Annotated in this window: 42 protein-coding genes and 4 tRNA genes (2 of these 46 cut by a window edge); 14 read left to right on the top strand and 32 right to left on the bottom strand. The window is 66.4% G+C overall.

Annotated features, from left to right (window positions below):
• From rpoB to AC56LK_RS10880, 16 genes are all read right to left on the bottom strand, one after another.
• Window positions 1–3,078, bottom strand: the 5' portion of a protein-coding gene (gene rpoB, locus AC56LK_RS10955) for a DNA-directed RNA polymerase subunit beta (RefSeq protein ID WP_497184568.1). It extends 1,032 nt beyond the left edge of the window; only the first 3,078 of its 4,110 coding nucleotides appear in the window; it begins with the start codon at window positions 3,076–3,078; its stop codon lies off the left edge, out of view.
• Between the two features lie 296 nt (window positions 3,079–3,374).
• Window positions 3,375–3,749 (bottom strand): 50S ribosomal protein L7/L12, encoded by a 375-nt coding sequence (gene rplL, locus AC56LK_RS10950; RefSeq protein WP_436107996.1) that lies wholly within the window; start codon window positions 3,747–3,749, stop codon window positions 3,375–3,377.
• A gap of 69 nt (window positions 3,750–3,818) precedes the next feature.
• On the bottom strand, window positions 3,819–4,343 hold the full coding sequence (rplJ, locus tag AC56LK_RS10945) for a 50S ribosomal protein L10 (RefSeq protein WP_497184567.1): 525 nt from the start codon (window positions 4,341–4,343) through the stop codon (window positions 3,819–3,821).
• 270 nt (window positions 4,344–4,613) lie between these two features.
• Entirely contained in the window at window positions 4,614–5,309 is a 696-nt protein-coding gene (rplA, locus tag AC56LK_RS10940; protein ID WP_436107998.1) for a 50S ribosomal protein L1, read from the bottom strand.
• Window positions 5,309–5,740, bottom strand: coding sequence for a 50S ribosomal protein L11 (gene rplK, locus AC56LK_RS10935; protein WP_020653552.1), 432 nt, complete (start codon window positions 5,738–5,740; stop codon window positions 5,309–5,311). Before rplK ends, rplA begins: the two co-directional genes overlap by 1 nt.
• A 110-nt stretch (window positions 5,741–5,850) precedes the next feature.
• Complete coding sequence (nusG, locus tag AC56LK_RS10930) at window positions 5,851–6,465, bottom strand: transcription termination/antitermination protein NusG (protein ID WP_436107999.1); 615 nt, start codon at window positions 6,463–6,465, stop codon at window positions 5,851–5,853.
• Window positions 6,465–6,854 (bottom strand): preprotein translocase subunit SecE, encoded by a 390-nt coding sequence (gene secE, locus AC56LK_RS10925; protein ID WP_436108000.1) that lies wholly within the window; start codon window positions 6,852–6,854, stop codon window positions 6,465–6,467. The genes nusG and secE overlap by 1 nt, the downstream gene beginning before the upstream one ends.
• Before the next feature lie 36 nt (window positions 6,855–6,890).
• Window positions 6,891–6,966: transfer RNA gene (locus AC56LK_RS10920), tRNA-Trp, on the bottom strand.
• Between the two features lie 99 nt (window positions 6,967–7,065).
• On the bottom strand, window positions 7,066–8,256 hold the full coding sequence (gene tuf / locus AC56LK_RS10915; RefSeq protein ID WP_436107920.1) for an elongation factor Tu: 1,191 nt from the start codon (window positions 8,254–8,256) through the stop codon (window positions 7,066–7,068).
• Between the two features lie 85 nt (window positions 8,257–8,341).
• A tRNA-Thr gene (locus tag AC56LK_RS10910) sits at window positions 8,342–8,416 on the bottom strand.
• A 35-nt stretch (window positions 8,417–8,451) separates the two neighbouring features.
• Window positions 8,452–8,525: transfer RNA gene (locus AC56LK_RS10905), tRNA-Gly, on the bottom strand.
• 41 nt (window positions 8,526–8,566) lie between these two features.
• Window positions 8,567–8,651, bottom strand: a tRNA-Tyr gene (locus tag AC56LK_RS10900).
• A 172-nt stretch (window positions 8,652–8,823) separates the two neighbouring features.
• The gene (locus tag AC56LK_RS10895) at window positions 8,824–10,353 is read right to left on the bottom strand and encodes an HDOD domain-containing protein (protein WP_497184566.1); all 1,530 of its coding nucleotides are present in this window, start codon (window positions 10,351–10,353) and stop codon (window positions 8,824–8,826) included.
• 15 nt (window positions 10,354–10,368) lie between these two features.
• A complete protein-coding gene (locus AC56LK_RS10890; protein WP_497184565.1) occupies window positions 10,369–12,039 on the bottom strand; it encodes a response regulator in 1,671 nt (556 codons plus the stop codon).
• Window positions 12,040–12,184: 145 nt separating this feature from the next.
• Window positions 12,185–13,168: a J domain-containing protein gene (locus AC56LK_RS10885; protein ID WP_497184564.1), complete on the bottom strand. Its 984-nt coding sequence runs from the start codon at window positions 13,166–13,168 to the stop codon at window positions 12,185–12,187.
• A gap of 100 nt (window positions 13,169–13,268) precedes the next feature.
• Entirely contained in the window at window positions 13,269–14,417 is a 1,149-nt protein-coding gene (locus tag AC56LK_RS10880) for a class I SAM-dependent methyltransferase (RefSeq protein WP_497184563.1), read from the bottom strand.
• A 64-nt stretch (window positions 14,418–14,481) separates the two neighbouring features.
• On the opposite strand from AC56LK_RS10880, the gene AC56LK_RS10875 reads away from it, so the two are divergent.
• The 7 genes from AC56LK_RS10875 (at window position 14,482) to AC56LK_RS10845 (ending at window position 20,683) form a co-directional block, all read left to right on the top strand.
• Complete coding sequence (locus AC56LK_RS10875; protein WP_497184562.1) at window positions 14,482–15,273, top strand: SDR family oxidoreductase; 792 nt, start codon at window positions 14,482–14,484, stop codon at window positions 15,271–15,273.
• Between the two features lie 10 nt (window positions 15,274–15,283).
• On the top strand, window positions 15,284–15,682 hold the full coding sequence (locus AC56LK_RS10870; RefSeq protein WP_436108505.1) for a dihydroneopterin aldolase: 399 nt from the start codon (window positions 15,284–15,286) through the stop codon (window positions 15,680–15,682).
• The gene (ttcA, locus tag AC56LK_RS10865) at window positions 15,679–16,599 is read left to right on the top strand and encodes a tRNA 2-thiocytidine(32) synthetase TtcA (protein WP_497184561.1); all 921 of its coding nucleotides are present in this window, start codon (window positions 15,679–15,681) and stop codon (window positions 16,597–16,599) included. Before AC56LK_RS10870 ends, ttcA begins: the two co-directional genes overlap by 4 nt.
• 46 nt (window positions 16,600–16,645) lie before the next feature.
• Window positions 16,646–17,839, top strand: coding sequence for a selenoneine synthase SenA (gene senA / locus AC56LK_RS10860; RefSeq protein WP_497184560.1), 1,194 nt, complete (start codon window positions 16,646–16,648; stop codon window positions 17,837–17,839).
• Between the two features lie 58 nt (window positions 17,840–17,897).
• Complete coding sequence (locus AC56LK_RS10855; protein ID WP_497184559.1) at window positions 17,898–18,413, top strand: SixA phosphatase family protein; 516 nt, start codon at window positions 17,898–17,900, stop codon at window positions 18,411–18,413.
• Between the two features lie 111 nt (window positions 18,414–18,524).
• A complete protein-coding gene (locus AC56LK_RS10850; protein WP_497184558.1) occupies window positions 18,525–19,724 on the top strand; it encodes a helix-turn-helix transcriptional regulator in 1,200 nt (399 codons plus the stop codon).
• Complete coding sequence (locus AC56LK_RS10845) at window positions 19,721–20,683, top strand: GlcNAc-transferase family protein (protein WP_497184557.1); 963 nt, start codon at window positions 19,721–19,723, stop codon at window positions 20,681–20,683. The genes AC56LK_RS10850 and AC56LK_RS10845 overlap by 4 nt, the downstream gene beginning before the upstream one ends.
• Window positions 20,684–20,778: 95 nt before the next feature.
• On the opposite strand, the gene AC56LK_RS10840 is transcribed toward AC56LK_RS10845, so the two are convergent.
• From AC56LK_RS10840 to AC56LK_RS10820, 5 genes are all read right to left on the bottom strand, one after another.
• Window positions 20,779–31,713, bottom strand: a complete 10,935-nt coding sequence (locus tag AC56LK_RS10840) for a hypothetical protein (RefSeq protein WP_497184556.1) — start codon at window positions 31,711–31,713, stop codon at window positions 20,779–20,781.
• A 48-nt stretch (window positions 31,714–31,761) separates the two neighbouring features.
• The gene (locus AC56LK_RS10835; protein ID WP_497184555.1) at window positions 31,762–33,474 is read right to left on the bottom strand and encodes a hypothetical protein; all 1,713 of its coding nucleotides are present in this window, start codon (window positions 33,472–33,474) and stop codon (window positions 31,762–31,764) included.
• A gap of 276 nt (window positions 33,475–33,750) precedes the next feature.
• Complete coding sequence (locus tag AC56LK_RS10830; RefSeq protein WP_497184554.1) at window positions 33,751–35,511, bottom strand: M14 family metallopeptidase; 1,761 nt, start codon at window positions 35,509–35,511, stop codon at window positions 33,751–33,753.
• 113 nt (window positions 35,512–35,624) lie between these two features.
• The gene (locus AC56LK_RS10825) at window positions 35,625–37,193 is read right to left on the bottom strand and encodes a S41 family peptidase (RefSeq protein WP_497184553.1); all 1,569 of its coding nucleotides are present in this window, start codon (window positions 37,191–37,193) and stop codon (window positions 35,625–35,627) included.
• A 169-nt stretch (window positions 37,194–37,362) separates the two neighbouring features.
• Window positions 37,363–40,932, bottom strand: a complete 3,570-nt coding sequence (locus AC56LK_RS10820) for an indolepyruvate ferredoxin oxidoreductase family protein (RefSeq protein ID WP_497184552.1) — start codon at window positions 40,930–40,932, stop codon at window positions 37,363–37,365.
• A 203-nt stretch (window positions 40,933–41,135) separates the two neighbouring features.
• On the opposite strand from AC56LK_RS10820, the gene AC56LK_RS10815 reads away from it, so the two are divergent.
• Window positions 41,136–41,651, top strand: coding sequence for an Lrp/AsnC family transcriptional regulator (locus AC56LK_RS10815; protein ID WP_497184551.1), 516 nt, complete (start codon window positions 41,136–41,138; stop codon window positions 41,649–41,651).
• Here AC56LK_RS10815 and AC56LK_RS10810 read toward each other — a convergent pair.
• Window positions 41,617–42,963, bottom strand: a complete 1,347-nt coding sequence (locus AC56LK_RS10810) for an ATP-binding protein (protein ID WP_497184550.1) — start codon at window positions 42,961–42,963, stop codon at window positions 41,617–41,619. The genes AC56LK_RS10815 and AC56LK_RS10810 overlap by 35 nt on opposite strands.
• Entirely contained in the window at window positions 42,960–43,700 is a 741-nt protein-coding gene (locus AC56LK_RS10805; protein ID WP_497184549.1) for a response regulator, read from the bottom strand. Before AC56LK_RS10805 ends, AC56LK_RS10810 begins: the two co-directional genes overlap by 4 nt.
• 184 nt (window positions 43,701–43,884) lie before the next feature.
• Between AC56LK_RS10805 and AC56LK_RS10800 the strand changes: the two genes are divergently transcribed.
• The 5 genes from AC56LK_RS10800 (at window position 43,885) to AC56LK_RS10780 (ending at window position 47,500) form a co-directional block, all read left to right on the top strand.
• The gene (locus tag AC56LK_RS10800) at window positions 43,885–44,574 is read left to right on the top strand and encodes a cytochrome c biogenesis CcdA family protein (RefSeq protein ID WP_497184548.1); all 690 of its coding nucleotides are present in this window, start codon (window positions 43,885–43,887) and stop codon (window positions 44,572–44,574) included.
• 11 nt (window positions 44,575–44,585) lie between these two features.
• Complete coding sequence (locus AC56LK_RS10795; RefSeq protein WP_497184547.1) at window positions 44,586–45,107, top strand: thioredoxin family protein; 522 nt, start codon at window positions 44,586–44,588, stop codon at window positions 45,105–45,107.
• Window positions 45,108–45,252: 145 nt separating this feature from the next.
• The gene (locus AC56LK_RS10790) at window positions 45,253–45,987 is read left to right on the top strand and encodes an SDR family oxidoreductase (RefSeq protein WP_497184546.1); all 735 of its coding nucleotides are present in this window, start codon (window positions 45,253–45,255) and stop codon (window positions 45,985–45,987) included.
• 15 nt (window positions 45,988–46,002) lie between these two features.
• On the top strand, window positions 46,003–47,028 hold the full coding sequence (locus AC56LK_RS10785; RefSeq protein ID WP_497184545.1) for an alpha/beta fold hydrolase: 1,026 nt from the start codon (window positions 46,003–46,005) through the stop codon (window positions 47,026–47,028).
• Between the two features lie 49 nt (window positions 47,029–47,077).
• Window positions 47,078–47,500 carry an organic hydroperoxide resistance protein gene (locus AC56LK_RS10780; protein ID WP_497184544.1) on the top strand — a complete coding sequence of 141 codons (423 nt, stop codon included), beginning with the start codon at window positions 47,078–47,080 and terminating at the stop codon, window positions 47,498–47,500.
• Here AC56LK_RS10780 and AC56LK_RS10775 read toward each other — a convergent pair.
• The 6 genes from AC56LK_RS10775 to AC56LK_RS10750 form a co-directional block, all read right to left on the bottom strand.
• On the bottom strand, window positions 47,497–48,153 hold the full coding sequence (locus AC56LK_RS10775; RefSeq protein WP_497184645.1) for a GNAT family N-acetyltransferase: 657 nt from the start codon (window positions 48,151–48,153) through the stop codon (window positions 47,497–47,499). The two genes, AC56LK_RS10780 and AC56LK_RS10775, sit on opposite strands and share 4 nt — an antisense overlap.
• Before the next feature lie 48 nt (window positions 48,154–48,201).
• Window positions 48,202–49,719: a DAHL domain-containing protein gene (locus AC56LK_RS10770; RefSeq protein WP_497184543.1), complete on the bottom strand. Its 1,518-nt coding sequence runs from the start codon at window positions 49,717–49,719 to the stop codon at window positions 48,202–48,204.
• Window positions 49,720–49,844: 125 nt separating this feature from the next.
• Entirely contained in the window at window positions 49,845–51,077 is a 1,233-nt protein-coding gene (locus AC56LK_RS10765) for a multifunctional CCA addition/repair protein (RefSeq protein ID WP_497184542.1), read from the bottom strand.
• A gap of 4 nt (window positions 51,078–51,081) precedes the next feature.
• Window positions 51,082–51,801, bottom strand: coding sequence for a glutathione S-transferase family protein (locus AC56LK_RS10760; protein ID WP_497184541.1), 720 nt, complete (start codon window positions 51,799–51,801; stop codon window positions 51,082–51,084).
• 26 nt (window positions 51,802–51,827) lie between these two features.
• Entirely contained in the window at window positions 51,828–52,790 is a 963-nt protein-coding gene (locus tag AC56LK_RS10755) for a complex I NDUFA9 subunit family protein (RefSeq protein ID WP_497184540.1), read from the bottom strand.
• 21 nt (window positions 52,791–52,811) lie between these two features.
• The gene (locus AC56LK_RS10750; protein ID WP_497184539.1) at window positions 52,812–54,698 is read right to left on the bottom strand and encodes a lytic transglycosylase domain-containing protein; all 1,887 of its coding nucleotides are present in this window, start codon (window positions 54,696–54,698) and stop codon (window positions 52,812–52,814) included.
• Between the two features lie 254 nt (window positions 54,699–54,952).
• Between AC56LK_RS10750 and AC56LK_RS10745 the strand changes: the two genes are divergently transcribed.
• Complete coding sequence (locus tag AC56LK_RS10745; RefSeq protein ID WP_497184538.1) at window positions 54,953–55,489, top strand: 5-formyltetrahydrofolate cyclo-ligase; 537 nt, start codon at window positions 54,953–54,955, stop codon at window positions 55,487–55,489.
• Window positions 55,490–55,521: 32 nt separating this feature from the next.
• Here the strand turns inward: AC56LK_RS10745 and metF are convergent, their stop codons facing one another.
• The 3 genes in view from metF to ahcY are tightly spaced (at most 57 nt apart) and all read right to left on the bottom strand, a layout consistent with a single transcriptional unit that may run on beyond the window.
• Window positions 55,522–56,352, bottom strand: coding sequence for a methylenetetrahydrofolate reductase [NAD(P)H] (gene metF, locus AC56LK_RS10740; protein WP_497184537.1), 831 nt, complete (start codon window positions 56,350–56,352; stop codon window positions 55,522–55,524).
• Window positions 56,339–56,695 (bottom strand): phage holin family protein, encoded by a 357-nt coding sequence (locus tag AC56LK_RS10735; protein WP_497184536.1) that lies wholly within the window; start codon window positions 56,693–56,695, stop codon window positions 56,339–56,341. The genes metF and AC56LK_RS10735 overlap by 14 nt, the downstream gene beginning before the upstream one ends.
• Before the next feature lie 57 nt (window positions 56,696–56,752).
• Window positions 56,753–57,671, bottom strand: partial view of an adenosylhomocysteinase gene (gene ahcY, locus AC56LK_RS10730; RefSeq protein ID WP_497184535.1) — the 3' portion only. Its footprint extends 506 nt past the window's final position; the window shows 919 of its 1,425 coding nt (coding positions 507–1,425); its start codon lies beyond the right edge, outside the window — the gene reads right to left on this strand; the stop codon is at window positions 56,753–56,755.

Below are 57,671 nucleotides of genomic sequence, written 5' to 3'. Positions count from 1 at the left end.
GTCGTCGTCGGCCGGACGGATGTCGAACCAGTGGAACTTGTCCAGGTCCGCCAGGTAGTCGGCGGTGATCGCGGCACCCTTCGCCAGCTTCTTCGGACCGCCGTTGACGACTTTACCGATCAGCATGCGCTCCAGACGCTGGAAGGCGTCGCCCTCCACGATACGCATCTGGTCGTTCAGGTCCAGGCGGTAGCGCTTCAGCTCGTCGTCGATGATCTGCTGGGCGCGCTTGTCGCGCTGGATGCCTTCGCGGGTGAACACTTGCACGTCGATGACGGTGCCGACCATGCCCGAAGGCACGCGCAGCGAGGTGTCCTTCACGTCCGAGGCTTTTTCACCGAAGATCGCGCGCAGCAGCTTCTCTTCCGGGGTCAGCTGGGTCTCGCCCTTCGGGGTGACCTTACCGACCAGCACGTCGCCGGCTTGCACTTCGGCGCCGATGTAGACGATGCCCGACTCGTCCAGGCGAGCCAGCTGGTTCTCGGCCAGGTTCGAGATATCGCGGGTGATTTCTTCCGCGCCCAGCTTGGTGTCACGTGCGACCACCGACAGTTCCTCGATGTGGATCGAGGTGTAGCGGTCGTCCTTGACCACGTTTTCCGAGATCAGGATCGAGTCTTCGAAGTTCAGGCCGTTCCACGGCATGAAGGCCACCAGCATGTTCTGGCCCAGTGCCAGTTCGCCCAGGTCGGTCGAGGCGCCGTCGGCGATGACGTCGCCGCGTGCCACGCGATCGCCCACTTGCACGATCGGACGCTGGTTGATGTTGGTATTCTGGTTCGAACGGGTGTACTTGATCAGGTTGTAGATGTCGACACCGACTTCGCCCGCGGTTGCTTCGTCGTCGTTGACGCGAATAACCACACGGCCTGCATCGATGTAGTCCACCACGCCGCCGCGCAGGGCTTGCACGGTGGTGCCCGAGTCGACCGCCACGGTGCGCTCGATGCCGGTACCGACGAAGGCTTTCTCCGGACGCAGGCAAGGCACGGCCTGGCGCTGCATGTTGGCGCCCATCAGTGCACGGTTCGCGTCATCGTGCTCGAGGAACGGAATCAGCGACGCTGCAACCGACACGATCTGGCCCGGGGCCACGTCCATGTACTGGATGCGTTCCGGCGAGACCAGGATGGTTTCGCCTGCTTCACGTGCCGACACCAGTTCGTCGACCAGCTGGCCTTCTTCATTGATCGCGGCGTTTGCCTGCGCAATGATGTAGCGGCCTTCTTCGATCGCCGACAGGTAGTGGATCTGGTCGGTGACCTTCGAACCTTCGACCTTGCGGTACGGGGTTTCCAGGAAGCCGTATTCGTTCAGGCGGGCGTACAGTGCCAGCGAGTTGATCAGGCCGATGTTCGGGCCTTCAGGCGTTTCGATCGGGCACACGCGGCCGTAGTGGGTCGGGTGCACGTCGCGCACCTCGAAGCCTGCACGTTCGCGGGTCAGGCCGCCCGGGCCAAGTGCCGAGACGCGGCGCTTGTGGGTGACTTCCGACAGCGGGTTGGTCTGGTCCATGAACTGCGACAGCTGCGACGAACCGAAGAATTCACGGATCGCGGCCGAGATCGGCTTGCTGTTGATCAGGTCGTGCGGCATCAGGTTGTCCGCTTCGGCCTGGCCGAGGCGTTCTTTCACTGCACGCTCGACGCGCACCAGGCCGGCACGGAACTGGTTCTCAGCCAGTTCGCCGACGCAACGCACGCGGCGGTTACCCAGGTGATCGATGTCGTCGACTTCGCCGCGGCCATTGCGCAGCTCGACCAGGATCTTGATCACGGCCAGGATGTCGTCGTTCGACAGGGTCATGTCGCCCACGAGTTCGTCACGGCCGATGCGGCGGTTGAACTTCATGCGGCCGACAGCCGACAGGTCGTAGCGTTCCGGGCTGTAGAACAGGCCGTTGAACAGGGCTTCCACCGATTCTTCGGTCGGCGGTTCGCCAGGACGCATCATGCGGTAGATCGCCACGCGCGCGGCGGTCTGGTCGGCGGTGTCGTCGGTGCGCAGGGTCTGCGAGATGTAGCCGCCTTGGTCCAGGTCGTTCGTGTAGAGCGTCTGGATGTCGGTCACGCTGGCGTCGCGCAGCTTGCCCAGCAGTTCTTCGGTCAGCTCGTCGTTGGCGACGGCGATGACTTCGCCGGTGTCCTGGTCGACGATGTTCTTGGCCAGCACGCGGCCCAGCAGGTAGTCTTCCGGCACCGAGATGCTCTTGATGCCGGCGGCTTCGATGTCACGGACGTGCTTGGCGTTGATACGCTTGTCCTTGGTGACGATGGTCTTGCCGGTCTTCGGATCGACGATGTCGAAGCGCGCGACTTCGCCGCGCAGGCGTTCGGACACGAACTCCAGCTCGCCGCCTTCATTGCGGAGGGTGAAATTGTCGAAGACGAAGAAGTTCGCCAGGATCTGCTCCGGCGTCATGCCGATGGCCTTCAGCAGGATCGTGACCGGCATCTTGCGGCGGCGGTCGACGCGGAAGAACAGGATGTCTTTCGGGTCGAACTCGAAGTCCAGCCACGAGCCGCGGTAAGGAATGATACGAGCCGAGAACAGCAGCTTGCCCGACGAGTGGGTCTTGCCGCGGTCGTGTTCGAAGAACACGCCCGGCGAGCGGTGCAGCTGCGAGACGATGACGCGCTCGGTACCGTTGATGACGAACGAACCGTTCGTGGTCATCAGCGGCAGTTCGCCCATGTACACTTCCTGCTCTTTCATTTCCTTCACGACCGGCTTGGTCGGCGATTCCTTATCCAGGATCACCAGACGCACCTTGGCGCGCAGCGGCGACGCGAAGGTCAGGCCACGCTGCTGGCACTCTTTCACGTCAAACGCGGGGTCGCCCAGCACATAGGACAGGAACTCGAGGCGCGCAAAACCATTGTGCGACACGATAGGGAAGATGGAGCTGAAGGCCGACTGCAGGCCTTCGTTCTTGCGCACGGAGGGAACGGCGTCCGCTTGCAGGAAATTCTCGTAGGATTCGAGCTGGGTAGCCAGAAGATAGGGAACGTTGTGAACGTTGGCGCGCTTCGCGAACGACTTGCGAATGCGCTTCTTCTCAGTAAATGAGTAGTGCATGGACACTCCGTGAGTGACAGAAAGGATGAGAATTCAGGAATTGCCAGTGGTGGTCACACCACACGCAAGGCCTGAAGCCTCTGCTTTCCCGCCAAGTGATTAAGACAGCCGTACTGCTGTGTTACGATATTTCTGAACCCGGTACTGCTTGCTGCTGATGTTGCTTATCGGCACCTGACGCGGACGTTTGCTGCAGGGACGACAAAAGAGCCAAAGCCGCATCCCCTCCCTTTCGGCAGGTTCCGCAAGCTTTGACTCCCGCGCTGGGCACTGCGAGAGTGCCCAATGCATATGTATTACTTCAGCTCGGCCTTGGCGCCAGCTTCTTCCAGCTTCTTCTTAGCGGCTTCAGCGTCAGCTTTCGGCAGGGCTTCTTTCACGGTCTTCGGTGCGCCGTCGACGACGTCTTTGGCTTCCTTCAGGCCCAGGCCGGTGATTTCACGGACGGCTTTGATGACGCCGACCTTGTTCGCGCCGACTTCGGTCAGCACGACGTTGAATTCGGTCTGCTCTTCAGCAGCAGCTGCAGCAGCGCCGCCGCCAGCTGCAGGAGCCGACATTGCAGCTGCCGACACGCCGAACTTCTCTTCGAAAGCCTTGACCAGGTCGTTCAGTTCCATGACCGACATTGCGCCAACTGCGTCCAGGAACTCTTCTTTGCTAATTGCCATTTGAAACTCCAAATATTGTGTGTGTGTAGTACAGGATTGGTTCTACTTGAACAAAAAGTCGCGAAGCGATTACGCTTCGGCGGCTTCCGCTGCCGGAGCAGGGGCGCCTTCGCCTTTTTGTGCTGCGACTGCAGCCAGAACTCGTGCAAAGCCAGACACCGGTGCCTGCATGACGCCCAGCAGCTGGGCGATGAGGACTTCGCGGCTCGGGATGCTTGCCAGCGCGGTCACGCCAGCCAGATCGAGCTGCTTGCCAGCGTAGTTACCGGCTTTCACAACCAGCTTGTCGTTGGTTTTGGCGAAGTCGTTGATGACTTTCGCTGCTGCAACGGCGTCGTCCGAGATCGAGTAGATCAGCGGGCCGGTCATGGAATCGGCAAGCGCGGCAAATTGGGTGCCTTCCACAGAGCGACGTGCCAGCGTGTTCTTCAGAACACGCAGGTAGACGCCCTGGGCGCGTGCGGTTGCACGGAGTTTGGTCAAGTGAGCAACCTGGATGCCACGGTACTCAGCCACGACGATGGTCTGCGCGGTTGCAACTTTCGCGCTTACCTCTTCGACGACGGCCTTTTTGTCATTCAGATTAAGACCCACGGTCAATCTCCTTAAATGATGCGGACAACATGTCTGCATCGGTTCGAACACGGCGTCCGAAGTTAAGAAGTCAATCTAACGCGGATGAATTCACGCAGCGTGGACTACAAAACTTGTTCGGGTACACCATCTGCGTTGGGTGGCTTATTAACCTCCGGCTCAACCTCTGCCTTCAGCCCAACGGTCTTTGATTGCCTGCCGGAGCGGTACATTGCCCCGACAGCCCAAAGATGCGCCTCGCGTTACTCTGCGAGGACTAAATACTGTTTATTAAGCAGCGATCGAAGCGTGATCGACACGGACGCCAGCGCCCATGGTCGACGACAGGGCGACCTTGCGCAGGTACACGCCCTTCGAGGTTGCCGGCTTCGCCTTGTTCAGGGCATCGATCAGCGCGACCAGGTTGGTCTTCAGCTGCTCATCCGAGAACGACTTGCGGCCGATGGTAGCGTGGACGATACCAGCCTTGTCGGTACGGTACTGGACCTGACCGGCTTTGGCGTTCTTGACGGCGGTAGCGACGTCCGGAGTCACGGTGCCGACCTTCGGGTTCGGCATCAGGCCGCGCGGGCCCAGGATCTGACCCAGGGTACCGACAATACGCATGGTGTCCGGCGAAGCGATCACGATGTCGAACGGCATGTCGCCGGCCTTCACGCGCTCTGCCAGGTCTTCCATACCGACGATGTCGGCGCCGGCTGCTTTAGCAGCTTCAGCCTTGTCGCCCGATGCGAAGACAGCGACGCGCACGGTCTTGCCGGTGCCAGCTGGCAGCACGACCGAACCGCGGACCACTTGGTCCGACTTCTTCGGATCCACGCCCAGTTGCACGGCGACGTCGATCGACTCGTTGAACTTGGCGGTTGCGAATTCCTTGATGATCGACACAGCGTTGTCGAACGCGTAGACCTTGTTACGGTCCACTTTTGCTTTCATTTCTTTGACGCGCTTGGACAGCTTAGCCATTACACACCCTCCACCGTGATGCCCATCGAACGTGCCGAGCCGGCGATGATACGCACTGCGGCGTCCATGTCGGCGGCGGTCAGGTCCGGCTGCTTGGTTTTTGCGATTTCTTCAGCCTGGGCACGGGTCAGCGTGCCAACCTTGTCGGTATGTGGCTTCGGCGAACCTTTGGTGATGCCAGCGGCTTTCTTGATCAGGTAGGTTGCCGGTGGGGTCTTCATCACGAAGGTGAAGGACTTGTCGGCGAACGCGGTGATCACGACAGGGATCGGCATGCCCGGCTCGAAACCCTGGGTCTGGGCGTTGAACGCCTTGCAGAATTCCATGATGTTCAGGCCGCGCTGACCCAGTGCCGGGCCGATCGGTGGGGATGGGTTTGCCTTACCGGCTGCGACTTGCAGCTTGATAAAGCCAATAATCTTCTTTGCCATGTCTGGCTCCTAAGTTGGCATTGAGTAGTAGCGCCCCACCGCTACTACTCTTCGGCGGGGCTCCTCTTTCCGGATTCCGCCTTGCTGCTGCGACGCTCCGTAACGGCGTTTTAGACTTTCTCTACCTGCCCGAACTCCAGTTCCACCGGAGTTGCGCGGCCGAAGATGGTGACAGACACACGCACCTTCGATTTTTCGTAGTTGACTTCCTCGACGTTGCCGTTGAAGTCGGTGAACGGGCCTTCCTTGATGCGCACCTGCTCGCCCACTTCGTACAGCACCTTGGGACGCGGCTTTTCGACGCCTTCCTGGACTTGCTGCATGATCTTGTCGATCTCGCGCGCCGGGATCGGCGTCGGCTTGTTCGACTTGCCACCGATGAAGCCGGTGACCTTGGACGTGTTCTTGACCAGGTGCCAGGTCTCGTCCGTCATTTCCATCTCAACCAGGACATAGCCCGGGAAGAAACGACGCTCGGAGACGGCCTTGGTGCCGTTGCGCATTTCGACGACTTCCTCGGTCGGAACCAGGATCTGGCCGAACTGCTGCTGCATGCCGGCGCGCTCGATGCGCTCGGTCAGCGCGCGCATCACGCTCTTTTCCATGCCCGAGTAGACATGGACGACGTACCAGCGCTTGTTGTTGACCGGGACACTCACGGGAGCCGCACCAGCGTCTTGCGCCGGGTCTTGGCCCGGCGCGTTGTCTTGCACGTTATCGCTCATCAGTTTTTCCACCCCAGGACCAGGTCGTACAACAGGAATTCAAGAACCTTATCCGTGCCCCACAGGAAAATCGCCGTCACGACCACGAAGGCGAACACGATGCCGGTGATCTGGGTGGCTTCCCGACGGGTCGGCCAAACAACTTTCTTGGTCTCGCGCACCGACTCCTTGGCGAAGCTCAGGAAATCACGGCCGGTGGTGGAGGTCCACAAAAGCAGGACAGCAAAAACTAAACCAGCCAAGAGGGCGCCGGCGGCGACCAAGGCTGGTTTGTTCTGGCCAGTCAGGTAGAAGAACCCGACGACGCCTGCAATCACAGCAACCACCGCCAGTGCGACCTTGAACTTGTCATTCGAGGTGCTGACAGTTTGCACGGATTGATTAGACATTCTTTTTTACTTTCGGTGCTGCGCACCAGAATTCGGTGGCAGGGGCGGAGGGAATCGAACCCGCGACCTTCGGTTTTGGAGACCGACGCTCTGCCAATTGAGCTACACCCCTACGAAAACTTCTCGCTGAATCCAGCATTATACATGGTACGCGCGTACCAGACAATGCCGTTCGAGGGAAGCGCTGCCCTGCTTCCCTCTACCTTGGCTATTAGGCCAGGATCTTGGCAACCACGCCGGCGCCGACGGTACGGCCGCCTTCGCGGATTGCGAAGCGCAGACCTTCTTCCATCGCGATCGGAGCGATCAGCTTGACGGTGATCGACACGTTGTCGCCTGGCATGACCATTTCTTTGTCTGCCGGCAGTTCGATCGAACCGGTCACGTCAGTCGTACGGAAGTAGAACTGCGGACGGTAGTTGTTGAAGAACGGGGTGTGACGGCCGCCTTCGTCTTTCGACAGGACGTAGATCTCACCGGTGAAGTGGTTGTGCGGCTTGATCGAGCCCGGCTTGGCCAGAACCTGGCCACGCTGGACGTCTTCACGCTTGGTGCCGCGCAGCAGCAGGCCGACGTTGTCGCCAGCTTGACCCTGGTCCAGCAGCTTGCGGAACATTTCCACGCCGGTGCAGGTGGTCTTCACGGTGTCGATGATACCGACGATCTCGATTTCTTCGCCGACCTTGATGATGCCGCGCTCGACACGACCGGTCACCACGGTACCGCGGCCCGAGATCGAGAACACGTCTTCCACCGGCATCAGGAAGGCGCCGTCGACGGCACGTTCCGGGGTCGGGATGTAGGTGTCCAGGGCTTCAGCCAGACGGATGATGCAGTCTTCGCCCATTTCGCCCGGCTGGCCTTCCAGCGCCATACGTGCCGAACCCTTGATGATTGGCAGGTCGTCGCCTGGGAACTCGTACTTCGAGAGGAGCTCGCGGACTTCCATTTCGACCAGTTCCAGCAGTTCTGCGTCGTCGACCAGGTCGCACTTGTTCAGGAACACGATGATGTACGGAACGCCAACCTGACGCGCCAGCAGGATGTGCTCGCGGGTCTGCGGCATCGGGCCGTCAGCGGCCGAGCACACCAGGATCGCGCCGTCCATCTGCGCGGCACCGGTAATCATGTTCTTGATGTAGTCGGCGTGGCCTGGGCAGTCAACGTGTGCGTAGTGACGGTTTTCGGTTTCGTACTCGACGTGCGCGGTGTTGATGGTGATGCCGCGTGCCTTTTCTTCCGGAGCCGCGTCGATCTGGTCGTAGGCCTTGGCTTCGCCGCCGAACTTCTTCGACAGGACAGTTGCGATTGCAGCCGTCAGGGTGGTTTTACCGTGGTCAACGTGACCGATGGTGCCGACGTTGACGTGCGGCTTGGTCCGTTCGAATTTACCTTTTGCCATTTGAGACTCCTAAGATCTAACGATTTTTTTGAGAATTACCAGGCACGACTGACGGACAAGCGCTACGGACTGCCGTACAAAATTCTGGTGCCCTTGACGTGGATTGAACACGTGGCCTCTCCCTTACCAAGGGAGTGCTCTACCACTGAGCTACAAGGGCTTATTTGTGCAGTGTTGAAACACACCGCGAATCACTGGAGCGGGTGAAGGGAATCGGACCCTCGTCGTAAGCTTGGAAGGCTTCTGCTCTACCATTGAGCTACACCCGCGAGGTACAACTTCTTTCAATTCACTTCACGACTCTTCTTTTTGGTGGTGGGGGCTGGATTCGAACCAGCGTACTCAGAGAGGGCAGATTTACAGTCTGCTGCCTTTAACCACTCGGCCACCCCACCGCGAAGAACCGCAGAGTATGAAGCAAGCTCAACGTATTGTCAACTAAGTTTCGGCAGTCTTTGACCGCTTCGCATAGCAGCGTTGCTTCGGGGCGTGATTGTAACGGGCGGGATGCAAAACCACAAGGGTGATTTTGCGAGAATTACAGGGCGGGCGAAAAACAGCGTTTTCCTACGGGGCCAGCGCTGCCAGCACCTGCCCTTTCAGGGCCTTGATCAGGGCGGTTTCATCCGGCGGCACGCCTTCCGGCGCCGCCAGCGCGCGGTCCGCATAGAACAGCCCAAGCTGCACCTTGCCCACCACCAGCGGCAGCACGATGAAGCTGCGTGCATCCGGCAGCAGCTTGCGGTGCCACTCCGGCAGCAGGTCGCGGATCGTGGGGCTGGACGCATCCGAGATCATCAGGTCGGCGTCGTTTTCCATGGCCAGGTGGAACAGGTCGCGGCTCGATGCCAGGGGAAAGGCGAAGCCGGCCTGGAGGCGGGCGCTGTCCTCGCCCAGCACCGCGCGCGCCCGGTATTGCCCGGTGCGCGCATCCTTCAGGCAGACGGTGGCGAAGCGGAAGCCGAGCGCGCCGTACAGGGTCTCGAGCACGGCCAGCACCACGTCGTTGACCTTGCTGCCGGAGGCGCGCATCTGGGTCACGTCCTGCACGCCCGCCAGCAGCAGGTCGCGTGCGTTCTTCGGCTTGCCGCTCGGGTGCGTGCCTTCCTGCTCTTCCTCGCCGGCGTCGAGCGTGGCCAGCATCAGCACGTTGGGCAGGCCGCCGCCGTCCTCGGCCTCGCTCTTGGGCGAGGGCTGCATGTTCATGCTCTCCAGCAGGCCGCGCATGCCTTCCTGTACCGAGGCCATCAGCTCGTCCATGCGGGCGCGGTCCAGGTCGAGCGCTTCGCCGTAGCGGCCCAGCAGGGCGTTCGCCTCCGGGGAGCCGGCCGGCTCGTGGGTCTTCGCCAGCAGGCGCGCCATGTCGAGGCCGAAGGCCGCCACCTGGCGCATCCACTCGCCGCGGTTGGCCGCCACCCGCACCGCGCTCGGCGCCAGGGAAGCCTGGGCGCGCACGATGACGTCCGGGATCTTCCATTCGGTCAGCACCGCCTGCGACAGCGCGTCGTAGCTGCAGCCGAGGATCATCTGCGAGGCTTGCCCGACCGTGTGCTTGCCGCCGAGGACCAGGGCGCCGATCTCGCGGTAGCGGTCGTGCTCGTGGCTGGCCACCAGCAGCGGGCCGATGTTCTTGAACAGGGCGCAGATCGCGGCTTCCTCGGCGCCCTGGTAAAAGCTGTGGCGCGCCATTTCGCGGCCCACCAGGCTGGCGCACAGGGCCGCTTCCAGCTCCATCCGCACGCTGCCGGCATGTTCGCAGCTGGCGAGCGCATCGACCAGCAGCATCGCCAGCGCGGTGGTCTTGACGTTGTCGAAGCCGAGCAGCGAGATCGCGCGCGAGATCGTGGTCACCGGCGTGCCGCCCGGGGTGCGGTACTGGATCGTGTTCGACAGGCGCAGGATGCGCTGGGTGAGCGCCGGGTCCGAGACCACGTAATAGGCCAGGTCGTGGGTGCCCTGGTCCTCGCTGGAGGCCATCTCGACCACGCGGGCGATCGAGGCGCCGAGGGCGAACATCTCTTCGTCGCCGCAGACCTTGTGCATCAGGGCGGCGCGCACGCGCCGGGTCGCGCCTTCCGGCGGAATGGAATCAGACATTGCAGCTCATCTTTCCTATGCCGCTTTCCCGACGGGTGCGGCCTTGGGAGCCGGCTTGGCCGGGCGTCCCTGCGCATTGCGCTCGTATTTCTTGAGTACCTGGTGGTGCAGCGCCGACAGCGCGCCCAGCTTCGGATTGCCCGGGTCGAGCTTGCGCACGCTGCCGATCAGGCCGACCGCCTGCTGGCCGAGCTTGTCGTCCCAGCCATCGTGCTCGAGGCAGCGCAGGGTCGCCAGCGCGGCATTGAAGGCCACCGAGGGGTTGTTCGGCAGTTTGCCCGCGGCTTCCTGCATCATGCTGACTGCGCCCTTGTAGTCGCCGCTGCGGGCGCGCGCGGCGCCGTCGGCCACCAGGTCGACCACGTGCTGGCGGCTCTCCTGGGCCAGGGTGCGGGCCAGGTCGGGGAAACCCGCGCCTTCCAGCACGCCCATCGCGCGCAGCATGGCGGCGTCGTTCGAGGCATTGCGCATGACGTCGCGCACCAGCTCGGCGCCGCCCTCTTCCATATTGTTTTCCAGGCAGGTGCGCGCCAGCTCCAGCTTGAGATCGCTGGAGAGCGCCGGCACGTCGGCGCAGGCCGCCAGCGCCGTGTTCAGCGACTCGTTCAGGCGGGTTTCGTTGCCGGTGTATTCGTGCAGCAGGGCCGAGGAAATCGCGCTGCACAGTGCCGTCCCCTGGCGCCCGCCCATCGAGCGGTCGAGGTCGCGGATGACCGAGGCGGCGGCCACCGGATCGCCCTTCTTGACCAGGGTGCGCACCAGCTTGACGTGGTCTTCGGGGTCGCGGAATTCGGAATACTTGGCCTTGGCGACCACCTGCTTGAGCGCCTTCTCGGCGGCTTCGGTATCGCCGGCCTCGAAGGCGGTCTCGCCCAGGGTGCGCAGGCGCCGCACGGCATGCGGCGACACCGCCACCGCGTCGCTCAGGACCGCCTGCGACTTGGCCAGGTCGCCCACCGCCGCATGGGTGCGCGCCAGCCAGTCGTAGGCGTCGACGAAATTGCGGTTGCTGTCGACCAGCTCTTCCAGGATGCCCTTGGCTTCGTCGAACTGGCGGCGCAGGAACAGGGTCCTGGCCAGGCCCAGGCGGGCCCAGGCGATCGCCTTCATGTCGATCAGCTTGCGGTAGATCGGCTCGGCCTGGTCCGGCTCGCCCAGGAAGACGTGCAGCTCGGCGCGCAGGCGCATGAAGTCGATCGCATAGCGCGGGTGCAGGCCCTCGCCTTCGATGCAGGCCTCGATCGCCTCGCGCTGGTCGCCCGCTTCCATCAGGGTGTAGACCGGCAGGAAGGCGCCGCGCCGGTCGAGGGCGCGCGCGATGCGGTCGAGCAGGCGGTCGGCGGTGAAGGGCTTGAGGATGTAGTCGGTCGGCGCCAGCTCGGCGGCGCTGACCACCTTGCTGTGGTTGCCTTCGGCGGTGACCATGAAGAACATGGTCGACAGCGGCATCAGCTTGTGGTGGCGCACGTCCTCGAGCAGCTGCTGGCCGTCCTGGCCGCCTTCGAGGTCGTATTCGCAGAGAATCATGTCGAAGCTCCGCAAGCCGAGGTGCTTGACCGCCAGGTTGGACGAACTGGCGTGCTCGATACGCGTCAGGCCACACATGGTGAGCATGCTGTGGATATTGGCGCGCATGCCCGCATGGGGCTCGATGATCAGGGCCGTGAGGCCTTCCAGTTCGTTCATGGGTCCGTAAGCCTGCGTAGGGCATGGCGCAGCCGCTGCATGGGCTGGCTGCATCAGTCCAGTATATTACGGCGAGGGAACAAATTACTTAAATCGGGTAAAGACGCAGCGCAATCCTGAGTTGTTCCGCGGAAAAAACCACAAATTAACCGCCGGGGGCGAAGGCGGCGGCCTGGCGCAAGGGGACGCGGCGGCCGTTCAGGCATTCGGACTTGCCGTCGCTGACGATGATGTTCTGGTAACGGACTTCGTACTTGCCGGCACTCAGCTTGTCGATCAGGAAAGTGGCACGCGGCTGTACATAGGCGTGGCGCACGTTCGAGCGGCGGTCGAGGTCGTACAGCTTGACGAAGACCGGCGAGGGATTGGCGCTGTTGTCGATCATGACCTGCATCTCGCTGCCGCTGTTGCCGACCGGGTAGCCCGGCAAGTAGCCGGACTCGGCCGGCCACGGGTCGCCGCTGGGGGCGCTCAGGGTCTGCAGGTCGGTGCCGCAATCGGGAGCGCGCGCCGGCACCACCAGCTGGGTCACGGCGAGCGCCTTGATCTCGGGCGGCGGCGCCGATCCTTCGCCGCCGAAACGGCGCGCCCAGCCTTCGGTACTGGCATCGGTGCCGAGTTCATCGGGACGGTCGGCCGCGGGCGTGCTGGGGGCAGGGTCCGGCTTGCCGGCCCAGGCCAGCGCCGCCGGCAGCTTGCCGCGCGCCGGCTCCACCAGGAACACGGCGGCGGCCGCGCCGGCCACGAAGCAGGTCGCCAGGCCCAGCCACCAGCGCGCGTCGCGCATCAGGGCCGGACGCGGGCGCGCATGGGTCTCGGGGACGCGCGGCTCCCAGGCATCGGGACGCGCCGGCCGTCCCGGCGTCTCGTCGGCGCCGGTGCTTTCCAGCCACTCCACTTCCCACTCCTCCGACGCGATCCATTCGTCGTGCTCCTTGCGGCGCACCGGGTCGGACAGGGTGTTGTAGGCGGTGTTGACGATCGCCATGATGCGGGCGGCTTTTTCGTCGCCCGGGTTCTTGTCGGGATGGTATTTCTGGCTGAGGGCCTTGTACGCCGCACGAATGACTTCGGCCGGCGCGCCGCGCGCGACCTTCAGGTTGTCATAGTGGGTATGGATCTTGGCCATGGTCTCAGGGGATGCGCGCGGTTGCCGTCGTCGATCTGCGGTCGCTCCGGGTTGTACAGCTTAGCCGGATTTGTGTCCAGAACGCAAGATGTCAAAAATTCTACAGGCGGTGCGTCCGGTCGGCCCGCACGATTGCGTCCGGCAAGTCGACGTCCTGCCCCACCACCAGCACCTTGAACAGCTCGCCCATCTCGGCCGGCGACACCAGCTTCTGCACCGCCTTCGATTGCGGCAGGAAGCGCAGGGCGTCCGCCGGGTCGCTTTCCATCAGCAGTTCGCCGATGCCGCAGCCCAGCAGGAAGGAAGCCTGGTTCATGTAGGCCAGCACCGGCAGGCCGGCTTCCTGCGCCGCCAGCGCCATCGCGGTGAAGTCGACGTGGGCGGTGATGTCCTGCAGGCCCGGCAGATAAAACGGATCCGGGTGGGAATGGTGGCGGTAGTGACACATCAGGGTGCCACCCATGCGCTGGTCGAGATAGTACTCGCGGGCCGGGAAGCCGTAGTCGAACAGGAAGGCGGCGCCGCGCCCGCCCTTCATCATGGCGGCCAGCGAGGCCATGAAGCCTTCGGCCACCGGGTGGATCTCGGTAACATAGCCGTCCGGCAAGTACTCGGCCTCGGGGATCTGGCGCGCCACCTGCGCCGCAAGCGCGTCCGAGAGTGCGCCCTGCACGAAGGCGAATTCTCCGTTTTCCACGGTGACCATCTGGCGCTGCCAGCGGCCCTCCTTGCGGATTACCAGCTCGACCGGCATCGCATCCAGCACCTCGTTGGCCAGCACCACGCCGCTGAAGGCATCCGGCATGCCGTCCAGCCAGCGCACCTGCGGCAAATCGTTCAGCGCTGCCTGCTGGCGCGCGCGCAGCTCGCCCGACAGTTCGATGATGGTGTACGAGCGCAGCTGCACGCCCATCCCGCCAAGGGCGGTGATGACGTCGCGCGCCAGCTTGCCGGTGCCGGCGCCGAATTCGATGATCTCGGGCGCGCTTTGGGCGATAATAGCGGCTGCCGCGCGCGCCACTGCGGCCCCGAACAGGGGCGAGATCTCGGGCGCGGTCGTGAAATCGCCGCTCGCGCCCAGCTTGGACGCGCCGCCGCTGTAATACCCGAGCCTGGGCGCATACAGCGCCAGTTCCATGAAGCGTGAAAATGCCATCGCCCCACCGAGCTGTTCGATCTCGGCGGCGATCAGGTGTTGCAGGGATTGGGACGCAGCAAGCGCGTCGGGAGCGGGTAGAGGCAGGGACATGCCGGCATTGTAGCGAAACGGCATGGCACCGGTACACATCAACCCCAGCACACGCATTTGAACAATGACGGAATCCGCCCACATTGCCCCGAAGCTCGCCCTCGTGACCGGCGCCGGCCGCCGCCTGGGACGCGCGATCGCGCTCGGCCTGGCCGCCGCCGGCTGGGACGTCGCCGTGCATTACCGCCATTCCGAACGCGAGGCGCAAGAGACGGTGGACGCCATTCGCGCCCTCGGCCGGCGCGCCGCCTTGTTCGCCTGCGACCTGCTGGATGAAGAGGCGGTGCGCGCCCTGCCCGGCCGCGTGGCAGCGGAACTGGGCCTGATCAATTGTGTGGTCAACAATGCATCGTTGTTTGAATACGACAGTGCCACCACGTTTTCTCCGGCCCTGCTCGCCACCCACATGGGCGCCAACGTGACGGCGCCGCTGCTGCTGGCGCAAGCCTTGCATGCTGCGACGCCCCTGGGTGCCCAGTCGGTCGTGGTCAACCTGCTGGACCAGAAACTGTACAATCTCAACCCGGATTTTCTGTCGTACACGCTGTCGAAGGCGGCGCTGCACGCGGCGACCACGATGCTGGCCCAGGCGCTGGCGCCCACGGTGCGCGTGGTCGGCGTGGCGCCCGGCATCACGATGGTGTCGGGCGAGCAGAGCGAGGAAGGCTTCGCGCAGGCGCACCGCATGACGCCGCTGGGCCGTTCCTCGACCCCGCAGGACATCGCGGACGCGGTGGTGTATGCCGCCGGTGCGCGCGCCCTGACCGGCACCACCCTGCTGGTGGACGGCGGCCAGCACCTGGCGCCGTCAAGCCGCGACGTGATGTTCCTGACTGAACCACATAACCATTCATAAGGCTTTCCCCATGTTATCCGCCCTGTCCCACCCGAGCTTGCGCAACTGCCGCCGGCTGTTCCTGCGCAATTACGAAGTGATGATCAACATCGGCGTGCACGATTTCGAAAAGCGGGCGGAACAGCGTGTCCTGATCAACGTCGACCTGTTCATCCCGCTCGAGCAATCGACCCCCAAGGCCGACCAGCTGTCGGAAGTGGTCGACTACGACTTCATGCGCGAGACCATCGCCAAGCGCATCTCCAAGGGCCACATCCACCTGCAGGAAACCCTGTGCGACGACGTGGTCAAGGCGATGCTGACCCACCCGCGCGTGCGCGCCGCGCGCGTGTCGACCATGAAGCCGGACGTCTACCCGGATTGCGAGGGCGTGGGCGTGGAAGTGTTCCAGGTGAAGGAAGAAGCATGAGCGAAGCGGATTTCGATCAATTGAACGCGGACGCCGCCAAGAAGGCGGAGAAAGTCGCGTACGAGGACAACAAGCTGCACAAGCGCCTGTGCCGCCTGGTGGGCCAGGCGATCGGCGACTTCAACATGATCGAGGACGGCGACAAGGTGATGGTCTGCCTGTCGGGCGGCAAGGACAGCTATGCCCTGCTGGACATCCTGATGACCCTGCGCGAGCGCGCCCCGATCCATTTCGACATCGTCGCGGTCAACCTCGACCAGAAGCAGCCGAACTTCCCGGCCGACATCCTGCCGGCGTACCTGGAGAAGCTGGGCATCCCCTTCCACATCGAGAACCAGGACACTTACAGCATCGTCAAGCGCCTGATCCCGGAAGGCAAGACCACCTGCTCGCTCTGTTCCAGGCTGCGGCGCGGCATCCTCTACCGCGTGGCGGATGAGCTCGGCTGCAACAAGATCGCGCTGGGCCACCACCGCGACGACATCCTCGAAACCTTCTTCCTGAACATGTTCTTCGGCGGGAAGCTGAAAGGCATGCCGGCCAAGCTGGTCTCGGACGACGGCAAGCACATGGTGATCCGCCCGCTGGCCTACGTGAAGGAAGCCGACACCGAGCGCTATGCGGAAGTCAAAGGCTTCCCGATCATCCCCTGCGACCTGTGCGGCTCGCAGGAAAACCTGCAGCGCAAGCAGATCAAGGCCATGCTGCGCGACTGGGAAAAGAAGCATCCGGGCCGCGTCGAAAACGTGTTCTCGTCCCTGAGCACCGTGGTACCTTCGCACCTGCAGGACCGCAACCTGTTCGGCTTCGTCGACCTGAAGACCGACGGCCTGCCGAATCCGCTGGGCGACATCGCCTTCGACGAAGAGCCGTGCTCGACGCCGGCGGCGAACACGATCTCGCTGACGCAGCTCTGAGCCGTCTTCCTCGGAACGGCGCAGGCATTGCTCGTACAATGCCTGCATGATCCATACTGACGCTTCGTTCCGCACCATGGACCCGCCTGGGCTGGATGCCGCCTTGCAGGATGCGCGGCGCCGGACGCTGGCCCTGTTCGATGCGCTTGCCGCCGCCGGCTACGGCGAAATGGCGCGCGTGCCCCGGCTCCCCGTCCTGAATCCACCGCTGTGGGAACTCGGCCATACCGCCTGGTTTGCCGAATGGTATGTGTTGCGTGAAGCCTGGGGTAGCGCTCCGGACGAGGCGTACGGCGCTTCCATGCTGCCGCAAGGCGACGGCTGGTTCGATTCGAACACGGTGGCCCATGCCGCCCGCTGGACCCTCGACCTGCCCTCGCCGGATGCACTCAAGGCCTATTGCCGCGACGTGCTGGACCAAAGCCGCGAACGTCTGGCGCGGGTGTCCGGCGACGATGCCGCGCTCTATCCCTACCGCCTGGTGCTGGCGCACGAGGACATGCATGGCGAAGCCCTGCTCTACACCATGCAGACCCTGGGCGTGACGGCGCCCACGCCCGCGCCGGCGCCGACGGCCGTCGCCTTGCCGTCCGGCGAGCTCGCTTTCGAAGGCGGCAATTTCCTGCTCGGGGAAGGACAGCCCGGTTTCGCGTTCGACAACGAAGGGCCGGCGCTCCCCTGCCGCGTCGCCGCTTTCGCCATCGATGCCGGCCTGGTGACGAATGCGGCTTACCTGGCCTTCGTGCGTGCCGGCGGCTACGCCCGGCCCGAATTCTGGAGCGATGAGGGCCTGGCCTGGCTGCGGGGCGAAGCACGCACAGCGCCACGCTACTGGCAAGCCGACGGCCAGGATTGGGCCACCGTGCGCTTCGGCAGCCGGGCCGCCCTGGACCCGGCCGAACCGGTGCGCCACGTGAGCCTGCATGAGGCACAGGCGTATTGCCGCTGGGCCGGACGACGCCTGCCACTGGAACAGGAATGGGAATGGGCGGCACGCTCGGGACAGCCCGGCTTCGCCTGGGGCGGATTGTGGGAGTGGACGGCGTCGCCCTTCCTGCCCCATCCGGGCTTTCGCGCCGACCGCTACCGCGAATATTCGGCGCCCTGGTTCGGCAGCCGCCAGACCTTGCGCGGCGCCTCCTTCGCCACGCCGCCGCGCATGCGCTCCCCGCTCTTCCGCAATTTCTTTCCGCCTGAGCGCGACGACATCTTCTCGGGCTTTCGCACCTGCGCCACCTAAAGCCGCGCATGCTATCCTGCGCCCATTCGTCCACGACCCATTACGCCGAGAGGATTCCATGAGATTGTCCACCCGCCTGTTCCACTGCCTGTCGCTCAGCTTCGCCATGCTCGCGCCCGCCGCTGCGCTGGCCGAACCGAGCGCGGTCTACCTCGTGCGCCATGGTGAAAAGGCGGCCGTGGGCCAGGACCCGGAGCTGACCCCGCAAGGCCAGGGACGGGCACAGGCGATCGCCACCATCCTGTCGAAGGTGGGCATTACCCAGGTGTTCAGCACGCCGACCCAGCGCACGCGCCAGACCGCCCAGCCGCTCGCCCAGCGCAGCGGGATCGAGGTGCAGCTGTATGATCCGCGCGCGCCCAAGGCGCTGGTCGAGAAGGTGAAGGCCCTGGCCGGCCCGGTACTGGTGGTGGGCCACTCGAACACCCTGCCGGAACTGGTGCGCCTGTTCGGCGGCGCGCCCGGCGCCGACATCGGCGACGATGAATACGACCGCCTGTACCAGCTGACGCCGGCCGCTGGAGGCATGGTCAGGACGGTCCTCCTGAGCTCGCCGCCATCCAGCGCCCCCTGAAGCCTGGACGAATGCCACATTGAAAAATTGTCGTGGCAGATGAGCAACCGGCAGTTCCAATGCTTTCCGGCATCAGTTACGATGCATGGGAGTTATTGATTGGAGTAAATTTTGGAACAGTCCCAGGCGCGCTTCGAGCACGTCGTCAACCTCGTCTACGATACCCTGGAAAACCGGGACGGCTGGCGCGCCGTACTGGAAGGCATCCACGAGGCGGTCGGCGGACGTGCGGTTCACCTGCTGGCCTTCGACGCCAGGCATGGCGCGCTGTCGTACAGCGACGGCGCCGACATGGCCCCGCAGATCGACCTCGAGTACATCCAGAAGTACCAGTTCATCGATCCGCGCGTCGAACTGATGCGTACCCAATGGGCGGACGACTGGCTGCACTGCCACGAGCATTTCGACGAGGCCTTCGTCGCCCAGGACCCGTTCTACCAGGAGTTCCTGATCCCGCACGGCGCGCGTTACCTGACGGCCTGCAAGCTGGTCGAGAACGGTGAAGCGACCGTCCTGCTGGCCTGCCTGCGCCGTCCAGCAGATGGTCCGATGCCGCCCGCGGCGCTGGCCTTCCTCGACCGCCTGCGTCCGCACCTGCAGCGGGCAGTCCGCATGGGACTGGCGCAGTTCGTGTACTCGGCCCAGGCCCTGGTTGGACACGCGCTGGTCGACAAGCTGCGCCAGCCGGTGATGCTGCTCACGCCCAACGGCGAAGTGGTGCTGGCCAATGAAGCGGCGCGCTGCCTGCTCGACTCGACCAGTCTGGTACAGGTGGCCGACAAGCGCCTGGTGCTGCCGCAGGCCTATCGCCGCGCCTTCCTCGATCAGTGCTCGGAATTGGAACACCAGGTACGTGCCGGCGCCGGCATCGACGCTGGCAAGCCCTTCCGCTCGCTGCACATGAGCAGTGGGCCGGGGGAGGCGCCCGACGTCCTGTACGGCTTCTTCACCATGCTGGTACCGGAGCACACCATGGGGAGCTTCGGCCTGCGTCCGCTGGTGATGCTGTTCTTCTATCATCCCAGCTCGGCCCAGGAAATCGATTCGGACCTGCTCGCGGCCGCCTTCGGCCTGTCGCACGCGGAATGCCGCATTGCCTCTTTGCTGTCCGACGGCCTGCCACTCAAAAGCATCGCCGATACACTTGGCGTCCAGTACGACACGGTACGCAAGCAGCTGGTGTCGATCTACCAGAAAACCGCGACCAACCGCCAGCCGGAACTGGTGCGGCTGCTGATGAACCTTCCCGCATCAGCCGTGCAACGCGCACTCAAGGCCGACGGCAACATACCCAAAGGATGTGCCTCTTGACTCCGACTGCTGTACCGACCATCTTCATCAGCATCGCGTCCTACCTCGACCCGATGCTGTTCTTCACCTTGAACGATGCGGTGGCCAAGGCCAGCCGTCCGGAGCTGCTGTCGCTGGGCGTGGTCGACCAGCACGTCGAGGACCAGCGCGCCGCGATCGCCGCCCTGCCCTTCGCGCGCCAGGTGCGCTACGTGCACCTGCATCCGCAGGACACGCTCGGCGTGAGCTGGGCGCGCAGCACCGCCTTTTCGCTGTACGACGGCGAAGCCTTCCTGCTGCAGGTCGACTCGCACACGCTGTTCGAACCGGGCTGGGACGAGCAGCTGCGCAGCCTGCACGCCAAACTGCGCGAGCGCTCGGCCAAGCCGATCGTCAGCACCTATCCCTACCGCTTCGACATGGTCGACGGCGTGCCGCAGTACACCCCGAGCGAGGGCCGCACCGCGCTGGTACTGCGCCCGCATCCGGAAAAGAACCCGACGCCCGGCGACGCCGTGCTGCGCTTCATGGCGCGCCACCTGTTCACCAGCGAACCGGTGATGGGCTGCCACGTGTCGGCCGGCTTCCTGTTCGCGGCCGGCGCCTTTGTCGAGGAAGTGCCCTACGATCCCTACCTGTACTTCCACGGCGAGGAGCAGAGCCTGGCGGTGCGCGCGTTCACGCGCGGCTGGGACATCTTCCACCCGCTCACCACCCCGGTGTACCACCTGTACAAGACCAAAGGCACGCCCTACGAAACCCACCACTGGCACGGCGAGACCGATGCGCGGCGCGCCTTCCAGTCGGCCTACCTGACCGAACGCGCCAAGCAGCGCCTGAACCGGCTGCTGACCGGCGACGGCCTGCCCGGCGCCTTTGGCCTCGGCAGCGCGCGCACGATGGAACAGTACAAGGAACTGAGCGGGATCGACTACGCCAACGGGAATGTCACGGATCCCTTCGGCGGCCAGCTCTGCTGACGGGCCTGTTCGCCGCGCCATGAAAAAACCCCCGGCAGCCGCAAGCGGCTGCCGGGGGTTGTCGTTTGCGGCCCGTACCGGCGCCGCCGTCATGCTCAGGTCGGGAAGCCCACCAGCTGGATCGTGAACACCGAGTCGCTTACCTCGTTGGTCGCGTCGTTGCTGTAGTCGCGCTGGCCATCACCGTCCTTGTCGTTCCAGACGTGGACGTTGTAGTTCTCGATGCCCTTGACGTAGTTGGTCTCGCCGGCGGCGATGATCTTGTACTGGTAGCCGGCCGCCTGGGCCGCCGCATCGGCGCCGTTCAGGGCGCCGGTCAGTACGGTGAACGTCACCGCGTCGCGCTCGGCCACGCTGCCGACATAGATCTCGAGGATGTCACCGGCCGTGCTCCGCGAGGAGTTGCCCAGGCTGGTGCCGCCATCGAGGTAGTTGACGCCCTTGCCCAGCACGAAGCTGTCCGCGTAAGCCGTACCGACGATGGTATCGCCGCCCCCGCGTGCATCGATGTAGACGCCGGCCCCGTACTGCGCCATCAGGGCCTTCACCTCGGTGGACAGCAGGTCCGTCGCGGATACGCTCTCGCTGAAGCTGGTGCCGTTGATCCAGGCGAAGTTGCCCATGGTCGCCAGGTCCTGGCCATTGGTGGTCTTGGTCGGATCGGTCGTGCTCACTTTCTGCTCGCCGACATGGACCGCCAGCTCGATCTGCTTGACGGAGCTGATCTCGCCGCTCTCGCGGACGCCGTCGCCGTCGTCGGCCCAGTGCGAGACACCGACCGACTCGATTCCCTTGAGGTAATCGAATTCGGCGCCGCGCTCGAGCTTGAAGGTGTAGCCGGCCTGGAAGGCTGCCAGGTCGTCCCCGGTGGCGCTTGCCGTCAACTGCACCGCGCGTACCGCCGTACCTTCCGCGGCGCTGCCGGTGTAGACGTTCATGTAGTCGCGCGCGGCGTAGCCCTGCGGGTCGAGACCGGTATTGGCGCCACCGTCGATGCGGTTGAAGCCGGCGCCGGCTTCGATGTGGTCGCCGTATGCCGAACCGGTGAAGCTGTCGTTGCCGCCGCGGAGATCGGCGTACACGCCCCGCTTGTACTGGTCCATCAGGCTACGGGTCGCCGCCGACACGTCGGTCGCCACATTCACGCTCTCGTTGCCGGCCCAGCCATTCACCCAGGCGAGATGCATGGACTCGGCCAGCGGGCGGCCGGAGGAATCCTGTGCTGGATTGGTGGTGCTGAGCTGCACCTCGCCCACGTAGGTCGACGTCCATTCGCCGCGCACGTACTGCAGTTCGCCGCCCTGGGCCACGCCGTCGCCATTCGCATCCTGCCAGCGCGAGATGCTCAGGCTTTCGATGTCGCGCACGTAGCTGACATTGTTGGCGCCGTCGACCACCTTGGCGCTGTAGCCGGCCGTGGCCGCGGCCAGGTCGGCGGCGCTGCCGCCCAGCGCCAGCACACGGACCGCATCGGCCTGCGCCTGGTCGGCGACCAGTACGCGCAGCGTGTCGCGCCCGGCGCCGCCGAACAGGTTGCCGATGTTGGCGCCGCCGTCGATATGGTCGGTGCCGGTCCCCATCGTGAACTCGTCGCTATAGGCGGTGCCGGTGATGCGGTCGTCGCCGCCGCCCATCTGGAAGCGGGCGCCGCGCTGGAACTCGTCCATCAGGGCGCGCGCTGCCAGTGAGAAGCCGGCCGGGCCGAAGGTTTCCCCATGGGCCGAGCCGTTCACGCTGGCGAAGTAATCGACCTGGGTCAGCAGGCGGTTTTCCGTGCTCATCGCCGGGTTGGCGTAGGCGCGCACGACCTCGGTCGTGACCAGGCCGATTTCCACCGTCGTGGTGCCGACCGTCTCCAACGCACCGCCGCGGCCCTGCTGTCCGCCGTTACGGTCCGAGAAGGTCCATTCGATCGTGACGGACGACTGGGGGGCGGCCGAGGTCGTCGTGTAGCCGATGCCATGCAGGGCACGGTTGACCAGATCCTGGGGCGCAGGATAGTTGAAATACAGCGTCAGCGTGCCAGAGCCATGGAACACCGAGCCCACCTGCACGCCGCCGACCGTCAACTGGCCGTTCGCGAAGCTGACCTCGCCCATGGCCTTGAACACGTCCTCGGCATTCGCGCCGCCCTGGCGCGTCAGCGTGAGCGAGGCGCCGCCATACTCATTGTGTGCCGACATTTCGGCATCGTAGATGGCGGCATTCGCGTCCAGTATTACCGGGCGCACGCCGTCGCCTCGGACCGTGCCGCCGAGCGAATTCACCTGGCCGGTGTGGAAGCCGGTATCGAGGCTGCCGTCCAGGTTGAAGCGCGCCAGCACCATGCTGGCGTCACCCTGCAGGTTGAAGTTGGCCGTGCCCAGCACGACCAGCTTGCCGCCGACCAGTTCAATCCCGTTGACGATGTCGCCGATCCCGCGCAGCGGCAGCGCCGCGACGCCGCGCGCGCCGAAGGCGGTGTCGAGCGTGCCGTCGGCGTTGAAACGCAGCAGCGTGATATCGCCGCCGAGGCTGCCCCTGCCGTCGCTCGAGCCTGCCACGATGATCGTGCCGTCGTCCAGTACCAGCATGTGCGCGCCACGGTCGTCGAAGGCGGTGGTATGTACCAGCGTCTTGCCGCCCGTGCCGAAGCTCGTGTCGAGCGTGCCGTCGGCGTTCAGGCGCACCAGCGATACGTCGTAGTCGCTGGTCGATTCGGCGCCGCTGCGGCTGCTGCCCGCCAGCAGGATTTTGCCGTTTGCAAGCACGGTGACAGCGGAGACCGTGTCCACGCCCGGGCCGACCGGCAGCACCAGCTTGCCGCCGTTGCCGAAACCGCCATCGAGGCTGCCGTCGACGTTAACGCGCAGCAGCGCCAGATCGGTGCCCGCCTGGCCCGGCGTGGTACCAGCCAGCAGCAGCTTGCCGTCGGGCTGGACCAGCATCGTGTTCGGCGTGTCGAAGCCGGCGCCGAAGGGAACTACCAGCTTGCCGCTGCCGTTGAAGCCCGTGTCGTGGCTGCCGTCCGCGTTCAGGCGCACGATGCCGAAGTCGCTATCGGTGCTGGCGATGTTGATCACGCCCGCCAGCACGATCTTGCCGTCGGCCTGCACCAGCAGGTCGCGCGGCGTTTCCTGCCGGTTGCCCAGCGAGACCACCGCTTCGCCATTCAGGCCGAAGCCCGTGTCCACGCTGCCGTCGGCGTTGTAGCGCACCAGCTTCAGGTCGGAACTGGCCGCGAGAGAGGTCGAGAACGGCACCAGGATCTTGTCGCCCTGGAGGACCGGTGCGCCGACACTGCCGAAGAAGGTCGGCAGCATGACGCGGCCGCCGTTGCCGAAGCTCGTGTCGAGCGAACCGTCGGCGTTGGTGCGCAGCAGCGCGGTGGTGTAATTGGCGCCGGCATCGACGCCGTCGACCAGCGCCACGGTCACCGCCTTGCCGCCCGGGATGGCGACGAAGCCGATCGGGGTCAGGTCGTAGCCGGCATCGATGACCGCCACGCCGGCCGGGGCGCCGGCGAAACTCGGTGCGGTGTTCGAACTGAGCATTTCGCTGCGTACGAACTTGATCTCGTTGGTCGGATCGTCCTGGTTGCGGTGGTCGCGCTGGCCGTCCCCGTTCTTGTCGTTCCAGATCTGGATGTAGACTCGCTCGATGTTCTTCACGTAATCGGTTGACACCGTGCCGTTGGCGATCTTGAAGCGGTAGCCCTCGGTGAATGCCTGGGCGTCGGCGCCGCTCATGCCGGCGCTCAGTTCGACGATCTGCACCGCGTCGGCTGCGGTCTGGTCGGCGACGTAGACATTGAGGATGTCCTCCATCGGCTGGCCAATGGTGTTGGTGCCGAGGTTGGCCCCGCCGTCGAGCTTGTTGATGCCGGTGCCGAGCGTGAAGTGGTCGCCGAACGCCGATCCGCTGACATGATCGTTGCCCGCGCCGACGTCCACGGAGACCCCGCGGCCATACTTGCTGATCAGCCCCTGGGTCTTGGCGCTGACGTCGGCCGCGACGGCGAAGCTGTCATCTCCCTGCGAGCCGTAGACCCACGCAAAGTGGCTGTAAGTCGACAGCGGGTCGCTGCCGCTGCCCGGGTTGGCGGCCCCGGTGATCACCTCATCCACCAGCATCGCCAGCGGGATGCGGCGCAGGTACTGGACTTCGCCGTTGTACTCGCGCTGGCCGTTTCCGTTGGCGTCGTTCCAGGCGTGGATGTTGACGAGTTCGATGTTCTTCACGTAGTCGATCTCGGCGCCCGCCACGATCTTGTAGGTATAGCCCTTGTCGTAGGCCAGCGCATCGTCGCCGCTCATGCCGGCGGTGAGCGTTACTACCTTGACCTGCGCGCCTGCCGCGGCGTCCGCCACGAAGATGTCGAGCACGTCGCGTGCACGGCCGCCCTGTGGCATGTCGCCGGCCTGGGCGCCGCCATCGATCCAGTTGATGCCGGTCCCGACGGTGAAGTTGTCGCCGTAGGCCGAGCCGACGATGGTGTCGTTGCCGGCGCCGGTATCGGCGTAGACGCCGCGCTGGTAAGTGTCCATCCGGGCGCGGGTAGCGGCCGAGATGTCGGCGGTGGCATCGAAGCGGTCGTCCTGGTCCCAGCCATTGGCCCAGGCGAAGTGCATGGAGTTCGTGCTGGCGGGGTCGATCTCGTCGACGCGCAGCTTCACGGCGATCTCGCGCACCCAGAGCGACGCTTCGCTGGCATCCTTCTGGCCGTTGCCGTTGGTGTCGTTGTACTTGAAGACGGCGATCGATTCGACATTCTTGACATAGTCGATCTCGCTGCCGTTGATGACCTTGATGCCGTAGCCGGCCGCGAAGGCGGCGGCATCCTCGCCGGTCGCACCGGCATCAAGCCTGGTGACCCGCACCGCAGCCGCCTGCTCATTGCCCGTGGCATACACGTTGAGACGGTCGAAGCCGGCCCCAGCGGCATATGGATGGGCGCCGGCGTTGGCCCCGCCATCGACCCGGTTCACGCCGCTGCCCATGGTGAAGTCGTCGCTGTAGCCGGTGCCGGTAACGGTATCGCTGCCCGGCCCCATCACGAAGGTGGCGCCGAGCTGGTGCTGCTGCATCAGGCCCTGTGCCGCGGCCGAGAAGCCGGTGGCGGCATCGAAGGAGTCGCTGCGGGCGCTGCCGTTCACGTGCGCCATGAAATCGAGGCTGGACAGCGGCTGGCCGGAGGTGGACAGGCCGGGCTGGCCTTCGGCCACTTCCTGCACCGACACGCCGATCCGGACCTGGGTGCTGGCGAGCGTGCCGAGCACGCCGCCGCTGCCCTGGCTGCCGTCGTTGCCGTCGCTGAAGCGCCAGTCGATCGTGACCGTCTCCGGCGGATTGGCGCTGGCATTCGCGTACGCGATGCCGTGCAGCGCACGGTTGACCAGGCCCTGGCTCGCCAGGTTGTTGAAAGTGATGACGAGCGTGCCGCCCGCCTGCGATACGCTGCCGATGGTGATCCCGCCGACCTGCAGGGCCTGGCCGGAGATGAGCACTTCGCCGCTGCCCGAGAACAGGTCGTCGGCGCTGGCGCCGCCCTGGCGCTCCAGCGTGAGCCTGGCGCCGCCGTAGTTGCCGCGCGCGGCCAGCTCGGCGTCGTACACGACGACGTTGCGGTCGAGGACCTGGGCTTGCAGGCCATTGGCGCGCGCCACGCCGCCGTCGAGCGTCGATACCGGCGCCTGGTTGAAGGTCGGGTCGAGCCTGCCGTTCGCGTCGAGGCGGGCGATCAGGCTGTTGGCGTCGTACTGCATGCTGATATAGGCGGTGGCGAACACGACGATCTTGCCGCCCGTGAGCGCCAAGCCGACCGCATTCACGCCGCCCCCACCGGACGGGATGCTGGCCGTGCCGTTGACGCCGAACGCGGTATCGAGGCTGCCGTCCTGGTGGTAGCGCGTCAGCGCCAGGTCGCCGCCCGTGCTGCCCGTCGAAGGCTCGCCGACGCTGCCGAGGACGACGATCTTGCCGTCGGCCTGGACCTGGATCCGGTTATAGAGGTCGTTGCCATTGGTATGGCGGGCCTTCACCATGCCGCCGCTGCCGAAGCCGGTGTCGAGCGAGCCGTCCGGATTCAGGCGCACCAGCAGCCCGTCCACGTCGCCGCTGCCGTCGCCGGTGCGCACGGTGCCGGCCAGCAGCAGCTTGCCGTCTGGGAGCACGATCACGTCGCGCGCGGTATCGGTGCCCGGGCTGACCGGCAGCATCACCTGGCCGCCGGTGCCGAAGCCCGTGTCGAGCGTGCCGTCGGCATTGAAGCGGGCCACCGCGACGTCAAGTTTGGCGCTGCCCGGCGCATAGCCGACCAGCACGATCTTCCCGTCCGGCTGCAGGGTTGCGCCGGCCACCGTATCGTTTCCGGCCGCGATCGACAGGGTCGCGAAACCGGTCTGGTTGAAGCTGGTGTCCAGGCTGCCGTTGGCGTTCAGGCGGGTCAGCGCCATGTCGCCGGTCGCGCCTGCGCTGGTCCAGCCGGCGACCACGATCCTGCCGTCGGGCTGCACCATCAGCTTGACCGGCTGGTCATTGCCGGCGCTGACGTTGATGAGCGTCTGGCCGCCGTTGCCGAAGCTCGTATCGGGCGAGCCGTCCGCATTCAGGCGCAGCACGCGCATGTCGTAGGGCTGGCCGGTGGTGGTGGCCACCACCAGTACCTTGCCGTCCGCCAGTTCTACCGGCGCGGCGTTCGAGAAGCTGCGCAGGCCGGCGATCTCGACGCGGCCGCTGCCGCCGCCGTAGGAGGTATCGATACTGCCATCGGCATCGTGGCGCGCCAGCACGCCGCGGCTCGGGGTGCCATCGTTGGTGTAGAGGACGTGGAAGCTGAGCAGCTTGCCGCCGGCGAGCACGGTGCCGCCCGTGGTCGAGTAGCTGTCGCCTGCGGCGTCGATCGCCACGCCGGCCGGGGCGCCGGCAAAGGTCGGCGCGCTGTTGGACCGGTTCGGCGGCTGGGGCTGCTCACCCAGCTGGATCGAACGGGCAAAGCTGATTTCGTTGGCAGGATCGCCCTGCGGGCCGCCGTCCTGGAGGCCGTCGCCATCCTTGTCGTTCCAGACCAGCACGTGGACCTGCTCGATGTTCTTGACGTAGTCGACTTCGATGCTGCCGTTGGCGACCTTGTACTGGTAGCCGAGGGCGAAGGCGTCGGCATCGGCCCCGGTGGAGCTGGCGCTGAGCTTGGTGACCGCGACCGCATCCGCCGCGGCCTGGTCGGCCACGTACATCTGGAGCGCGTCGGCCGCGTTGCCGCCGCCCGGGCTGGTGCCCAGGTTGACGCCGCCGTCGATGTGGTTCACTCCTGCGCCGGCGACGATGTTGTCGCCGTAGGCGCTGGTGACGATGCGGTCGTTGCCGGCGCCGGTGTCGACGAAGACGCCGCGCCCGGCCGTGTCCATCAGGGCGCGGGTCGGCGCCGAGACGTCCGTCGCAGCGTCGAAGCTGTCCGCGCCGGCGGTGCCGGTCGCCCACGCCAGGTGCATGTGATTGGCCGTACTGTCGCCGGCGGCGATCTCGTGGACCTCGAGCACCAGCGGGATGTGCCTGCCGGTGCCCGCGCCGGGCACGTGGATCGACACCGCTTCAATATTCTTGAGGTAGTCCTTCTGGCTGCTGTCCGCGCCGTAGGTGACCATCCAGGTGTAGTCCGGATTGTCCGAGGCCACCACTTTCACCGCGTTCATCGCGGCGACGCTGGCCACATCGATCTGGAACACGTCGCCGGCCTTGCGCCCGCCGGTGTCCTGGCCGACGTTGGCGCCGCCGTCGACGCGCGAATTGCCGGCGCCATTGCGGATGAAGTCACTGTAGCCGGTGCCGACGATGGTGTCGTTGCCGTCGCCGCCGTCGATCCACACGCCGCGGCCGCGGCTTGCCATGGCCGCCGTCAGGGGGCTCGACAGCATGCCGGCCGCCCCCATGTCGATGCTGTCGGCACCGGCCGTGCCGTTCACCCAGGCTAGGTGGGAATAGTTGCCGACGTTGCTGTCGGCCAGGTTGGCCTCCTGGACGGTGACCGCCAGCGGGATATCGCGCCCGAAGCTGCTGCCGCCGTCGTTGCGGGCGATCTGCACGCTGACGCGCTCGATGCCCTTGATGTAGTCGGTCTCGGCGCCCGCGCTCACCTTGTGGGTGTAGCCGGCCGCGAATGCCGCCGCGTCCTCGGCCGTGCCGCCGGCGCCCAGCGCGGTGACCTGCACCGCATCGGCTGCGGCCTGGCTGGCCACGGTCACGCGCAGCACGTCCTGGGCCTTGCCGCCCCAGGGCGCGGTGCCGGTGTTGGCGCCGCCATCGACGTAGTTGGTGCCGGCGCCGGCATCGATGTCGTCGCCGTAGGCCGAGCCGACCACCGTGTCATTGCCGCCTTCCATGTCCGCGTAGATGCCGCGGCCGTGCTGGGTCATCAGGGCCTTGGTCGCCGCCGACAGGTCGGTGGACGCATTGAAGCTCTCGGCGCCCCCGGTACCCTGGGCCCAGGCAAAGTGCATCTGCTGGTCCAGGTTCTGGGTGCCGGACGCGATCTCCTGCACCCGCAGCGCCAGCGGAATCCATTTGCCGGTGCTGGTGCCGCTGACGTGGACCGAAATCGCTTCCACGTTCTTCAGGTAGTCCTTCTGGGTACTGCCGGCGCCATAGGTCACCATCCAGGTGTAGGCGCTGTCGTCCGACGCCTCGACCCGGATCGCGTCCATCTCGGCGGCGCTGCCGACTGAGACCTCGAACACGTCCTGGCCGCCGATGTTGGCGCCGCCGTCGATCTTCGCATTGCCGGCGCCGTTGCGGATATTGTCGGCATAAGTGCCGCCGACGATGGTGTCGGCGCCCGCGCCGCCGTCGATCCACACGCCGCGGCCGTGGCTTGCCATGGCGGCCTTCAGCGGTGCCGACAGCAGGGTCGAACCGGCGCCGGCGTCGATGCTGTCGCCGCCGGCGGTGCCGTTGACCCAGGCCAGGTGGTAATAATTCGCCAGGTCCGGCGCGGCCAGGTTGGCCTCGCGCACCACCACGGCGAGCGGGATGTCGCGCGCCCAGGTGCTGCCGCCGTTACCGGTGGCGACCTGCACCGTGACCCGCTCGATGCCTTTCAGGTAGTCGGTCTCGCTGCCCGCCACGACCTTGTGCGTGTAGCCGTCGTTGAAGGCCTGGGCGTCCGCGCCGCTCATGCCTGCGGCCAGCTGGGTCACCTGCACGGCATCCGCATCGGCCTGGCTGGCGACGGTCACGCGCAGCACGTCCTGGGCCTGGCCGCCCCACGGCGGCGAGCCGGCGTTGGCGCCGCCATCCACGTGGTTGGTGCCGGCGCCCATGTTGAAGTCGTCGCCGTAGCCGCTACCCTGCGCCGTGTCGTCGCCGGCGCCCATGTCGACCCAGACGCCGCGGCCATGCTGGTCCATCAGCGACTTGGTGGCGGCGGACAGGTCGGTGGACGCATTGAAACGGTCCGCATGTTCGGTGCCCTGGACCCAGGCGTGGTGCATCTGGGTCGCCGCGTTCTGGCCGGAGCCGATCTCGTTCACCTGCACGGCCAGCGGGATCCACTTTCCGGTCGAGGTGCCAGTCACGTGGACCGAGATCGCCTCGATGCTCTTCAGGTAGTCCCGTTCGGTTTTGCCGTCGCCATAGGTGACCATCCAGTCATAGGCCGGGTCGTCGGAGGCGAGCACGCGCACGGCGTCCATCTCGGCCTGGCTTGCCACCGAGATCTCGAAGACGTCCTTGCCGCCGATGTTGGCGCCGCCGTCGATCTTGGCGTTGCCCGTGCCGTTGCGGAAGTTATCGGCATAGCCGGTGCCGGTGATCGTGTCGTTGCCGGCGCCGCCGTCGACCCAGACCCCGCGCCCGCGTGCGCCGATGGCGGTCTTGAGCGCCGCCGACAACAGGGCGGTGTCGCCCGACAGGTCGATGGCATCAGCGCCCTGGGTGCCGTTCACCCAGGCCAAGTGGTAATAATTGTTGCTGGTATTGGCTAGGTCGGCCTCGTGCACCACCACGGCCAGCGGGATGTCGCGCACCCAGCTGCTGCCGCCATCGGGGGTCGCCACCTGCACGGTGATGCGTTCGATGTTCCTGATGTAGTCGGTCTCGCTGCCCGCCACCACCTTGTGGGTGTAGCCGTCCGCGAAGGCCTGGGCATCCGTCCCGCTCATGCCGGCGGCCAGCTGCGTCACCTGCACCGCATCCGCGGCGGCCTGGCTGGCCACCACGACGTGCAGCACGTCCTGTGCCTTGCCGCCCCATGGCGGGGAGCCGGCATTGGCGCCGCCGTCCACGCGGTTGGTGCCGGCGCCCATGGTGAAGTCGTCGCCGTAGCCGCTGCCCTGCGCCGTGTCGTTGCCGGCGCCGGTGTCGATCCAGACGCCGCGTCCGTGCTGGTCCATCAGGGCCTTGGTGGCCACCGAGACGTCGGCCATGGAGAAGTTGTCGGTGAAGCTGCTGCCTTGCGCCCAGGCCAGGTGCATGAAGCCGGCCGCATTGTCCGTCACGGCGATCTCGTTCACGTCGAGCGCGAGACGGATCGTCTTGACGTAGCCGCCCGAAGCCAGGAACACGTTCACCTGCTCGACGTTCTTGACGTAGTTGGTATCGGCGCCGTTGACGATCTTGAAGCGGTAGCCGTCGGCATACGCCGCGCCATCCGGGCCGGTAGCCGAGTCGCTGATCTCGATCGCCTCCACGGCGGCGCCGGCGGCGGCGCTGTCGACGAAGACGTTGAGGACATCGCGCGGCTTGCCGCCATGCGGCAGCGAGCCTCCGTTGGCGCCGCCGTCGATCCGGTTGTTGCCGCTGCCGGCGTTGATCGTGTCGGCATAGTCGGAGCCGATCACGGTGTCGTCGCCCTCGCCCATGTTGACCACGACGCCGCGGCCGTATTGGGCCATCAGCGTGCGCATCGCCGAGCTGATGCTCGTGGCGGCATCGAAAGTCTCCGCAGCGGCCGTGCCGTTAGCGATGACAAAATAATACTGGGCGCTCAGCGCCGAACCCCATTGGGTCTTGGTGCTGTCGTTCGGGTCGAGCGGAATTTCGTTGATAGTGATGGTCATTGCGTTGTCCTCGGTGCGTCCGTGTCGTGTGCGTTCGTTGTCGCCTGCTTAACCGCGCGGGAAGTCGGTCGGCGGTGGGGCCGGTGGAGCCGTCGGCGGCGCGGTCGGCGCGGCGGTCGGGGCTGGGGTCGGCGCACTGGTCGGGGCCGCAGTCGGCGCGGCGGTCGGGGCGGCGGTCGGAGCCGGGGTTGGCGCGGCGGTCGGGGCCGCAGTTGGTGCCGCGGTTGGTGCCGGCGTCGGCGCTGCGGTCGGCGCCGGGGTCGGGGCGGCGGTCGGTGCAGGGGTTGGGGCGGCGGTCGGTGCTTGCGTCGGTGCCTGGGTTGGCGCCTGGGTTGGTGCCTGGGTTGGCGCCTGGGTTGGTGCCTGGGTTGGCGCCTGGGTTGGCGCCTGGGTTGGTGCCTGCGTTGGCGCCTGGGTTGGTGCCTGGGTGGGTGCCTGCGTTGGCGCTTGGGTCGGCGCCGCAGTTGGCGCCTGGGTCGGCGCCGGGGTCGGTGCCTGGGTCGGCGCCTGGGTCGGGGCTTGCGTCGGAGCCGGCGTCGGCGCCAGGGTCGGGGCTTGCGTCGGGGCCTGGGTCGGCGCCGGCGTCGGTTGCGTCACGGGCAGTCCCTGGATCGCCTGCACCACGCCGGCAAGCTGGGTGGAGGGCTGGGCGGACGCCGCCGGTACGCCGGTCAGCGCGCTGGTGGCGCTCACCAGCGCCACGGTGACCGCCGGCAGGCCGGCTTCGGCCGCGACCGTGCCAAGGCGCAGCGGCTGGCCGGCAGGCGCCTGGGTGATTGTGGCCGCCACCCTCTCGGCGCGGTTCTGCACGTCGTCGACGATGCGGATGATGGGATCGACGTACAGGGTCAGCAGCGGCTGCAGCGCCGCGCCGGTAGCGCCCGGTGCCGCCTGCATTACGCGGCCCACGCCGACCGCCAGGCTGGCTTCCACCAGGTTGGCCACGTCGGCGGCCAGCATCACCGTGCCGCGGGCGGCAGCGCGGTTGGTCAGCAGGCGGTCCTGGTTGGTGACGGCGCCTTGCACCAGTCCGCTGACCGAAGCCGCACCGCCGGAGGCGCTGATGCGCGTCAGTTCCGCGGCCACCGCCTGGGCCACCCGGCCATAGGCAGCGGTCGCGTCGGCTTCGGTGGTGGTCTTCTCGGTACACGCCATGACTTCCATGGCCTTCTGCAGGGCGACCATCTTCTGGATCAAGGTCGGCTCGGTAGCGGCCACCGTCAGCGGGTCGCGGTCGAGCACCAGGACCGAGGACAGGCCGAACACGCGCGCCACGATCTCGCGCGCCTGGGCAAGGTTAGGCGCCGCGTTGGAGGCGACCATCGCTTCGGCGAGCGTCGTCAGGGGCGTGACCGTCACCGACGGCTTGCTGGCGGCGTCTTCCACCATCGCGCTCATCGCATAGCTGAACGGCAGCCCGGTCGAGGTATCGGTGCCGCCCGTCACCCGCAGGCGCTGGCCGTTGACCTGGGCGATGGCCGCGGCCACCGTCAGGCCGAACTTGCCGCCGGCGTCGGTCACTGCGGACGGCTCGCTGCCGTCGCGCTGGCCATTATTGTTCTGGTCGAGCCAGACCGTCGAGCCGCTCAGGTAACCGTCGACGATCACGCCGGTCAGTACCGTGCTGGGCGCCGGCGGTTGGGCAATCGGGCCGGGGCCGGCAGGTGGGGCGGAATCGCCTCCTCCACCGCCACAGCCTCCAAGGGCGAAGGCGATGGTCAGGGCGAGGGTGGATCGTTGTGGCAGGGTCGGTTTGGGCATGGTCCTTGTCTTTCAGCGCGAGTACATCGCGCGCCGGGCGACAAGCTGCAGGTGCGAAGACACCTGCGACATGGATCTCTTTCAGGTCGGTGGTTTCTCTCACCTGCGCAGTTTGTCTTTTTTTGTAACCGGCGCGCAGTTCACGCGAGACTAGGGGAGTTGTTGACTGTTAGCAATACCTCAATTGAGGAATGTATCTGAACGACAACAAAATTACCCAGTTGAAATACAAGCGGCGCACCGCAGTGCGCCGCCAGGCCATCCGGAAAGCTTGTTTCAGGGCGCGACGTGCGCGCGCAGTACTGGATACAGGTTGAAGCGTTCGTCCCAGGACGAATGACGCTTGTAGAAGAAGTCCAGGCGCGCGTGCGGGTTCCTGGCAAAGGCCGGATCGGTCTCGACGCGGCGCTTGAATTCCGCCGCCAGCGCCGGATCGGCGGCCATCTGTTCGCGCGCCACGTCCTCGGCCACGTATTCCTCCATGTACTCCTTGCGCTCGTAGGCGTTGTTGAACAAGCCCCAGGCCAGCAGCGAGTCCGGCGCCTGCGGCTCCAGCATGGCTACCACCAGGCGCGCCTTCGGCTGGTTGACCGGCACGTACAGGGATCCCGGCAGTACCGGGCGCGGTTCGGCCTTCCAGGCGCCGTCCAGCATCAGGCGCTGGTGCGACTCGAAGGAGGTGGCGCTGAAGCTCGCCTTGTCGGCGCGGAAGGTTTCCACGGGCGCCTGCGCGATCGCCTTGTCCAGCTTGCGGAAGGCGATGCCGTGCAGGGCCAGCTTCTTCGCGACGATGTCGGCGTAGGCGGCCGGCACGATGTAGCCGGCGCGCGGCGCGGTGACCAGGCGGTCCGGCACGACTTCCTCACGCAGCGGCACGCGCCAGACCTGCGGCTTGCTTTCGTCATAGCGGGTCATCAGCATGCCGGACACGTCGGACTGGGTACGGGTGTACTCGTAGCCCTGGAAGTCGACCATCTCGGTCTTGTCGGTGGTGCGGTAGCTCAGCGCCACCTGGGTGCCGGCCAGCTGCGCGGCACGGGCGTCGGCGGCCAGTGCCGCCTGCTGCCATTGCTTGCCGTTCTGCGCGACCTGGTCCAGGATCGAGATCACGGTGTTGTGGGTCACGCGCACGCGGGTCGGGTAATCCTTCCACGAATGGGTCTCGACCAGCAGCGCCATGCGGTTACGCAGCGGGAAGTAGCCGGTCGAGAAGCGCGGGTCCGAGACGCTGTCGACGAAGCCGGACTGCGGATCGTCGGTCTTGGCGAAGGACATGTAGTAGGACTGCGGCATCGAGCCCTGCTTGGCAATGTCGGCGATGACGTTGGCGCGCAGGGCCAGGCCGGCTTTGCGGAATTCCGGGTCGCCCGAATACACCGGCTCGACCTGGATCGAGACGTCGTGCTGGAACTTGGCGCCGTCGGTGACGTGCAGGTCGACGTAGGTCAGCGGATCCCAGGCATTGACCAGCTTGAGCATGGCCTGCATCTCCGGCGCGTCGGCCTTCACGTAGTCGCGGTTCAGGTTGAAGTTCTGGGCGGTGGTGCGCCAGCCCATCTCGACCGGGCCGCGCTGGTTCGGGCGGTTCCACTTGCCGAAGCGCTCGTGGCCGTCGACGTTGAACACCGGGACGAAGACCAGCACCTGCTTGTCCAACGCACCCTTGGCCAGCTTGCCGTTCAGGGTTTCGCGCAGGGCCAGGAAGCCGGCGTCCTTGCCGTCGATCTCGCCGGCGTGGATGCCGCCCTGGATCAGGGTCACCGGCAGGCCCTGCTTCTTGGCAGAATGCGGCGTGAACGCGCCGCTGTTCGACACCACCAACGCCATCATCGGACGGTTCTCCGGCGTGCGGCCGAAATCGACGCACTTCACCTGCTTCGGATACGCCTTCGCGAAGTCGCCGCACAGCTTGATGACTTCGTCGTAGCGGCCGGTGGCCTGGAAGCCGGAGCGCTCGGAAATGGTGGTGAGGTCGGGGGCGGCTTGGACAGCGGGTACGGCAGCAAGGAGGGCCAGCAGCAGGGCGGAACGAATCATCGGGAAGACTCCAGCAATCGTCAGGTGGCAAAGCCGACGATTATAGACCTGTTTCCAGAATGAAAAGAGCCCAGGCAGCAGTGCTGGCCGGGCTCTTTTGTATCAGGCGAAGCTTACTGGCGCGGCTTCGTGTAGATCGAGATTTCCTTGGCCGGATGGCGCACCAGCTCCATGTTCACCTGGCGCGCGCGGGTGGCCGGCGGGCAGGTGCCGGTTTCGCGGTAGCTCAGGGCCGCGGCCAGCAGGCCTTCGCTGCGGTCGCCCAGCGGACGCGACAAATCGTCGGCCACCTGGCAGGTCGGCGCCAGGCCGTCCGAGAAGTCGCCGAAGCCCTTGTTGTTCACGCCCTTGAACTCGATCGAGAAGTAGGTGGTGCCGCAGTTCGGCACCGGCGTGAAGCCGTAGGGCTTGCCGCAGGTCTGGCTGCCGATCACGTCGACCTGGATGTCGGCGCCGCGCAGGCCGTTGATCACCGCTTCGCTGGCCGAGCAGCTGCCCGAAGTGGTCAGGACGGTGACGCGTTTCAGGCCCAGGTAAGGCAGCGGCGTACCGGCGCGCACCGGGTTCGGCGAGCTGAAGCCGTAGGCGGTGGTCAGGAAGGGAATGGCCGGCTGCTGCGCGATCTTGTCGTTGAACTGGGGACGCTCGAAGATCTTGCCTGCGGTCAGTTCCGGACCGGCGATCATGTAGGACAGCTCGCTGGCGATGTACAGCAGGCCGCCGCCGTTGTAGCGCATGTCGAGCACCAGGTCGCTCACGGCGGCCTGCTTGAAGGTGGTGAAGGCATCCACCAGCTCCTTCTCCGACACGGCGTTGTGGGTCTCGAAGCTCAGGTAGCCGACCTTCCCGGTCGGGGTGTCGAGCACCTGCACGTGCTTGACCGGGTCGATGCGCACTTCCGCGCCGGTCATCGACACGTCGAAGCTGGTGCCGCCGCGCTGCAGGGTGAACTGGTGCGCCTGGCCGGCCGTCTCGGGGAACAGGCCGGCATTGATCCTGTTGACCTGGTCGGCGGTGCTGCCGTTGACGAAGTCGACGCCGTCCACCTTGAGCAGCATGTCGCCGCGGCGCAGGCCGGCGGCGGCAGCCGGCGAGCCCGGCTCCACCAGGGTCACGAGCCAGGTACGCGGCACGGTGGCGCTGTTGCGCTTCCAGGTCACTCCATAGCCCAGGTCGATCCCGGAGGTCTGCAGCTTTTCCCACTCTTCGGTGGCGTAGGTGAAGTGGTACCTGTCCTTCGGCTGGCCCGACTCGGTCAGGGCCGAGGTCTTGAGCACGTTGAAGTAGTCGATGGGGTTGGTGAAATCGGCCATCCGGTAGGTGTTGGGGATCTCGTTGTACCAGAGGTAGTACTGGTTGGCCCAGGCGCGCAGGAACTTCAGCTCGTCGAGCAGGGTGCCCTGGCGGTCCGGGAAAGGCTTGCCCACGCTGTCCAGGCCGGTGCGCGGCTTGGCGCACAGGTTCCAGTAGGTGTTGAAGGCATCGCCCAGCAGATTCGGGTTGAGGTCTTCCGGCGTCGCCGTGCCGACCGGCGGGGTCGGGGTGACGGGTGTGGGCGGCGGCTGCTGGCCGGTCTGGCCCGGATTCGACACGACGCCGGGCGAACCACCGCCACCGCCGCATCCGGCGAGGACGAAGGCTGCCGCGAGCAGCGATGCGATCAGGCGGGGGGTGGTCGGCATACGACCATGTACATATGGCGGTTTCATGCAATCGATTATAGACGCGGCTATCGGGCCCAAGTGCAACCAACTGTAACAGTTGGATCTGATGGACAACAAGAAATGCTAAAGAGAATCAAAAAAACAAGGCCACCAGCGGTGGCCTTGTCTGATTGGCATGCGGCCTGGGTCAGGCTGCGCGCGGCGCGGCGCCGGCCGGCGCATGGAAGGCCGCGACCAGGGCCGCCTCCTTCTGCCTGGCCGCCTTCAGGTGGCGCTCCTTCACGTGGCCGTAGCCGCGGATGTCTTCCGGGATGCTGGCGATGGCCACCGCCTGCGCGAGGTTCTCCGCAGTCAGCTTCGGCAGCAGCGCTTCCACGGTCTGGCGGTATTCCCCGATCAGCGCACGCTCGGTGCGGCGCTCGGCGGTATAGCCGAACACGTCGAACGGGGTACCGCGCAGGCCCTTCAGCTTGGCCAGCACGCCGAAGGCACCCATCATCCACTGGCCGTATTCCTTCTTCAGCGCGCGGCCTTCCTTGTCGTGCTTGGCCAGCAGCGGCGGCGCCAGGTGGAACTTGAGCTTGATGTCGCCTTCGAACATGCCCGCGATCTTCGCCTTGAACGCCGGGTCGGTATGCAGGCGGGCGACTTCGTACTCGTCCTTGTAGGCCATCAGCTTGTAGAAGTAGCGGGCCACGGCTTCCGCCAGGCGGCTTCCCTTGCCCAGCTTGGCTTCCTCGGCGCGTACCTGGTCGACGAAGGCCTTGTACTTCGCGGCGTAGGCGGCGTCCTGGTAGGCGGTCAGCAGTTCGACGCGGCGCTTGACCACGTCGTCCAGGCTGTCGCTGCGCTTGAACTCGATCACCTGGGCCGGCGTCGCCAGCTTCTTCACCGCGGCCAGGTCGTGGGCGGCCGTACGGCCCCAGTGGAAGGCGGCCTTGTTGAACGGGACCGAGACGCCATTCAGTTCGATCGCCTTGATGAGCGAGGCTTCCTGCAGCGGCACATGACCCTTCTGGAAGGCGTAACCCAGCATGAACATATTGGTCGCGATCGCGTCGCCCATCAGCGCGGTGGCGATCTTGCCGGCGTCGACGAAGTCGACGTTCTCCGTGCCGCAGGCCTGCACGATGGCGCCGCGCGAGCCCTCGGCCGGGAACTGCCAGTCCGGGTTCTTGACGAAGGCCGCGGTGGTGGCGCCGGTCGAGTTGACGGCGGCCCAGGTACGGCCCTCGCCCATGCGGCTCAGGGCATCGCGGCTGGCGGTGACGATCTGGTCGCAGCCGATCACCAGGTCGGCACTGCCGGTGCCGACGCGGGTCGAGTGCAGGTCGGCCTGGTGCTCGGCCAGGCGCACGTGCGACATCACCGGACCGCCCTTCTGGGCCAGGCCGGACTGGTCGAGCACGAGGGCGCCCTTGCCTTCCACGTGGGCCGCCATCGCCAGGATCTGCCCGACGGTGACCACGCCGGTGCCGCCGACGCCGGCGATCAGGATGCCGTAAGGCTCCGCCACCGACGGGATGATCGGTGCCGGCAGTGCCGGCGGGGTGGCATCGGCGCTTGCCGCTTTCTTCGGCTTCTTCAACCCGCCGCCTTCGACGGTGACGAAGCTCGGGCAGAAGCCGGAGACGCAGGAGAAATCCTTGTTGCACGAGGACTGGTTGATCTGGCGCTTGCGGCCCAGCTCCGTCTCCAGCGGCTCGACCGACAGGCAGTTCGACTGCACCGAGCAGTCGCCGCAGCCTTCGCACACGGCTTCGTTGATGACGGCGCGCTTGGCCGGGTCGGGGAACTCGCCCTTCTTGCGGCGGCGGCGCTTCTCGGAGGCGCAGGTCTGGTCGTAGATGACGGCGCTCACGCCCGGCATTTCGCGCAGTTCCTTCTGCACGTCCATCAGCTCTGAACGGTGGCGCACGGTGACGCCTTCGGCCCAGGCATAGTCGTCCGGGTATTTTTCGGGCTCGTCGGTGACGACGATGATCGGGCGCACGCCTTCGGCGGCGATCTGGCGCGTGATCATGCCCGGATCGAGCGGACCGTCGACGTTCTGGCCGCCGGTCATCGCGACCGCGTCGTTGTACAGGATTTTATAAGTGATGTTGACCTTCGCGGCCACGGCCGCGCGGATCGCCAGGATGCCCGAGTGGAAGTAGGTGCCGTCACCCAGGTTCACGAACACGTGCTTCTCGTCGGTGAAGGGCGACTGGCCGATCCAGGTCGTGCCTTCCGCCCCCATGTGGGTGAAGGTGGAGGTCTCGCGGTCCATCCACAGCACCATGTAGTGACAGCCGATGCCGGCCATGGCGCGCGAGCCTTCCGGCACCTTGGTCGAGGAATTGTGCGGGCAGCCCGAGCAGAAGTAAGGGATGCGGTCGGTTTCCGGATTCGCCTTGGCCGGGATGTTCTTCAGCACCAGCTCTTTCTGCTCGAGGTAGGCGATGCGCTGCTTCACGCGTTGCTCGACCGGGTGGCCGGCGCAGTAGTGCGAGATGCGCGAGGCGATGGCGCGGGCGATCTGGGCCGGGTTCAGCTCGTAGGTGGCCGGCAGCAGCCAGTCGCCGTGGCCCATGCGGTCCTTGTTGCTCCATTCGCCGGTGTCGTCGAACTTGCCGACCACGCGCGGACGCTCGCCGTCCGGCAGGTTGTACAGGGCTTCCTTCAGCGCGTATTCCATCACCTGGCGCTTCTCTTCGACCACCAGGATCTCGTCCAGGCCGCGCGCGAACTCGTGCACGCCTTCGGATTCGAGCGGCCAGGTCATGCCGACCTTGTACAGGCGCAGGCCGATGTCGGCGGCCGCCTGCTCGTCGATGCCGAGGTCGGCCAGGGCCTGGCGGGTGTCGAGGTAGCTCTTGCCGGCGGTGATGATGCCGATCTTCGGCTTGGGGCTGTCCCAGATGATGCGATTGAGCTTGTTGGCGCGCGCATAGGCCAGCGCGGCATACCACTTGAAGTTGCTCATGCGGACTTCCTGGTCCAGCACGGCGTCCGGCCAGCGGATGTTCAGGCCGCCAGGGGGCAGTTCGAAGTCGGTCGGCAGCGCGATTTGCACGCGGTCCGGGTCGAGGTCGACCACGGCGCCGGATTCGATGATGTCGGTGACGCACTTCATCGACACCCACAGGCCGGTGTAGCGGCTCATGGCCCAGGCGTGCAGGCCGAAGTCGAGGTATTCCTGCACCGAGGACGGGTACAGCACCGGGATGCCGCAGTGGGTCAGGATGTGGTCGGACTGGTGCGCGGTGGACGAGGACTTGGCCGCATGGTCGTCACCGGCCAGCACCAGCACGCCGCCGTGCTTCGCGGAGCCGGCGTTATTGCCGTGCTTGAAGACGTCGCCGCAGCGGTCCACGCCCGGGCCCTTGCCGTACCACATGGCAAACACGCCGTCGTACTTGGCGTCCTTGTACAGGTTGGTCTGCTGGGTGCCCCAGACGGCGGTCGCCGCCAGGTCTTCGTTCATGCCCGGGTGGAACTTGACGTGGTGGGCCTCGAGGTGCTTCTTCGCCTTCATCGCGGTCTGGTCGACGGCGGTGACCGGCGAGCCGCGGTAGCCGGTGATGTAGCCGGCGGTGTTCAGGCCGGCCTTCAGGTCGCGTTCGCGCTGGAGCATCGGCAGGCGGACCAGGGCCTGCGTGCCGGTCATGAACGCACGGCCGCGTTCGAGCGTCCACTTGTCGTCGAGCGTAATATCGTGGTCGTGCTGCGCGTGCTGCGGCAGCGCCAGGCTGGCGCGCTCGAGGGGTGCGTTCATGCGGTGTCTCCGTCAACTTTTTGCCAGGGATACAGGGCGCTGCGGCTCTTGGTGGCCATCGTGCGCGCGGGCTGGTGGGACCAGCCTGATCCATCAGGCGCACAGTATATTCCTGGGGCACCGGCATTAAATTCCAATCAATTCCCCCCGCCGGACGATTTGCGCAATAAAATTGCTAGGTTCGCGAATCCACCGAGGAAAACATGTCAAAAATCGAGCTCGACAAGACTGACCGCAAGATCCTGGCGGTGCTGCAGACGGATGGCCGGCTGTCGAACCAGGACGTGGCCGAGCGCGTCAACCTGTCCCCTTCCCCCTGCCTGCGCCGCATCAAGCGCCTGGAAGAAGCGGGCGTGATCCGCCAGTACGTGGCCCTGGTCGACCCGGACAAGATCGGCCTGGGACTGCTGGCCTATGTAAACGTGCGCCTGGAAAAGCACAGCGAAGTGGCGGGCGGCGCCCGCGGCGCACCGAGCCTGCCGGCAACCTCGCCGCGCAACGATTTCGCGGTGTCGGTCGGCACCTGGCCGGAAGTGGTGGCCTGCTATGCGATGACCGGGGAGATGGATTTCCTGCTGCGCGTGCATGTCGAAGACATGGACCACTTCTCGCGCTTCATGATGGGGACCCTGCTCAAGCATCCGGCGGTGCTGGATGTGAAGTCGAGTTTTGCGCTGCAGCGCATCAAGGAGACGACGGCCTTGCCGGTGGCGGTCTGAATCCTTCCAGGCCGGGCAAGACGAAGCAGGCCTCCAGGCCACCTTGCGGATGGTTGCGCAGGGTCAGTCTGCCATCCATGGCGGCCGCCAGCTGCCTGGCAATGGCCAGCCCCAGTCCAGTGCCGCCGGTATCGCGGCTGCGCGAGCCTTCCAGGCGATAGAAGGGTTCGAACACCCTTTCCAGTTCCGCCTCGGGGATGCCCGGCCCCCTGTCCCTGACGGAGATATGCAGTTCAGCGTCCCGGCGTTCGGCCCTCACCTGAACCGCGTCGCCGTACTTGAGTCCATTGTCGATCAGGTTGCCCAGGATGCGGCGCAGCGCCTGCGGCCGGGTGGCGAGCGTTCCCCCGGCGCGGCCCTGCAGCGCCACGTCCTGCCCCGCGTCGCGGTAATCGCTCACCAGGCTGTCCAGCAGCGCATCCGGATCGATGCGGCAGGGCGCTTCCAGCGTTCCGTGCAGGGTACGCGCATAGGCGACGCCGTCGCGCACCATGGCTTCCATCTCGCGCAGGTCGCGGTTCATCTTCTCGCGCAGGATCTCGTCGTCGAGCATGTCGGCGCGCATGCGCATGCGGGTGATCGGGGTCTGCAGGTCGTGCGAGATCGCGGCCAGGATCTGGGTGCGCTCGGCCATGTAGGCCTGCAGGCGCCCCTGCATCGCATTGAAGGCGCGCGCCGCACGCGCGATCTCCAGCGGGCCGGACTCCGGCAGCGCTTCCCCGCGCAGGTCCGGGCCCAGGCTGTCGGCGGCGCCGGCCAGCCGCGCCAGCGGCCGGGTGGCCAAGCGCACCGCGAGCCAGGTGAACATGGCCAGCAAGCCCAGCTGGCCCGCCAGCACGGCGGGCAGCCAGTCCGCCACCGGCATGCCCCTGGGCCGCATGTCGATCGTCAGCGGGGAACCGTCGCCCAATGTCACCTGCGCCTGCACGCGGTTCGGATAACCCGGCACGGCATGGGCTCGCACCGGGTAGTGTTTGCCGATCGCCGCGACCAGGGCCTCGGCGATGCGCTGCGAATGCGCGCTGTCCGGCGCGTGCCCCGGGTCGGCGGGCTGCAGCGCGAAGCTGTAGGTGCGGCGCTCGAGGCGCCGCAGCCAGGCGGCGCGCTCGGCGGCCGGCAGGTGGTCCAGCAAGGCGACCGAGCTGGCCACGTCCTGCTCCAGGTAGTCCAGCATCAGGCCGACGGTGGCTTCGCGCCGCTCGGACATGATCAGGACGAAGGACAGCGCATGCGCGGCCCCCAGGCCAATGCACAGGATCAGCATCAGGCGCGCGAACAGGCTGCGCGGCCAGGGAAGGCGCAGCCCCTTCATGCCGGACCGTCCGCCACCTCGACCGAGGACGAGAACACATAGCCCTCGCTGCGCAAGGTCTTGATATAGCGCGGTTCGCGGGCGTCGTCGCGCAGGCGCTGGCGGATACGGCTCACCAGCAGGTCGATCGAGCGGTCGAACAGGTCGGCCTCGCGGCCCTGGGTGAGATTGAGCAGCTGGTCGCGCGTCAGCACCCGCTGCGGATGGTCGAGGAAGACGCGCAGCAGCCGGTATTCGGCGCCGCTCAGGGCCACCAGCGTGCCTTCGCCGTCCAGCAGATGGCGGCCGACGGTGTCGAGCTTCCAGTCGCCGAAGCGCAGGAACTGGCCGGGTTCCTTGACCTCCAGATTGGGCGGCAACATGCGCGCACGGCGCAGGATCGAGCGGATGCGCGCGAACAGCTCGCGCACGGCGAAGGGTTTGGTCAGGTAATCGTCCGCGCCCATCTCCAGGCCGACCACGCGGTCGGTCTCCTCGTCGCGCGCGGTCAGCATCAGGATGGGAACGGTGCGCCATTTGCCGGCGCGCAGGTCGCGGCACAGGGCCAGGCCGTCCTCGCCCGGCAGCATCAGGTCCAGCACCACCAGGTCGACCTGGTGCTGCTCCATCAGGCTGCGCATCTCGCGGCCGTTGGCGGCGACGGAGGCGCGCACGCCGTTCTTCTCCAGGTAGCTGGCAAGCAGTTCGCGGATCTCGCGGTCGTCGTCGACGATCAGGATGTGGTCGGGGTTGTCCATGGCGGTCGGTTGGGCGGGTTGATGGCGCAGTGGTGACTATAACGGACCGGGGCCGGGGTTTGTATGCCAATGTATCCGGCGCCCCGCCGTACACACAAGATTGCAAATACCCCGGTTTGCCGACACAAGCCGGATACGCCGGCACGGTCCAATGGGGTCTTCCAACCCCCCGGAGGACCACACCATGACCGCTTCCATCGACGCCCCGCTTGCCCTGCTCGGCGGCGTGCTCACCATCGCCTCGCCCTGCGTGCTCCCGATCCTGCCGATCGTGCTGGGCGGTGCGCTGGGCGAACAGGACCGCAGCCGGCCGCTGTTCATCGTGGCCGGCTTCGTGATCGCCTTCTCCTCGCTCGGCCTGTTGCTGGCCAGCGCCTCGCAACACGTGGTGCAGGCCCACGAGGCGCTGCGCCTGGCCGGCGTGGCAGTGCTGGCGCTGGCCGGCCTCGCCATGCTGTGGAAGACGCCCTATGCCTGGGCCATGGAACGCCTCGGCCGCCTGGCCGGCGCCCTTCCATCCGGCGGACCGCGCGCCGGCAAGACCGGCGCGCTGTTGCTGGGGGTGTCGCTGGGAGCCGTCTGGACGCCCTGCGCGGGACCGGTGCTGGCCGCCATCCTGGTGCTGGCCGCCCAGGCCCAGGACCTCGGCCGCTCCACCGGCCTGCTGATGCTGTACGCCCTCGGCGCCGGGGTCCCGATGCTGGCGATCGCCTACGGCGGCCAGTTCGCGCGCCGCCACGTGCGCGCCGTGGCCCGCCATGCCGAACGCCTGCAGCAGGTATTCGGCGTCCTGATCCTGGCCACCGCCGCCCTCTTCTATTTCCAGGCCGACGCCCTGCTCTACGCCCGCCTGGCCGACTTCATCCCCTCCTGAAAGGAAGCACCATGAAACGCCTGATCGCCACCCTGACCGCCGCCCTGCTGGGCGCGCCCTACCTGCATGCCGGCGCCGCGCCGCTCAGCCGCCCCGTCGCCGCACCCGAATTCACCGGCGTCGACCAGTGGCTGAATTCTTCCCCGCTGAGCATGCAGGGCCTGCGCGGCAAGGTCGTGCTGGTCGACTTCTGGACCTACACCTGCATCAACTGCATCCGCACCCTGCCCCACGTGAAGAGCTGGCACGAGAAGTACAAGGACAGGGGCCTGGTGGTGGTCGGCGTGCACACGCCGGAATACCCCTTCGAGCGCTCGACCGCCAACGTGCAGGCGGCCATCAAGCGCTTCGGCATCGGCTATCCGGTGGCGCAGGACAACCGCTACGCCACCTGGCAGGCCTATGGCAACCAGTACTGGCCGGCGGTCTACCTGATCGATCGCCGCGGCCGCGTCGTCTACACCCACTTCGGCGAGGGCGCTTATGCGGAGACCGAGGCCCGCATCCGCGCCCTGCTAGACGAGACGTCCTGAGACCGGCTTTGTATCTCCATGTATCCGGAGGGCGGCGATACACATGCGATTGCAAAACCCGCGCTTTTCGACATATCCGGTACACGCGGGAAGCGCGTAATGGAGCCCTCCACGACGCAGCATCCATCCACTGAAAGGAAACAGCATGATCAGCAAGACTGCAGCAAGAACGGCCCTCGTCTTCGGCGGCTCGCGCGGCATCGGCGCCGCCATCGCCCAGCGCCTGGCGCGCGAAGGCGCCAACGTCGCCTTGACGTACGCCGCAGCCGGCGCCCGCGCCGCCGAGGTGGCCGCCCTTATCGAGGGGTATGGCATGCGGGCACTGGCGATCCAGGCCGACAGCGCCGACCCGGCCGCCCTGCGCGATGCCGTCGGGCAGACGGTGGCCCGCTTCGGCCGCATCGACACCGTGGTGGTCGCCGCCGGCATCCTGGAACTGGCGGACATCGCCGCCTTCAGCTTGGAGAACCTGGACCGCATGCTCGACGTGAACGTGCGCGGCGTCTATCTCGCGATCCAGGCGGCGCTGCCGCACATGGGTGTGGGCGGGCGCGTCATCACGATCGGCAGCAATGTCGCCGAGCGCAGCAGCCACCCGGGTTCCAGCGTCTATACGCTGACCAAGGGCGCGGTCGCTTCCATGGTGAAGGCCCTGGCGGCCGACCTGGCGCCGCGCGGCATCACCATCAATAATATCCAGCCCGGTCCGATCGAGACCGACATGACCGCCAGCATGATCGACATGGTGCGCGCGATGGTGCCGCTCAAGCGCGTCGGCCAGCCATCCGAGGTCGCTTCCCTGGCGGCCTGGCTGGCGGGCGAGGAATCCGGCTACATGACCGGCGCCAGCCTGACCATCGACGGCGGCATGTCGCTGTAATCGAAGGAGAATGCCATGACCACCAACCTGAAACGCCGCGGCTTCCTGAATACCGCCTCGCTCGGCCTGGCCGCCGCCCAGCTGGGCATGATCCCGGGGATCAGCGCCGCTGCCGCTACCGGCATCTCGCCGGCCACCACCACCTTTACCAGCCTCCGCCAGGTCCGGGCCGGCGTGCTGGACGTGGGTTACGTCGACACCGGCCCGCGCGACGGCCATCCGATCGTCCTGTTCCACGGCTGGCCCTATGACATCCACGCCTTCATCGACGTCGCGCCGATCCTGGCCGCCGCCGGCTACCGGGTCATCATCCCGCACCTGCGCGGCTACGGCAGCACGCGCTTCCTGTCGGCGGATACGCCGCGCAACGGCCAGCAGGCCAGCTTCACGGCGGATGCCGTCGCCTTCCTCGACGCCCTCGGGGTGGACAAGGCCATCGTCGCCGGTTTCGACTGGGGTGCGCGCATCGCCACCACCCTGGCCGCCCTGTGGCCGCAACGCTTCCACGCCCTGGTGACCGTCAGCGGCTACCTGATCGGCAGCCAGGAAGCCAACCGCAAGCCCTTGCCGCCGAAAGCCGAACTGCAGTGGTGGTACCAGTATTACTTCGCGACGCCACGCGGGGAACTCGGCTACCACGAACACACGCATGCCTTCGCACGCTTGATCTGGGAACTGGCGTCGCCCGAATGGAAATTCGACGACGCCACCTTCGCGCGCTCGGCCAGATCCCTGGATAACCCGGACCACGTCGCAATCTCGGTCAGCAATTACCGCTGGCGCCTGGGCCTGGCGCCGGGAGAAGCCCGCTACGATGCCCTGGAGCGCAGGCTGGCCGCCTTCCCGCCGGTGACGGTGCCCAGCATCAGCATGGAAGGCGCGGCCAACGGCGCGCCGCACCCGAATCCGAAGGATTACGCCAAACGCTTCACGGGCCGTTACGAACACCGCCACCTGGACGGCGGCATCGGCCACAACCTGCCGCAGGAGGCGCCGCGCGAGTTTGCCCAGGCCATCCTGGATGTCGCTCAATGGATCTAACGCACGTCAGGCAATGAAAACACACCCTCATACCGAACAAGGAAACATCATGAACGATCACACGAAGGTTCTATATACCGGCAAGACCCGCACGACCGGCGGCCGCAGCGGCAGCACGCGCAGTGATGACGGGCGCCTCGACATCGCCCTGTCGCCGCCCGGGTCCGGTGGTTTGGGCAGCAATCCGGAACAGTTGTTCGCTGCCGGCTGGTCGGCCTGCTTCATCGGCGCACTGCAGCACGCCGCGCGCGGGCTCGACATACGCCTGCCGCAGGAGACGGGAGGGGATGCCGAGGTCGACCTGTGCCATGGGGACGACGGTTATTTCCTGCGCGCCCGCTTGCGGGTGCGGCTGCCCGATCTGCCCGCCGACACGGCGCAGGCGCTGGTCGATACCGCGCACCGGACTTGCCCGTATTCGAAAGCGTCACGCGGTAATGTCGCAACGACCATTACCCTGGTCTCGTCCTAAGGTTTCTTCCTGGGTGACAGCCACTTGGTGGCGGCGCGCGCATTGGCCTTGACGGTGTAATCGATCACCGCCCACTGCTCTTCCAGCGCCTCCGCCATCACGCTCGCCGGGCTCGGCGGCGGCAGCTGCAGGTAGGCATCCGCCTCGCCGTACTCGCGCTTGATCTCCATCCCCGCCTTGCGCGCGATGTGCATCATGGTCTGGTTCGAGGTCAGGCATTGCATGTACAGGGTGTCCACGTCCGCATTGCGGCAGTGGATGGCCGCGCGCTGGAACAGGCGCGAGCCGACGCCCTGGCCGCGCGCCGACTTCGACACCGACACGCCGAACTCCGCCACCCGCTCCTTCTGCGTCGGCTTGCCCTGGTCGGCCTTGGCGAAGGCCAGGTGGCCTACCCCGACCAGCTGGAATACGCGACTGACCACGCCGAACACGATGTCGTGCCTGAAATCGATCTTTTCGACGTACTTGGCGATCGCGTCGTCGGGAATGACGCTGCCGAAGCGCAGCAGGCGGTCGTTGTCGTCCAGCGCCAGGAAATGGCGCAGGATGCGGCGGCGGTCACGCTCGCCCAGTTCCTTGACGAGCACGGTCGGGCGGCCAGGCTTGCCGCCGAAGCCCTTCAGCCAGCGAAAGAGCGCATTGTCGAACATGGTGGGCATTCTTTTGTGCAGTGCAACATAATCGCATTGTAGCGGATTCTACTGTGAAGCGCTGCTCTGCACCGGCACGATCCACTGCGCTTGCGGACTGACCACGAACACGCCCTTGCCGGCCTGCTTGGCCTCGTACATCGCCTTGTCGGCTTCGGCCAGCAGCGCCGCCGAGCCGCGCGCCGCCCCCACTTGCCCGCGCGCGCTCGAGATGCCGATGCTGGCCGAAATCCTGACCGGATTGCCGTCCGCCTCGGTCACCGACTTGATCTGGTCGAGCGCCAGCTGGGCCACGCGCAAGGCGCCTTCGCGCGAGGCAACCTCTTCCAGCATGATGACGAACTCGTCGCCGCCCAGGCGCGCCAGCGCATCCTCGGCGCGCAGCTTCTCCTGCACCCGGCGCGCCACCATCTGCAGCACCAGGTCGCCGGTGGCGTGGCCGTAGGTGTCGTTCACGGCCTTGAAGCCGTCGAGGTCGATGAACATGATGACCACCACCGAATCGCGGCGGGTGGCCCGGGCCAGCGCCCGCTCGAGCAGGCGGGTCAGCTGGCGGTAGTTGATCAGGCCGGTCAGGCTGTCGTGCTGGGCCAGGCGTTCGAGCTGCTTCGACTGCGCTTCCAGCTCGGCGGTGCGCTCGGCCACGCGGTGCTCGAGGTTTTCGTTGGCCGCCTGCAGGCGGTGGTTGACCTCGCCGATGATGCGGTAGGTTCGCCGCAGGCGCATGCCGGCATAGGCCAGCAGCAGCAGCAGGAAGGCCGAGTAGGCGAACAGGTAGCCGCGGTAGCGCTCGCGCACCGCCAGCGCGGCATCGAAGGAGCGGTCGAACTCGCGCCCCAGGCCGTCGAGGGCGGCGCCGGTGGCGGTGGCGGCAATCTGCGCCTCCAGCCGGTTTTCCAGCGGGCGTTTCTCCAGGATCACGCGCGCGGCCTTGATGATGGCGTCCATCTTCTCGACCAGCGCCGGCGAGAACGCGATCTGCTGGGCCGCGATGTCGCCCAGGGTCTCGTCGATGCGCGCCGCCAGCGGCGGGCTGGGGACGACGTTGTAGCGCAGGACTTCGGTCAGCAGCGCATTCAGCGAGGCATCCAGCCGGACCACGAGGCGGGCCGGCGCCAGCGCGCCCTCGATGCCGCCCAGTTCGGTCTTCAGGTCGGCCACGGCCGGCGGGAGGAAAGTCAGGGCCTCGCGCAGCGGCGGGTTATGGCGTGCAAACTGGGCGGTGAGCAGTTCCTTGCGCTGTATCGCGTCGCGCAATTGGGTATACGACTTGTCCACGGACGGCCCGGCGGCTTCCGGCACCACCTCGCCGAGGCGAGCCAGCAGGTCGTGCATGCGAGGCAGCTGGGTGGTCAGATGCGGGGTGACGGGCGCGCGGCCGATGTGGGCGCGCAGGATGTTGGCGTCCCATTCCGCGTCGAGCTTTTCGAGCTCGCGCAGGTTGAGCATCACATCGTTGCGGACTTCGGGATCGGTTCCTTCCGAGCGGATATAGAAGTAGGCGAGCAGCAAGGCCAGCACCAGCACCGCCAGGCCGGCAAGTTGCAGGCGGCGACGCGGTTTCAAGCTCGCTACGCGCTGCGCCAGCACGGCAACCATCTTTCCTCCGTTACATCATGTTGACTTTCTTATCCGAAGAAGGATAGCAAAACCTGGCGGTTCAGTCGTGCACTGTAGGGTGGACAGCCATCTTACGGTTCCCGCAGCGCCGCCTTGACGGCCGAGACGCGCGCCGCATGCACCGCTTCCGGAATCTTCTGCCGGTCATCGGCGAAGCGCGCCGCGACTTCGCCGGCGTTCACGGCGCGTGCCGCGTCGAGGGTGCGCTGCAAATGCGGCCGCTGCGGATAGTCCTGGAAGCGCATCGGATGCTCCTCGTGCCCGCGCCCGCGCGCATCGCATTCTGAGGCCAGCAGCATCTGCGCGAAGCGCTCCGGCTTGCGGAAGGCGTCGCAGCGCTCGAACAGGGTGACGATGGTATTCGCCCGCAGCTGGAGGGCGCGGCTCACGTTGCCGTGCTCGCGCGCGGTCATCAGGGCCAGGTCGCGGCATTCATTGGGCACCTTCAGGCGCTTGCACACGGCCGTGACCAGTTTCATGCCCTCGAATTCGTGGCCGTGGTGGGCCGGCCAGGTTTCGCTTGGGGAGATGCCCTTGCCCAGGTCGTGCACCAGGGCAGCGAAGCGCACTTCCAGCGGCAGCGCCTGCGACGCGGCGTAGTCGATCACCAGCATGACGTGCACGCCCGTGTCGACTTCCGGATGGTGCAGCGGCGGTTGCGGCACGCCCCACAGGGCGTCGAGCTCGGGCAGGATGCGTTTCAATGCGCCGCAGTCGCGCAGCACGGCGAACATGCGCGAAGGCCGTTCTTCCATCAGCCCGCGCGCCAGTTCCTGCCACACGCGCTCGGGCACCAGGGCGTCGACCTCCCCCGCCGCGACCATGCCCTGCATCAGCGCGAGGGTGGTCTCGTGCACGCGAAAATCCGGAAAGCGCGCGGCGAAGCGCGCCAGGCGCAGGATGCGCACCGGGTCTTCGGCGAAGGCGCCCGACACGTGGCGGAAGATGCGGTCGCGCAGGTCGGCCTGGCCATCGTAGGGATCGACGATGCTGCCGTCCTCGGCGCGCGCCATGGCATTGATGGTCAGGTCGCGCCGCACCAGGTCGTCCTCGAGCGTGACCTCGGGTGAAGTGTGGAACACGAAGCCGTGATAGCCGGGCGCGGTCTTGCGTTCGGTGCGGGCCAGCGCGTATTCCTCGTGCGTCTCGGGATGCAGGAAGACCGGGAAGTCCTTGCCGACCGGGCGGAAGCCCTGCGCCACCATCTGCTCCGGGGTGGCGCCGACCACCACGTGGTCGCGGTCCGTTACCTGCCGCCCGAGCAGTTCGTCGCGCACGGCGCCGCCGACCACGTAGCTGCGCATGCGCTTATTCCTGCGGCAGCTCGAGGTCGTGCAGCGGGGTCGCATCGTCCTCGCGCATCGCTTCGTCGACCCAGCGCGCCACCGCCGGGTGGGCCAGCACGCGCTCGCAATAAGCCTGCAGCGCCGGGGCCAGGGCCACGCCATAGGTCTGGAAGCGGCATACCACCGGGGCATAGAAGGCGTCGGCGATCGAGAACTCGCCGAACAGGAAGCCGTGGTGGCCGAAGCGCGCCAGGCAGTCTTCCCAGATCTCGCAGATGCGGCCGATGTCGGCCTGGGCACCCGGTGTGCGGCCGCGTCCCGGCAGCCGCGCCTGGATGTTCATGGTCATCGCGGTGCGCAGCTCACTGAAGCCGGAGTGCATCTCGGCCACGACCGAACGCGCCAGCGCGCGCGCGGCGACGTCCTGCGGCCACATGTGCTTGTCCGGGAACTGCTCGGCCAGGTATTCGACGATGGCCAGGCTGTCCCAGATCGTCATCTCGCCCGCCAGCAGCACCGGCACCCGGCCCGCATGCGAGTAGCGCGCGATGTTGGCGGCGGTGTCGGGCTTGTCGAGCAGGACGCGGACCTCGGTGAACGGAATCCCGAACGCCACCGCGGCCACCCAGGGCCGCATCGACCACGACGACACGTTCTTGTTGCCGATGACGAGGGTCAGGCCGGGCTGGCGGGCCTGCTCGAGGGTGGAAGACAGGGTCGGGTCGAGTTCGATGGTCTGCATGGCGTCCTATGAGTGGGTGGGTGAAATCAGCGGCCTGCGTGCTCGCGGTAATCGTCCAGGCCGCGCGGCGTGGCCAGGTAGTGCGGCGCGGCGGCTTCGAGCGACGTCAGCTTGATTCCCAGCGCCTCCGCTGTCAAGGCTTGCGTACGCGGATCGACGACATTATCCGTCTTCATCGAATCGAGGTTGTCGCGGCTGATCACGGGCTCGCCGGGCAGCAGCTCGAATAGCCGCGCCTGCAGGCGCGCGGCCCAGTCGGGCAGCCCCAGCACGCGCCGTTCGTGGCCGCTGTAGCGGCCGGCCAGGTGCACCAGCTCGGCCAGGGTGTAGACCCTCGGGCCGCCCAGTTCGATGGTGGCGCCGCGCGTCTGCGGTTCGCGCAGGGCCAGGGAAAAGGCGGCGGCCACGTCTTCCACGTACACCGGCTGGAAGCGCGCGTCCGGACGGGCCAGCGGCAGCACCGGCAGGTGGCGCTGGAGCCTGGCGAACATGGTGAGGAAATGGTCGCCCGGCCCGAACACCACCGAGGGACGGAAGATGGTGCTCGCCACCTGCGGCTGGCTGCACGCCGCCAGCTCGCCGTCGGCCTTGGAGCGCTGGTACATCGAGGCACCCCGGGGGCTGGCGCCGAGCGCGCTCATGTGCAGGTAGCGCGCCACGCCCACGTCGCGGCACGCCTCGGCGATGCGGCGCGGCAGGTCCACGTGCAGGCGCCGGAAGCCCGGGCCGTAGGGCCTGCCGTGGCCGCCGTGCAGCACGCCGACCAGGTTGATGACGGCCGTGCTTCCCGCCAGCAGGCGGCGCAGCGTGGCGTCGTCGTGGATGTCGGCCAGCTCCAGGTCGAGGTAGGGCAAGGTGGTGAGGTGCTTGGCGCGCTCGTAGTGGCGCGCCGCGACCCGCGTGCTGACGCCGTCCGCCGCCAGGCGCGCCAGCAGGTGGCCGCCGATGAAGCCGGTACCGCCGATGACCACCACGTACTGTTCGCGCATGGCCGTTCTCCTCAGTGGGATTCAGGGCAGGATGGATACGCGCTCGCGCGGCTGCACGGGACGCACCCGGGTCCGGATCGACTGCGGCTTGTTTTCGAACACGGCGGCGTAGTTGGTGGCATTGGCCAGCACGTTGCGCACGTAGCCGCGGGTTTCGGAGAACGGGATCGATTCGACGAACACCGCGCCTTCCATCGGCTGGTCGAGCACGCCGCGCCAGGCACGGGCGCGCGAAGGGCCGGCGTTGTAGGCGGCGGTGGCGAGGATTTCATCGCCGTCGAAGTTCTCCAGCACCATGTTCATGTAATTGGCGCCGAGCGTGATATTGGTCCGCAGGTCGTTGAGCATGCCGTGCACGAAGTTGTCCATCCCAATCTTGGCCGCCACCCACCTGCCGGTGGCGGGCATCACCTGCATCAGGCCGGAGGCGCCGACGCCGGAGCGCGCATCGCTGATGAAGCGCGACTCCTGGCGGATCAGGCCGTAGACCCAGGCCTTGTCGAGGCCCAGGCCCTGCGCGGTCGGGTGCAGCACGTCCAGGTGCGGCGCCGGGAAACGCTGTGCGTAGTCGAGTTCGGTTCGGGTGCGCAGCGAGGTCTCGACCGTACGGTCGAGCAGGTCATTGCGGCGAGCGAGTTCTCCGGCGGCCAGCAACTGACGGTCAGACATGCCGCGCAGCCCCCAGTTCCATTCGCGGTTGCCTTCCGCGCGCAGGCGCAAGGCATAGAACTTCAGCGCGCGCTGCAGGCTCGGGTTGGCGCCTGCCTGCGCCAGCTCGTCCGCACTGACCGCCGCGGCCGGCGGCGGCGCCACCACCTGCCGGCCGAGGTCGTCCAGCGCCAGCTGCCCATAAAAGTTATGCGGACTGGCGATGCGCTCGAAGGCCGCGTTGGCTTCGGCAGTCCTGCCCTCGTGCTTGTCGGCCCGCGCCAGCCAGTAGACCCAGGCGCCGTCGGCGCGCAGGTTCGGGGGCATCGCCTCGATGGTCGCGCGCACGGTCTTCCAGTCGCCGCGGCGCAGGGCGATGCGGGTCTTCCACTGCAGTTGCTCGCTGGTCAGCCGGATGCCGTTGGCGCGCTGCCACCACGTGTAGGCCTCGGGCTCCAGCCTGATCGAGGCCGCATGCGCGATGCTGGCCCAGCCGACGGCGCGTTCTTCGGCACTCAGTGACGGACTGTTTTTCTCCAGCGCGACCGTGGCCACCTTGAGACTGGTGCGCGCCATGCGGCCGATCGCCACCAGGTAGATGGCGCGCTCGGCAGGGGTCTTGCCGATCCCGCGCGCCATCGCCACCGCGGGTGCATCGACCGCCTGGGCGGCGCGGGTATCGGAGGCGCCAAGCAAAGCTGCGGCCCGGCGCGCCGGGCCGGTGGCGTCGGCCTCGCCGGCGAGGCGCAGCTGCCAGCGCAGGTCATCCTCGGTGAACTGGCGGTCTTGCACCAGTTGGGCGATCAGGGCGGCGCAGGCTTCGCCGTAGTACTCCGGATCGAGCAGCAGGCCGCGTGCTTCCTGTGCCACCGCTTCGCCGCGGCTGGCGCGTGCCAGCAGGGCGTAGCAGCGCAGTTGCAGGTTGCTGCCGGCCAGCTGCCCGACTTCACGCTCGAAGCCGACCCAGTCGCGCCGGCGGCCCATCTCGAGCAGCCATTCGCTGCGCAGCAGTTCGGCGGCGGCCGTGCCCTCGTGGCGGCGCAGGGCCTCGCGGATTTCCTCAGCGCTGGCGTCGCGTATCCGGGGTTTCAGACGATAATAGTCCACGTAGGACGCCAGCGAATAGTTCGGCGGCAGGCGCGATGCAAGGGCGTTGGTGCCCGCGGCGTCGTTCTTGCGCGCGGCTTCGCGCAGCAGCAGGAAGTTGTCGTCGTCGGCACGCGTATCGATTGCCGGGGCTGCCGCGGGTGCCGTGGGCACGGTCGGCGCGCCGGGCGGCACCGGTGGAACGGACTGGGCGGCCTGCCCCACGGCAGGGGCGGACTCGGCGTGGACTATGCCTGCAGGCAGCGTCCACATTGCAAAAACGACAGCAAGGGCGACCGGCAGGGAGCCGGTTGTCAATCTCGATTGAAACATCCACAACTCTCAATGTACGCTGCATTCAAACCATGACCGGCGAATCAAGAATACCATGCGCCCCCGGGCTTCTGCCAGACGCAGGCGCAAGCGCGATGCTGGACAAACCAGGCTTGCGCCGGATGCTCAAGGAAAGGCGCCGCGCCATCGACCACGACACGAAACGCGCCTGGGACGACCGCATCGGGGCGCGCGTGCTGGCCTGGTGGCAAGCCAATCAGGGCAGCAGGCTGGCGGTCTATTGGCCCCTCGCCGGCGAACCCGACTTGCGTCCAGCCTACGCGGAATTGGCCGAGGCAGGCGTACGGCTGGCTCTGCCTGTCGTGCTGGCACGCGATGCGGCGCTTGGCTTTGCCGAATGGGTGCCGGGCGAGCCGACCGTGGCGGACAGCCTGGGCGTGGCGGTGCCGGCGGAATTGCGGACAGTGGAGCGGCCGGATGTGCTCTTGATTCCCTGCCTGGGCTTCGATGCACGCGGCTACCGGCTGGGGTACGGGGGCGGGTTTTATGACAGGACGCTGGCTGCGCAGCCAAGGCCGAGGACGCTGGGCATCGCGTATGCGTGCCAGCAGGCGGAATTCGGGATCGGGGAATATGACATTCCGCTCGATGAGATCATTACCGAAGTATAGGGAGGGCAGGCATCGCCGACCCTCCCTACGAATTACTTCACCAGCCGCTGCCAGATCGCGGTGGTCGCCGCCGCCTGGTTCATGCTGTAGAAGTGCAAGCCCGGCGCACCGCCCGCCAGCAGGCGTTCGCACAGGCTGGTAACCACGTCCAGGCCGAAGGCCTTGATCGAGGCGGAGTCGTCGCCGAAGCTGGCCAGCTTGTTGCGCACCCAGCGCGGGATCTCGGCGCCGCACATGTCCGAGAAGCGCATCAGCTGCGTGTAGTTGGTGATCGGCATGATGCCCGCCACCACCGGCACATCCACGCCCAGCTTGCGCGCATTGTCGACGAAGTCGAAATACGCGTCCGCGTTATAGAAATACTGGGTGATCGCGGCATTCGCGCCGGCTTGCACCTTGCGCGCGAAGGCTTGCAGGTCGTCCTGGGGCGAACGGGCCTGCGGGTGCATTTCCGGATAGGCCGCGACTTCGATATGGAACCAGTCGCCGGTTTCCTTGCGGATGAACTCGACCAGCTCGTTGGCGTAGCGGAATTCACCGCCGCCGCCATAGCCGCTCGGCAGGTCGCCGCGCAGCGCGACCAGGCGGCGGATGCCATTGTCCTGGAACTGCTGCAGGATGGCGCGCAGCGACTCCCGGGTGCCGCCGACGCAGGACAGGTGCGGCGCCGCTTCGTGCCCTTCGGATTTGATCTCGAGCACGGTCTGCAAGGTGCCCTGCTGGGTAGTGCCGCCGGCGCCGAAGGTCACCGAGAAGTATTTGGGCCGCAGGTCGGCCAGCTTCTGGCGCACGACACGCAGCTTCTCGGCGCCTTCGTCCGTTTTCGGCGGGAAGAACTCGATACTGAAATTATGGGTTTCCATCTTTGTCTTTGAGGATCAAGGTAGAAAGCGCCCACGAAATGATGCTGTACAGGATGGCTGCCAGGAAGGCCGACCAGAATCCGGCCACTTCAAAGCCCTCGATCCAGTGCGATACCAGCCAGAACAGGACGGCGTTGATGACGAGGATGAACAGGCCCAGCGAAATCACGGTCACCGGCAGGGTCAGGACCACCAGCACGGGACGGATCAGGGTATTGACCAGTCCCAGCACGAGCGCAGCGATCAGCGCGGTCGTGAAGTTGGTGACGGAAACGGAGGACATCAGGTAAGGCAGGGCCATCAGGGCCAGGGCATTGATCAGCCAGGTAACAAGCAGGCGCATCGCATCGACTTTCGTGGTACGCGGGCGCTCTCGGCGCCCGCAGTGTTTGCTTACCGATTAATAACGGTAGTGGTCCGGCTTGTAAGGACCTTCCTTGCTCACCGAGATATAGGCGGCTTGCTCTTCGGTCAGCGTGGTCAGCTGGGCGTTGAGCTTTTTCAGTTGCAGGCGTGCGACCTTCTCGTCCAGGTGCTTCGGCAGCGTGTAGACGCCGACCGGGTACTTGGCGGTGTTGGCGAACAGTTCGATCTGGGCGATGGTCTGGTTCGCGAACGACGAGCTCATCACGTAGGAGGGGTGGCCGGTACCGCAGCCGAGGTTCACCAGGCGGCCTTCGGCCAGCAGGATGATGCGCTTGCCGTCCGGGAAAATCACGTGGTCGACCTGCGGCTTGATGTTTTCCCACTCGTACTTCTTGAGTGCGGCAACTTCGATCTCGTTGTCGAAGTGGCCGATGTTGCAGACGATGGCCTGGTCCTTCATCTTGAGCATGTGCTGCTCGGTGATGACGTGGTAGTTGCCGGTGCAGGTGACGAAAATGTCCCCGTGTTCGGCAGCATAGTCCATGGTCACGACGCGGTAGCCTTCCATCGCGGCCTGCAGGGCGCAGATCGGGTCGATCTCGGTGACCCAGACCTGGGCCGACAGCGCGCGCATGGCCTGGGCCGAGCCCTTGCCCACATCGCCGTAGCCGGCGATCACGGCGATCTTGCCGGCGATCATGACGTCGGTCGCGCGCTTGATGCCGTCCACCAGCGATTCGCGGCAGCCGTACAGGTTGTCGAACTTCGACTTGGTGACCGAGTCGTTGACGTTGATCGCCGGGAAGGCCAGCTTGCCTTCCTGGTGCATCTGGTACAGGCGGTGCACGCCGGTGGTGGTCTCTTCGGTCACGCCCAGGATGCATGGCAGGCGCTTCGAGTACCAGGCCGGATCACGCGCGAGACGGCCCTTGATCGAGTTGAACAGGCAGATT

Source organism: Telluria sp. ZB4P36 (assembly GCF_059685865.1).
The sequence above is the reverse complement of the archived record's forward strand: the minus strand, read 5'-3'. Positions and strand labels throughout refer to the sequence as shown.

Excerpts from the sequence above, each read along its gene's own strand:
- rplL (WP_436107996.1), bottom strand. The coding sequence starts at position 3,749 with ATGGCAATTAGCAAAGAAGAGTTCCTGGACGCAGTTGGCGCAATGTCG.
- rplA (WP_436107998.1), bottom strand. The coding sequence starts at position 5,309 with ATGGCTAAGCTGTCCAAGCGCGTCAAAGAAATGAAAGCAAAAGTGGAC.
- rplK (WP_020653552.1), bottom strand. The coding sequence starts at position 5,740 with ATGGCAAAGAAGATTATTGGCTTTATCAAGCTGCAAGTCGCAGCCGGT.
- nusG (WP_436107999.1), bottom strand. The coding sequence starts at position 6,465 with ATGAGCGATAACGTGCAAGACAACGCGCCGGGCCAAGACCCGGCGCAA.
- secE (WP_436108000.1), bottom strand. The coding sequence starts at position 6,854 with ATGTCTAATCAATCCGTGCAAACTGTCAGCACCTCGAATGACAAGTTC.
- tuf (WP_436107920.1), bottom strand. The coding sequence starts at position 8,256 with ATGGCAAAAGGTAAATTCGAACGGACCAAGCCGCACGTCAACGTCGGC.
- AC56LK_RS10895 (WP_497184566.1), bottom strand. The coding sequence starts at position 10,353 with ATGTCTGATTCCATTCCGCCGGAAGGCGCGACCCGGCGCGTGCGCGCC.
- AC56LK_RS10890 (WP_497184565.1), bottom strand. The coding sequence starts at position 12,039 with ATGAACGAACTGGAAGGCCTCACGGCCCTGATCATCGAGCCCCATGCG.
- AC56LK_RS10885 (WP_497184564.1), bottom strand. The coding sequence starts at position 13,168 with ATGGCCAAGATCCATACCCACTATGACAACCTGAAGGTCGCGCGCGGC.
- AC56LK_RS10880 (WP_497184563.1), bottom strand. The coding sequence starts at position 14,417 with ATGTCCCTGCCTCTACCCGCTCCCGACGCGCTTGCTGCGTCCCAATCC.
- AC56LK_RS10875 (WP_497184562.1), top strand. The coding sequence starts at position 14,482 with ATGACGGAATCCGCCCACATTGCCCCGAAGCTCGCCCTCGTGACCGGC.
- AC56LK_RS10870 (WP_436108505.1), top strand. The coding sequence starts at position 15,284 with ATGTTATCCGCCCTGTCCCACCCGAGCTTGCGCAACTGCCGCCGGCTG.
- ttcA (WP_497184561.1), top strand. The coding sequence starts at position 15,679 with ATGAGCGAAGCGGATTTCGATCAATTGAACGCGGACGCCGCCAAGAAG.
- senA (WP_497184560.1), top strand. The coding sequence starts at position 16,646 with ATGATCCATACTGACGCTTCGTTCCGCACCATGGACCCGCCTGGGCTG.
- AC56LK_RS10855 (WP_497184559.1), top strand. The coding sequence starts at position 17,898 with ATGAGATTGTCCACCCGCCTGTTCCACTGCCTGTCGCTCAGCTTCGCC.
- AC56LK_RS10840 (WP_497184556.1), bottom strand. The coding sequence starts at position 31,713 with ATGACCATCACTATCAACGAAATTCCGCTCGACCCGAACGACAGCACC.
- AC56LK_RS10835 (WP_497184555.1), bottom strand. The coding sequence starts at position 33,474 with ATGCCCAAACCGACCCTGCCACAACGATCCACCCTCGCCCTGACCATC.
- AC56LK_RS10830 (WP_497184554.1), bottom strand. The coding sequence starts at position 35,511 with ATGATTCGTTCCGCCCTGCTGCTGGCCCTCCTTGCTGCCGTACCCGCT.
- AC56LK_RS10825 (WP_497184553.1), bottom strand. The coding sequence starts at position 37,193 with ATGCCGACCACCCCCCGCCTGATCGCATCGCTGCTCGCGGCAGCCTTC.
- AC56LK_RS10820 (WP_497184552.1), bottom strand. The coding sequence starts at position 40,932 with ATGAACGCACCCCTCGAGCGCGCCAGCCTGGCGCTGCCGCAGCACGCG.
- AC56LK_RS10815 (WP_497184551.1), top strand. The coding sequence starts at position 41,136 with ATGTCAAAAATCGAGCTCGACAAGACTGACCGCAAGATCCTGGCGGTG.
- AC56LK_RS10810 (WP_497184550.1), bottom strand. The coding sequence starts at position 42,963 with ATGAAGGGGCTGCGCCTTCCCTGGCCGCGCAGCCTGTTCGCGCGCCTG.
- AC56LK_RS10805 (WP_497184549.1), bottom strand. The coding sequence starts at position 43,700 with ATGGACAACCCCGACCACATCCTGATCGTCGACGACGACCGCGAGATC.
- AC56LK_RS10800 (WP_497184548.1), top strand. The coding sequence starts at position 43,885 with ATGACCGCTTCCATCGACGCCCCGCTTGCCCTGCTCGGCGGCGTGCTC.
- AC56LK_RS10795 (WP_497184547.1), top strand. The coding sequence starts at position 44,586 with ATGAAACGCCTGATCGCCACCCTGACCGCCGCCCTGCTGGGCGCGCCC.
- AC56LK_RS10790 (WP_497184546.1), top strand. The coding sequence starts at position 45,253 with ATGATCAGCAAGACTGCAGCAAGAACGGCCCTCGTCTTCGGCGGCTCG.
- AC56LK_RS10785 (WP_497184545.1), top strand. The coding sequence starts at position 46,003 with ATGACCACCAACCTGAAACGCCGCGGCTTCCTGAATACCGCCTCGCTC.
- AC56LK_RS10780 (WP_497184544.1), top strand. The coding sequence starts at position 47,078 with ATGAACGATCACACGAAGGTTCTATATACCGGCAAGACCCGCACGACC.
- AC56LK_RS10775 (WP_497184645.1), bottom strand. The coding sequence starts at position 48,153 with ATGTTCGACAATGCGCTCTTTCGCTGGCTGAAGGGCTTCGGCGGCAAG.
- AC56LK_RS10765 (WP_497184542.1), bottom strand. The coding sequence starts at position 51,077 with ATGCGCAGCTACGTGGTCGGCGGCGCCGTGCGCGACGAACTGCTCGGG.
- AC56LK_RS10760 (WP_497184541.1), bottom strand. The coding sequence starts at position 51,801 with ATGCAGACCATCGAACTCGACCCGACCCTGTCTTCCACCCTCGAGCAG.
- AC56LK_RS10755 (WP_497184540.1), bottom strand. The coding sequence starts at position 52,790 with ATGCGCGAACAGTACGTGGTGGTCATCGGCGGTACCGGCTTCATCGGC.
- AC56LK_RS10745 (WP_497184538.1), top strand. The coding sequence starts at position 54,953 with ATGCTGGACAAACCAGGCTTGCGCCGGATGCTCAAGGAAAGGCGCCGC.
- metF (WP_497184537.1), bottom strand. The coding sequence starts at position 56,352 with ATGGAAACCCATAATTTCAGTATCGAGTTCTTCCCGCCGAAAACGGAC.
- AC56LK_RS10735 (WP_497184536.1), bottom strand. The coding sequence starts at position 56,695 with ATGCGCCTGCTTGTTACCTGGCTGATCAATGCCCTGGCCCTGATGGCC.